The organism is Gilliamella sp. Nev3-1, assembly GCF_001690435.1.
Taxonomy (GTDB): Bacteria; Pseudomonadota; Gammaproteobacteria; order Enterobacterales; family Orbaceae; genus Gilliamella; species Gilliamella apicola_C.
The window spans coordinates 1-50,340 of the sequence record NZ_LZHN01000071.1; the positions used below are offsets into that span (position 1 = coordinate 1).

Genomic DNA, 50,340 nt, shown 5'->3' on the forward strand with positions numbered 1-50,340 from the left:
AGCAATTTTAAAACTAAAATTTATGATAGAAACTAATTTATTAATAATATATAAAAAAAATTAACTAGTTAGAAAATTTATAATGAAAACTACAGTAGTTAAATTTGCCACGACATTTAAATTAAAAGGAAAATGGAGTAAGGAAGCAAAAAAGAATAATGTAACATTGACTAAATGGATAATTAATAAATTAAATTCAGATTTTGAATTTGATTGTAATCAACATGTAGATTTACATAACGATATTTCACCTTCACAGCGATATTTTATATTACTTACTGTTCCTATAGAATACAAAGGATACTGGGTTTTAGAGTCTAGGTTATTGGAGAAAAAACTAAGAGTTTGGATCGTTAATAAATTAAATCACGGTCTTGATTAAAGTTTACTATTAGCTTTTTTCTTTTTGCCTTTAAGGTGTAGCCATTCCAAAGTGTGCCAAGCTTAATACATGATATCAGGGACAAAGGCCATGATATAGCAGAAAGAATGACAAATCATCACGATAAAAACCATTCAGAAAAACCATTGATTTTATTTAAGTTTTTTAAAGCAATAGGAATCAATAACATTAATCTTTTTGCAATAGGCTTTAAATAATAAATCGTTATTAAACATAAAAAAATAAAACTAGAATAATTTAAATTTAACTTTTTTATTGTAAATTGCTACACCAACAATAATTGGTGATGTAGCACTAATAATTATTTAACAGCTAGTCAGCTTCGGGAGCAATTTCCGGTTCTGATTTTGTCGGAGTTTTTTTGGTAAAATGTAAGATCCCAGCAATAATCAATGCCCCGATAAACATATCAATTACATACCAAATCGCTCCTTTGGTTACTCCACCTAATGCCACTAAACCACCAAACGCGACTAATGAATCAATACCATTAATCATACCTAGCATACCAGCAGTTGCAGTACCAATAACAATGGCAACAATGACATGTTTTGGATCTTTAGCCGCAAAAGGGATGGCTCCTTCCGTAATACCAGCTAACGATAAAAAGAAAGCGGTAATACCAAACTCTTTTTCTTCTTTGCTGTATTTTGAGCGTGAAATAATTAATGATGATACCGCCAATCCCAATGGAGGAATAGCACAGCACATACGAAATACCCCATTTGGACCATAAACTCCCTCAGCCATAGCTGCTAAAGTAAACGCGGTTGCCGCTTTGCTACAAGGACCGCCCATATCCAATGCAGCTAATATGCCTATACCAATACCTAAAAATGCCGCGTTAACCTCTGACATACCTTTTAAGGCGGCTACCATTGCTTTAACAAACCACTCAAGAGGATAAGATAAAACATAAATATAAATGGGTGCCATAACCAATAAAGTTACTGTAGGTATTATCATCACGGGCATCACTGACGCAATTACTGGATGCACTTTAACTGTTTTAAACCATTTAACAAAATAACCAGTTAAAATACCAAAAATCATGGCGCCAATAAAACCTGTACTGACTTGATTTACACCAATTGGATTATTAACTACATATCCCATAATAAATGCCGGCGCTAAAGCGGCATTACCACCTATAGAATAAGCCATATAAGCTGCCAGCACAGGGACCATCATGGCAAAGCCATATAATGCAACTTGTTTTAAATCCGCAAAAAATTGATTACTTGGCAAAATAGTGTCATTAGCCACATCACCAGTCATTAATACAATAGAGAAAAGGATTCCTGATGCGATAATTACAGGTAAAAATTTGCTAATACCAGTATTTAATGCTCTAAATATTTCAGTTCCAATGCTATCTTTAACAACTTTTGTCGATATTATTTCGGCATTATCAAAAATATGGACAGTATTTTTAACCGCTTCACCCGTACTAACTTTAATAATGTTTTTATACGGTTCAAGCCTATCGGCATTTTCAATTGAAATATCAGAGGCTAATATAATGACATCAGCCCGTTTAAGATCTTGTTCTGTTAATGAATTTTCAATACCTGCCGCACCTTGAGTTTCAACTTTATAATCCCAGCCACGCTTCTTCGCTTCATTTTCAATTTTTTGTTTAGCAATATAAGTATGTGCCATGCCTGCTGTACAAGCACAAATTGCAACAATCTTCTTTTTATTCATATAGACCTCGAATCTTATTTGCTACAGATTGAATATCAATTTTAAGTAAATCTTGAATAAAATCATCATCAGCTAGATTGGATGCTAATTTAGCAATAATGGCTAAGTGTTCTTTATTAGCATTTTCTGGTGCACCAATCAAAATGACTAATTTTACTTTGTTGCCATTATTCCAAATAATGCCATCAATATATTTTCCAACAACTATAAAGGGCATTTTAACCACAATGCTTTTAGCGTGAGGTAAAGCGACATCTGGCAACACACCCGTTTCCATTTCTTGTTCATGAATCATTACATCTTCAAAAAAGGTTTTGACATCAGTTAAATATGCTTGGCTAGTTTCAGCCATTAAATTAATCACTGCTGATTTTTGATTGACAATATCACGGGTTAAATCAACCGATAAAACAGGAATAGATAACATAGATAGATCCTCTTTTTGATAATAGGTTTCCGCAATGGCTTAATTTTCACTCTATACTGTAAATTTAATATACAATAATTTATATACACTCACATGGATTTTGCCTAGCAAATATTAGATATCGATCACAAATATGAAAATTGAAACTTAAGCTTTAACCAAGCAATTTGAATTTAATTAACCTAAAATAACTAGTGACATGGTTTAAAGCTTATAATCTACACGCTTTAATAATTTTTACTAAAAATTAGCTTGCATAATTATTATAATGTGGCAGAATTCCTTGCCGCTTTCAGCGGGTAAAAAGGCAAAACTATACTTAGTAGTTTTTTATTGTTTTTTGGGACAGAGGAGTAAAGTTAATCATGTCCGCAATAAAAATGAAACGAGTTTTAACCACACCTGCATTAATTGCATTTGGTTTAGCTTATATGGTTCCTTTGGGGATCTTTACCACTTATGGGGAAGTCACTGTTGCCAGCAATGGACACTTACCTATAGCCTATATTATCACCCTTGCTATGATCTTTTTTACAGCATTGAGCTATTGCCGAATGGCAAATAAATTGCCCATTGCTGGTTCTGCTTACACCTATGTACAACGTACTTTTGGTGGAAAAGTTGGATTTTTGGTGGGTTGGGCACAAATTCTTGATTATTTGTTTTTACCAATATTAAATTATTTGGTACTTGGTATTTATCTTAACGAAGCGTTTCCAAGCATTCCCGCCCATGTATTTGTGCTGGCATCATTGCTTAGTGTTAGTTTTTTAAATTACCTAGGGATTAAATTAATTAATTCAGTAAATTTCACCTTAATTATCGTACAAATGATATTTATTGGGTTATTTATCTTTTTAACATTGACTAATATTAATTTAACGCCAGAAGCAATGATAAAACCTTTACAAGTCAATGCTGGTGATTTTAGCGGCTTGATGTCAGGAGCAGCAATATTATGCCTTGCTTTCTTAGGCTTTGACGCCATTGCCACTTTAGCTGAAGAGTCTAATGATGCACAAAAATCGCTACCAAGAGCCATTATATGGACAGTTCTTATTGCTGGTTGCATATTCTTAATTGTCTCATATTGTGCTCATTTAGCTTATCCTGAATGGACTGATTTTATAGATAATAAAGATACTGCAAGTTTAGATGTCGTTCGCCGTGTTGGTGATATGAGCCAACTAGGTGGAAACTTTATGTATAACTTCTTTCAAGCGGCCTATTTAACTGGTGTTTTCGCCTCAGCAATGACAGCACAAACCAGTGTCTCTAGAATTTTTTATGCAATGGGGCGTGAGGGTGTGTTACCAAAACAGATCTTCTATAGAATTCATCCACGTTTTAGAACGCCTTATTTATCAATTATCTTTGTTGCTTGTTTTTCATTACTATCATTAGTATTAGAGCTTAGTTTAGTTGTTTCTATGATTAGTTTTGGCGCATTAGTTGCATTTACTTTTGTTAATTTATGCGTAATTAAAAGCTACCTAGGCGGAAACGCAAAGAAAACAGTACCAATGCTTTTAAAATATGGTTTAATGCCTACTATTGGTGTTTTACTTTCATTATGGTTATGGACAAGCCTTGAAACGACAGCAATGACCGTCGGTTTAATTTGGTTGGCGTTTGGATTCTGTTATTTACTTTATCTAACTAAATGTTTTACTAAATTATTACCATCAATTGATCCTAATGAATTGAATTCAATCATTAAAGATTAATTTAATCTTTTTAAATAGGTCTACTTAAAAGTTTAGTTACGTCTTTTTTAAAAATGATTCCGTCGACTAAAGTCGACGGAATAATGAAGTATTTGGTATTAGCCTGATTAACTCAGTTAATTACTCACCAAAACCAGTAGCAAATAATTCACGAATTTCATCCATTGCTGCTTGTTCATCTTCACCATCACAGATGATTTCAACGGTTGAACCGCCTTTAACACCAGCTCCAAGTAAACCCATCATGCTTTTTAGCTTAATTGCTTTGTCATTATAAACAAGCTCAATTGATGATTTATAGCGACCGGCTAATTTAACGAGTGCTGTAACTGGGCGAGCATGTAAGCCTGTTGAGTTTTTAACTACCATTTGTTCTTTTAGCATAATAAAGTCCTTATTTCTATCTTAATGTTAATACAATACTTGTATTTATATCATAAATTAAACTGTTTTGCTCTTTTTTTACGTGTATATTTTTTAATTTATCTAAACTGCTTGGTTATCTACAGTTAACATAAGGTTATACCCAAAAATAGCGCATAACATGAAAAAAGATAGGTGCAGTAAAACAGACAGAATCAAGACGATCAAGCACACCACCATGACCACCAATTAGCTTTCCCCAATCTTTTACACCTCTATCACGTTTAATGGCAGACATAACCAATCCCCCCAGAAAACCTAGTAACGTAAGCATAAGTGAAATTAAACCAGCTTGTATAAAGCTAAAAGGGGTTATCCAAAATAAGCAAGCACCTAGTAAACTTGCTGATAATATTCCACCAATAAATCCTTCAATGGTTTTAGATGGTGATAAATTCGGGCTAATTTTGCGTTTGCCAAACAACTTACCAAATACGTATTGCAATACATCAGAAAGTTCAACAACTAACACTAAATAAGCAATTAATAAAAGGTTACGATCTTGATAATTATCAATAGGTAATGTTAATAGTGCTGGTACACAAGAAATACTATAAACCGTAATCATTACCCCCCATTGCACTTCAGCGATTCGTGCTAAAAAATTATCTGTTGAGCCGGTTATTGTTGCCAATATCGCTAATAATAAAAAACCATAAACAAGAATAAAAATACTAAACAATCCATACCATGATATAGCCACTAAAATATATTGCACGGGTAAAGCAATACAATAAGCAAATATCAAGACATAAAAATCATAACGATTAACAGGAGTTAAACTGAGAAATTCGCGTAATGCAATGCCTGATGCGACAAAGAATAAAAAAATAACAGCTAATTTTCCTATTAAAAAAGCAATACCAATAATTGCCACCATCACCCACCATGCATTGATGCGAGTATTCAGGTTATCAATGACTTTATTAGGGCTATTAAGTCGTTTTTTTAACAACCAACCAATAATAGAAGCCATCACAAGTAAAATACCGATACCAACAAACAATAATAAAGTATCTTTTTGATAATTAGACATTGTTGTTTTCCTTTATTACTTGTTTAATATGACGGTACATTTTAACTAAACGCTTATTAACATAATTGGATAATGCCACTGATCCATGCGCCTATTAACAACATGATTTGTATTACTAACACAATAATTTGTTGTTTAAATAGCTTTAAGGTTCCTTGTTGACGCTCGGTAATAGTTCGTGTTGCTAATTGCTTAGATTTAATTAAATGAAAGTCCATTAATGCATTATCTAAATCAATAAGTGTATTGATTAAGCATTCATTGCTGGTAGCTAAATAATCAAATAACTTTTTGTCAAATTTGATCCGTAATGCATAATAAACACCCACTATTCCCATAATAAAGGCCAGAAAATAAAAAACAGTTGATAATAAACTGCTATTAATCATTCCACTTGTTATCAACGCAAAAAATAAGGCGATAATGGTTAATAGTAACGAAAATATACCGATAGGCAAGCTGATAGAGAGTATACTACAAAATGTCACCAACGATGTTTGACTAACTGTTGCTGTTTTTGTTGCTATTCCTGCATCATCGTGATTTAACATATTTATTCTCTTCATGTTATTTTTGCATACCAATTCGACAAAATTAATTGTTGTTTAGCCGTAATAACCACGTTATGACGATATAATTTTACCTTAGCTATAGCCTCATTTAAGCTAGTTACTCTTTGGGTCATTAATAACCAAGCAATAATTGCCGTAGCACTGCGTGAATACCCCAACGCACAACAGACTAATAATTTGCCTTGCTTATGATATTGTTCAATAATTTCGGCTGCTTGTTGACACTCATCCATGGTAAGTGGTGTCATATCCAATACTGGAATCAATTTATAATGACCATTAAATTGAGTTATTGGTAATTCAGCACAAAGATCTACAATCGACGTAAACTGGTTGGCTTGTAATGTCTTATTAGACGGTATACGACCTAAATAAACATTATCAATAATCAAATCCGTTGGATTATTTTTAAATGTCCATAATCGTGAATTAACCCACATAATAATAAAATAAGGCAAGTATAAAATAGTAACAGCTAAATTAAAGTGGCCATTAGTCTGTTTTTGAAACCCTGCTGCGCCAAATAATAAATAATTGAGGGAAACCAACAAAAATGCACCTGAAACCCATAATAACCATAATGCCCAAGAAGAAAAGTAGATAGCAGAACAAAACGACAATAAAAACAGTAAAAAATAGGCGCTACCCCACACATATTGTTTAGGTAATTGATCGTTTGTTATTGGCGATAAATGATTGTCTGGCCATAACCAAACACAAAAGCACCCTACCCAAAGCCCAGTTGGGATGTCAAAGAAATGATGTTGCCAAGTGGTTAATACTGATAAACCGATCAATAAACACCAAATATGCAAAATATAGCGCCATATTCCTCGAAAATAACGGGCGTAAAATTGCCATAAAATAATCAATAAGGGAATATGAAGCGATGGTGCTTGATTAAAAGGTTTATCAAATCCCATTAAAATATCAAATAATAGCCCCGATAATCCATCTAATACAGGGCGCTCAAAAGAATACTTTAGCGGAAAGATCAAAAAGCAAGCTATGCAAATAATCTGAGCAGATAAAAGACGAAAACAGAGAATTTTTAGTGTTCGATAAGAACTAGCCAGCAAAATTGCAAGCCCATACATACAGTCTATCGACCAATAAGGTATGATAGACCAAGGCCATAAAGGAATTGATCTTTCCCATTCAAAAACGATACTTCCGACATCGTTACGTGTAGAAGTAAACCAGTTTGCAAAATTATAGCTAGTAAAAAAGAACACGGTCAAACTTATTAACCATATTAATTTATAAGTAATCAGCTTATTAAACCGCCATGTTACGCTAGTCATGACTAATTATTTCATTCGTTGTGCAAGTGATACAGTAAAAATGCCCCATTGATCAATACGCATGGTTATTTTTCTAAAACCAGCCGATGCAACCAATTGATCCATTTCCAGTTGCGTACGCCTGCGCATAATCCATGGCTTTCCATCTCGATGAGATGTTAAAGCTCTTGCAATAAACTCTAGCTGTGGATGCCATGGCTGATTGGTATAAATTAAATATCCTCCTTCAGGAATAGACTCAGCGAGCCCTGCTAAAGAATCACGTAACATCTGATTATCACTAAACAGTTCATATAATCCCGAAACCACAGCTAATGTGGGATTAGGTGACAATTGGGCTAATTGCTGTCGATTAAAGGCGTCTCCTTTTTCAAAACGCGCTATAGCCGTTAAGCCTTTTTCTTCTATTAATGCTCTGCCTTTTTGTACATTAATATCGCTGTAATCTCGTAATAATACAGAATTAGGTTTGTTAGCAATTTGATTAACCGTTTCTAAAATATAACGCCCGTGCCCTGCAGCTATATCAACAATATTCACATAATGGTTCTGTTCGTGTAATTTATTGATCGCTAATTTTAATAGTTCTTCAAGATGTTCTTTACGTTGCCGAATGCCTCGCCAACCAATCGATTGAAGATAGATATAATCAAAAAAACGTCCTAGTTTTGATGTTCCTGATGGTTCATTACGATAAACATAATCAAGTGTGCTGCCCGAATCAAATCCAGTATCAAACCCTAGTTTGATCCCATCTGAGAGTTTACTTGTATATTTTAAATTAGCTTTAATAAATCGCCAATATAAAGGCTTAATCCAACCTGATGGCGGCAATGTTAAATTATCAGCCTCTTGCCTTGTGTATCCCATTAAATCAGCATTGGTTAATAATGGCACGCATGGTTGATTAGCAAAACAACCAATAATAAATCGTCTTGCATAATCAATTGCTAATTTACGATCTTTTTCACCAAAAGTATCATGATAAAACCCAGGTAATATATGAAATTCTTTTTGTTCTGTACCTAAATTATTGTAAAACAGTTTTTGTTGTTTACGCTTAACGACATAATCTGAACCAGAAACTAATAACTGTGTTGGTACCGTTATCGCATTTGCATCTTTAACAATGCGATCGGACACTGCATATAAATCCAAAAGTAAGCGTACTGATATTGGTCGTGTTATTAATGGATCTTCTGTGAAAGATTGTGCTCGCTCAGCATCATGTGTCAGCAATTTAGGTTTTACATAACTATTAACAAAAAAGTTACCTTTCAAGTTATACAGTAATTTTAAACCAGGCACAGCTAATGGTACATATAATTTTATGTCAAAAGCTGGCGAACCAAGTACTAAAGCACGAATATTTGGCACATAATCATGTACCCATGCTGAAGCGATAACCGCCCCCACACTTTGGGCTATAATAGCAATATCTTCTTGGCATATATCATACTCATGCATAATATGCTCAATAAAACAGTTTGCATCTTTAATTAAAGTCGCAAAATTAGGAGCATCACCACGTTCACCCTCGGATTGCCCATTACCTCTCGCATCCCAAGCAAAAATCTGATAATCGGATAGATTTAACTCATCAGCTAGATGAGCAACTCGCCCAGAGTGTTCATGACCACGATGAAAAAGAACAATTGCTCTCGAAAGTTTAGCATTGCTGTCACTATCAACTGCTGGCCAATAACGGTAAAATGATTGACAGCCATCATGGCTAATAAATGTTTTTTCCTGCTGTTCACGCATAACTTATACCTTGTTATTTTTTGATTCTTGTAATCCCTTTCTGACTCTATTAATCACAGTAATTAATAGCAAAAAGGTAATAAGCAACAATAGTATATTGAGCCAATCAAGTGGCAATAAATAGGTAGCAATCCCCAAACTAATTAGACTAAACGCAAAAGCACGATCACTTTTACCCATTGGTCCATCATAACGTCGTGAACAACCAACCATCAGACCTAACACGCCAACATACTCCGTTAAAAATGATAACAAAACAATGGCTATCACCAAACTGGTTTCGACTTGATTTATTTGTGTAAAGATTAATAGCAACGCACAATCCGAAACCACATCACACATCTCATTCAAATAAGCCCCTAAATTTGATTTTTGGTTATATTCTCTTGCTAACATACCGTCAATAGCATTAAGCGCCATACGGATAAACATCCATATTGGAATAAGACCAAAAATCCATTGATAAGCGGCAAATCGACCAACAATAAAAGCGATTAAAATTGATCCAAAACCCGCTATTAGTGTTACCTGGTTAGCGGTTACATTGGCATTATAAAGATAATCGGCATAAGGTCGAAGAAATGCTTGGAATTTAGGTTTTAATTGATAAATCGACAACACGATTAATCCTTATTATAAATGCATAACTACGATTAATTTTTATAAACTATACCATAATATTGTGACTATATAATGATTAATTCAATTTAGCCATGTGGGCTTTAATGAACTAATCATACTTTCAGTTTATTTTTAATAATCTAATCAAATAGCTAAATCCCCTTTTCTAATCCTTGCTTAGCGATAGCTATCACATTCTTTAAATCAACACCTTGCGCTTTGGCAGCAAAAATGCAACCACAATAACATTGCCGATATACATCATACTCTTTGCAAAGTTCAACCGAACGCTTATAACCATTATTCTTTTTAAAATCAGAAGGAAGATAATTTACTGAAAAAAGCTCTTGAATTTCAAATCCAAGATCATTAATTTTTTGACTATTTTTTTTAGGGCTAAGCGTTAATGCACTAGCAAAATAATCGAATCCCAATTCTTGGGCTTTAATCGCTGCTAAGTCTAAACGCATTTTGTAACAAATATGACAACGCTCGCCACCTTCTGGAGCATCACGTAAATGGCTAACTTTCTTAATAAATTCCGCTGGCTGGTAAGGTGCTTCTAAAAATTGCACATTATTACCTGTTTTTTGATTAAAATCAGCAATAAATTTTTGTTGAACCATACTACGATGCTCATATTCAACTCGAGGATGAATATTTGAATTTGCAAAATAAATGGTAATATCCGCATACTGGGCTAAATACTCTAAAACATAGGTACTACAAGGTGCACAGCAACTATGAATCAATAATTTAGGCCGCACCGATTTAGATTGCCAATGAGCTATCACCTCTTTTAATACAGAATCGTAATTTACTTTATTATGTGGATTTAATTTTTCTAGAATATTTTTAGCATTGATTAACATGAGGACTCTTTTATTTATTATTTTGATGAATAAAGTCTTTATGGCGCGCTATGATATAGATATATATACTGCGACACAAGATCAATACTTAAATCTTCATATTGAAATGTATAATTTACTTAAAAGATTTTGCTAAAAAACAAATTAATTGATATGACCACAAATAATTTAATTTAAAAAAATTGCAATAATAGATCATTTGTAAATAACCAAATGGTATAGAAAACTGAATATTTTTTACAAAATATAATAAAAATAAAAAATAGTTAAATCAATTTTGTTAATACATTGAATAAATATTATAAAACGGATATATAACAGTATTTAGCTTTCTTTACTAGCATTTGCTATCATTGCCTTTTGCACGTACCGCTTTTCTAAAATAAAAGCGATACCAAAATAGACAATAGTTAATATCCACAAATGCCAATATTGCTGGCTAAATTCAGAAAAGCTTGCGCCCATTTGGTTAATTTTTACCGAACCGACTATAGCGGGTACTGCAGGAAATATATCACCAATCAAATGAAATAAAGGGGGCATTAATTCTTTAGGCCAAGAAATCCCCGTAGTAAAAAATACAATCATACTTGATGGTAAAATTAAGCAAAATACATCGCTCACCGTATGGATAAAATGTGATAAAACTTTACCTAATGATGCGGTAGCCAAAATAAAGGGGATAATAAACGATAAAGAAACAAAAAGATGACTTAGGCGAGGTAAGTCATACCAATAGTTTGCAACTACGGTATAAATAATAAAATAAATCAAATAAAGTATTAAGTAAGTGAATAGTTTACCTAAAAGTAGTAATAGTGCAGAAGATGCTGCATCCTTCTGCTTGTGAATGAAAGCCATTTCAAAATGAGAATTTTTACTAAATAGCCGACATAATGTACTACCAATAAGTAATGTTTGATTTAAAATCAAAATAAAAGCTGCTGGAATGATATAGGTTGCATAGCCTGATTGAGGATTAAATAGGCTAATTAACTGAGTATTGAAAGGTGAAACATTATTAGTTGCTACTGCTGGATCGACGCCTTGTGCTATTTTACGTAAAATTGAAATCTTAGCACCAAAATTACTGGAAACAGTGTTAATTGCAGTTGCGACATTACTATAAATTAAAATATAGCTTGCATCACCATAATAGGAAATAGGACTAGCTTTTCCCTCTAAGATATGTTGCTCAAAACGATAAGGTATCAGTAATACCCCATAGATTTTACGTTCTTCTATAAGCTTTTTAGCAGTCTCTAAATCCTCAATATGCAAGTCTATTTTAATCGATTTATTGGCATCGATTTGCCTTACTAACTCTCGACTATAGTTAGTATTATCTTGGTCGATAACTGCAATAGGTACGTCACGTATAGCTTCATTCAAATAAGGTTGTGGATAAAAGAAGAAATAGATAAATATCCCAACAAACATGACGCTAAGTATTGCCTTGGTTTGGAAAATACGTTTTAATTCATCGTAGGAAATTAATAATAAAGATTTAATCATATTAACCGCCTACGTATCTTTCGTAGCACAAGAGTAATAAGAATTGACATCACGCTAAATTGGACAAATAAATAAACAAATGGTTCTAATGAAGTAATAAAATTTGGTTTTCTTAATGTTTGATCAAGCCGAATTTGTATATACCATGTTACAGGTAATAAAGCCCCCCAAATATAAGCAAAAGCATTCATTGAAATACGGGGGAATATAAGCCCTGTAAACCCAAAACAAGGAGATGCAAGTAAACTTGCACCGCCATAAGCTTGTGCTAATGTTGAACCAACTAGACCAAAAAAAATCCCATACAGGCATGCCGTTAAAATAAACCCCATACTACCAAGCTGAAGTAATACAAAATGCCCATTTAGTGGTAAATTAAAGTAATTAATTAACACCGTGTCAAATAGAATAAGACAAAATAAAAAATAGATAAAATAGGGAAAGATACGCCCCAATAAAAAGATAAAAATATTATGATTAGCTAATTTTAACGTTTGCTGATAGCTTGTTACAGAAAAACGATCGCGAGTGATACTTGTGACCATTACCATCATCATAATAATCTGAAGTATAGTAGGAATCAACCCACTAATTAATGTGTATAAATAATTTAATGTTGGATTATATAAAGGATGTAAACTAACTGGCACTGATTGCATTTGGCCTTGCGCAACTGATGAAGCAACCCCTTTTTCTAATAACTCTTGCAATACTATTTGACTATTAGCTGCTTTCAATGCAGAGCTCATCGACCGAAAAATAATAGTACCAGCAGACATATACTGATTATTATAAAAAGCCACTACTTCTGGCTGATGACCTGCTATAAGATCTTTTTCAAACTTTGGCTGAATAAAAAGCACAGCATAAACATCACCTTTGATCAAAGCATGTTTGGCTGAAAAAAGATCTTGATAACGTTTAGTCACCTGTAACTGTGGCGAAGCAGCAACTTGTTGAATTAATAAGCGTGATGATTTAGTTGTATCTTGATCAACAACAGCGATAGGTACCTGAGTAATAACACCTGCATTATACATGTAAAGAAATAAAAAAATAAGTAATAAAGGATAGATCAAAATCAATAAAAATAAAAAACGTTGTTTAATTAATTTGTTGATTTCCCATCTCATCACTTGTAATAATGAGTTAGACATTAATGTCGTTTCCTTTGTGTAAAATCTCCATATAAATTATGTCAGTGAGATTGCCACTTTGTTGTGACACTCATTCCTGGGCGCAGACCTAGTACCTTATTTATTGGTTTTGCACGCATTTCAAAAGTTTTTAGGTCAAAGTCACCCGTCGCTTTAGTCGCTTGCCAATTGGCATATTGTCCTAAAGCATTTAAGACAGTTACTTTAACATCAATGACTTGATTATTTAATGCTGGTACCTTTACCTTGAACGTATCACCGACTTTAAGATCACCTAATAAATCTTCACGAATATTAAAGGTAAACCAAATATCATTCAAATCAATGATAGAATAAAGTGGCGTTCCAGGGCTATATAATTGCCCTACTTCAGCAACACGGGTTGTAATTTGACCATTAATTGGCGAAACTAAAGTTAATTCATTTACATCAGCGTTGACTTGCTCAAGTGCTGCCTTTGATTGTTCAACCTGTACATCGGCTAATTTTTTCTGTTCTACACTGCTACCATTTTCGGCTAATGCTAGGTTAGCTTTAGCTGCCTCATGGGCTTTAATAGCCGCTTGATATTGGTTAAACGATTCATCGTAATTTTGCTTGGAAACTGTTCCATTTTTAACTAAGCGATTAATTCGTTCATAACTGGTTTGCGCTAATAATAAATCAGATTTCGCTTTATCTAACTGTGCCTTTTGCACATCAATTGTTTCTGGTCTAGTACTATAAGTATTATCTCGGCTTGCCATTGCCACTTTTAATTGGGCTTCAGATGTCGCTAACTGCGCTAATAATGCTGGATTTGAAAGATTAAGAAGAACATCGCCCTGTTTAACATTATCCCCAACATCATAATTAAATTGAATAACTCGACCTTGTACTCTAGCCGCCACATCAACACGGCTAGATTCAACCTCACCTTGTAATATAATGGTATTAGGTTGATTTACAAAATATATAATTATAACCATGGCAATAACAGCCATGATTGCTACAATCAAAGAAAGGCGTTTTTTATGCATAAAATTGTGCTTATAAATGATTAGGAAAAACTAAAATAATGTTACTAGGAATATAATATAAAGCCAAATATTAAAATACGCAATAAAATGTGACTTTATATGAAGCACGGTGTTTTTCATATTTGGAATGATTTTTGAAAATATTTGTTCTTAGTGAAAGTTGAATCATTAACTTTAAAATTTATTTATTGAAAAAACATTGAATCATAACACACTAAAAAACTCGCCATCTAAATATAGATACAACGCTAAGCTTTCGGACAATAATTTGCGATATCTAAAATTTTATTTTAGCTATTTCAACAGTAAAGGGGTAGAACTACATGGTAATAACAACACTACTCTATTTACTATTTTTGATTAAAAAGGCAAATTTCCTTTTATCGACGAAAATTGCTCAATATTAACACCAAGGGATTTAAAATAATTAACAGCATCAATAATATCAGAGAATTTTTTAATTTGCTCAATGCCATAATCCTCTATAACGTCCATCTTACTTTCAATGATATAAAAAAGGTAAGTGCTATAAAATCCGCTTTTCTTTTTCAATGCATATTGAAAAAAATAGCGCTCTCCATTCATTTCCTTTATTTCATCACATCCCCTGACTTTACCTTTTTCAATAGCGGAAAGTAAATTTTTGATTAAAAGATTATCCATCTAAAAGTACCCAACAGTTTACTACCCAAAGGTTAGTATTTTGTTATGTTAAGATAAAAGTTTGCTCTACTACATTTTTCAATCTTTAGATTATTGCGAATTCCAGCAAAATTAGTCATCAACTACATATAATCAACCCAATAATGGATCCAAGTAAGGTTAGCACAACAATCATTTTCCTTTCAAAATGGCTGTGAGTCAGTTTGAAACGAAAAGCCTGCATTATAACTAGTATTAGCCCCAAGATTGCCATTACTAGACCTATATTACCAGAGCTATCTTTTGGCAATTTAGTCATGGTATTATCCATTTCTTGCATCCAATCGTATTTGCTAGAACCCATAACTAATAAGATAAAAATGCCGGCTAAGTAAATCACATAGTGTATAATAGCAATAATTTTTCTCATATAAATAAGCTTGTAAAGTTGGTTAGAATTAAGTAGAAAGTGACCATAGCTTATTGATTACTTTATTTGGATAATGGGATAGATCTTTTTCTCAATTACAAAAACGTTTACTATTTTTAATTCTCTACAACTATTATTTATTGTAGCGCCGAAAAACAAAGTTGAGTAAAAAATCGTAATTAAATCTAAAAATACTAGCGTTATCAAATAAATAGCAGATAAGTAAAGCTGAACGATTTAAACGCCATCCTAAACGTTCATAACTACTTATAACATACTTCACATTGACCAATTACATCAAACACATGATCATAAGTACTTAAGATATAATGTTCATCAGATTCGGTATCAAATACTTTATCAAAACAAGATTTTTTTACCCATTGATATTTTGATTCATCAATCATCGTAATAGTTAAACTTTTTATATCTTTGAACTTAAAATAAACTAAAACTTCACCACTTAGCCCATTATTTAATTGACAAAAAGATAAATCAAGAGAAGTTACTATCTCTAGTTCCAGAGGATATATATCTAATATGACATTTTTTAGAATAAAGGCATCTCTTCCATATACTTCACCATATAGAGTCTTAATAGCCTGATTATTTATTGTTAGCACCTTACTTTTATCCTTGCTTATCCATTTTTGTTAAAATTATTAGATATCATACAATTTTTTTAAGGATAAGGATAAGGTAAAATCAAAAATGGTTAAACTTTATCTGCAAAAAAAATCACACAGTAATTTAGCCGAAGAATATGATCTGGCATCCCTGCACTTTAGACCACTAAATAAATCAAGCAAAGTGGCTCATTCAAACCTACAGATCATCACAACCAGAAGAAAATAATCTGTTTGCATTACACAAAAAGCTTAAACAGTTGCAAATGGGAAATGGCATCCTAAATGCAAACCAATATCGTTATTCTGGTTACCTGATATAACTACTTAGAGGGCATTAAGAAATTAGGCTCATATTGTCAGGTTATTTTCCTCCTGTAGAATTTAACAAATCGCTTCCCCCTTAATTTTTTTTGCAAATGAGTTGCCATTCCAAAATATTGTAAATTTTAGCTTACTTATTCCTGTGCTTCTGCCCATAACAATTACCATACATAATTATAGAGATGAATTCTATATGCTTGACAACACTTATAATCTTTGCATAATTGCAGTCTAACATAAAATTAAATGATGATTTATGCCAATATTTTAATAAGGATTTATCAATGAAAAAAATACTAAAGATAGGTGTTGCCTCTTTGGTTTTAATTGGCACTTTGCACACTGCTAATGCCTATGAAATTACTTGCCCAATAGCGGTGAAAGTTAAATCTGCTCAATTTGATATTGATAGTGGTCCTGACGGTTGGGAAGTTTCAGAAAAAAGAAATGAGCGTAAAGTACTTAATGCCGCAGGTATTTATTCCGATAAACCTGTTAAATTAATTCAATTAAAACCTGAAGTAGGTATTATTGATGGCAAAAAATATGAGTCGACTTGGAACGTTAATACCATTTATGATAAAGAGGGTAACTGGATTAGCTGTGGCTATAATAGCGACGAAGTGCAATTAATAAAGAAAATCGATCCATCAATGAAAAGCTGCTGGATGACTAGTTCAAAAGATCAATTCGATAACCCACAAATTGTATTTAAGTGTAGCACGAGTGAATTACAAGAAATTCATTAAACATATAACTAATTTTCACTCGTAGTAAAAGATTAGTAGAGTGACAAGCTATAAACTATTTCCCGAAAAATGCAAAATCAAATTTGAATACAGAAAAAATATCAGCTCATTAAACAAAATTAATATAGCAAGCGGTGAAAAACGATGTTTTATCTGTATTAAAGCGCTTTATTGAGCGCCATTTTTTTGTTAATGGCAAGCGCAACATAATGAGACAGAAAGCTAAATATGAGTTTCTAAAAGGCTAAAAGTTAGAAATAATTAAACTAAATAGATAATCGTAAGAAGAAAAGTATAACAACTCAATAGCGCTAAAACCATTATTTCTTCAACGGACATAAATGCTTATCAAAAAAGCTTAAAATAAGTATAAAATGAATAAAGATAGTAAAGAGAAATATAACTGCACAATAGTGCTATTGCTAATATTGCACAAATAAACTTTAACAATTTATTTTCACATGCAAAAACTATAATTATACTCAATACAAAAACAGCCAAATACACCCACCAAAAAACAATCAGTGATGATAAAAATACATCGAGAATATTGAATGGTATAGTCATAAACGAACTTATTTGTTAAATATAAATAATCATTTATATGGTGGCCCCTACTGGACTTGAACCAGTGACCAATCGATTATGAGTCAAATCAACCAACTAATCGATTTTAATGTTTAATTAATTTCTACGTATTAATAAATCTCATAATGGAGGGATAGATATTGTTGACAAATAATAAATAAATTAAAAATTTTGTCAACATTAATAATCATCCATTATTGTATAATTACTGTATGTATTACTACTAGTATTCTATATCAATTACATTGAATACTAGTAGTAAACCATTATTGAATAATTTTCATAATCAATAAACAATTATTTATATAATTAACCATTATTTTAATTGATTAAAATGCTCATCTAAACAAGATCTTAATTGATTATGATCTGTTACTATATATTCTAATGTTGTTGACAACGATGAATGCCCGAGTAACTCCTTTACTAATGTTACATTTCGATCTGGTTGTTTCATCAGATTTGTTGCTAATGTATGCCTGAACCTATGTGGGCTAATTTTAACATTGCAAACTTTTGATAATCGCTGAAAAAATGCATCTATTCGATCAAAATTCATTTCTTTGTAAAAATCACATTTATCATTTTTAAAATGATAAATATTAAATAGTTGCATGTTCGGTTTTTTATTTAATATTTTTAATTGTTTCTTTAATTCAACAATATCGTGAAAAACATCGTCAATTAGTGGAATTTCTCGTTCGTTATGAGTTTTCGATCCCTCTTCTCTTAAAAAAAGTTTTTTATCTTTATCATTAATATCACAAATACGAATATGCAACAATTGATTACGTCGAATACCTGTATATTGCAAAATTTTAATCAGTGTTATCCAGAATTGGGCGGGATAACAAAAATCTCTTGGTGATTCTTTTAGCTGTTTTTCTTTAAGAAAACTTAAACAAATATCAATATCTGCTTGTGATATAGTCTTTTTGGCTTTCTTCCCTGGTTTTATTAACATCTTATCAAATGGATTTTTTTTTGAATAACTAAGCCATGTTCTATACCAAACCCCATCAGTGCTTTAAAATGACGACAATAACTATTCCACGTTACATTTTTACATTGTCTGACTTCCAAAATATGGCCTCTAAAGTTTGATACTGTTTTATGATTAATTGAGTTAATATCTGTAAAATCTCTATTAAAAAATCGAGTAAATGCTTCAATATACCTTTGATAATTATAGATAGTTTGTTTACGCAATTGTTTAAATTCTAGATACACTATGAGCAATTCCTGCCAAGACATTTTTTCTTTTTTTGTTTCCATAAATACTCCTGATTTTCATTTTCTCACTAATTGTTTTTATAAATGTTAACATCATGAATTAATGTTAGATGTGGATTATCAGGGAAATTATTCTCAATAGCAAATAACGGCTTGTTATCAATTAAGTAACCTTTGATAAAAGTATGGCTTTTTCTTTTCCCAGAAATTAGGCACTTCCAGATATTAAATCCTTCATCACTAAATTTTATATGAATTTTCAACTCTTGGAATTCACGTTGATATTGTTTCCAATTACTATCATCATCATTACCATGCATATATAAACTGTATTTCCTAAAAATTTTGGGAGTTATCATGAATATTTTGCCGTCAACAGTATGAATACATGCGTTCTGATTATTAACTGGTAGTTTTTTATCAATAATTTGACTCCTAACCCATTTAAAAAATGGGTGATTATAGATATCATCATTATCTAATGTGTTAAAACTACACTCATTTGAAATAGAAATATTATTATTTTTTGAATCATTCCCTTTTATCTGACGGTCCTCTTTGGAATTGTCGCAATCATCATGATTATCAGCCATATCCACATTGGAAAATAAACTAAATATTGTATCTTGCATTATAGAGGCTTTGTCATCTACAGACTCAGATACAATGTTTAATTTTGGCTTTTCATCAGCTTCGGCAGGAATTGCAGGAATCATAAGATCATTTTTTTCAACAGCTTCAGCTTCTGTCAGTGGAGTGATTGAACCTTTAAATGGTTCTGGAGCATTAGTAATATTATGAAAAGCCACATTAGCAGGTATACGGATAAGTGTTAATTTTTCAGCAATCCAACCACTCTCCTCAGATTCAATTTTACACGGCCAAATAGTTTTATCTTCATTTGCTATTGCTATCCCGTGCTCTTTTAGTATATTAAATATTTTTGCATTATCAGTCGGTATATCAGTTATACCATTTTGCAACAAATTAGCTTTCATTTTATCGGTGAATGACTTACTGATAACCCAAACATCTTTCCCATCAAACCAGCCATCGCAAGCTTTTGGACCATTCAAAATTAATTCCGATTCAATTAAATACCTTATCGAAACTATCATTTTACTCATTAATGATACTGGTTTGCTCAGTATTTTTGTTGGATCTCCACCTAGGTTATTCGATACAGAAAACATATCTGCTTTTTGTATAATTTCAGATAATACGCCAGCTTTTTCAGTGCGACCAGAACATAAACTTAAAAACGATTTAAATAATTCTGGGAATTGAGATAACCAAGTGATACTCTCATCTGGTAAAATTCGTTTAATCATCAATGCAGCAGCACTCGGATGAAGAGAATAATCCCTATCTTTTTTATAATTAAACCGATACGGTAAATCTAAATTGCTTTTCCACGGATACCAGATGTTACCGTCATTCATTTCGACATGCACATCTACAACAACTTTTCCTATGTCATGTAACAATGCACCGTATACAACTGCGGCACTCCAAGCCTGAGCTTGTCTTGGTATATCTTCTGCATTAGCTCCGAGTAAATAGGATTGCCTCAACTTCAATGCATAATTTGCCACCTCAAGTCCGTGATCAATCATACCTCCAATATATGAATGATGATGAGCTTCTGACGCTGGCAATAATTGCACTATTTCAACATAATTATTGATAACATCCATGTATAGTTTATTAAACCGTTGTTGATCAATTGATACTCGTTGCCAAATTAGTGAGATCAGCTTTTTTCGAGAAGGTGTATCAAGCAATTCTGTTGCCGATTTTGGAATATACCAGTCTTCCAATGATGATGAATTCTCATTATTGATACTCTCATGTTTATTTTTAACAATTAACTTTTTTATGAAATGAAACATAATCACTACAATTTTTAAATACCTGTATATTTATCAATATAAACTTGGTGAACCATATTTAATATAGAAAAATAAATATTCATCAAAATATTTTATTGCGGATTTTTACTTAATTAGTATAATTAGTTTGTTTCTTCTACTTTTTTAGTAGCAAACAACGAGAAGATGATCGTTAATTCTCAGACGTAGCCAGTAAAATGGGACGTTCCTTTTTTAAGGTGATCACGCACTAACAACCAACAAACTCACTGTTTTTTCAGGTTGGTGACATCTATTTTGATGTTGAGTTATTTTAGACTATCACATTCACATATTGAGGTATACTCAATGTCTTATGCAATTACTTTTGACTTCGATACAAGCAGGTTAGAGCACTATTATCCTGGTGCATATACTAATGCTTATAAAGAAGTTAGAGATGAGTTAAAAAAGCTTGGTTTTGAATGGAAGCAAGGATCTGTGTATTTTGGTAATAGTAGTATTAATGCAGTAACTTGTGTTTTAGCCGTTCAACAATTGGGACAAACGTTTAGTTGGTTTACACCTTCATTGAAGGATATTCGAATGCTAAGAATTGAGGAATACAATGACTTACTTCCAGCATTGGTGCAACAACGAGAACTAACTCATGCCTCATTAGAAAAAAATGAGATCCAAAATAAAACAAGAAAATTATTTTAAATAAGTAATTAATTGTTTTTATCACTCACCCATAGGGGAATATTTTCTCCTGTGGAAAGTATTCTCCTTTTTATTCAACTTTTAATTAGGAGGATATCCATGTTAACTAACGAATACATACTTCTTTCAACAGAATATTTTATGGCTTTAATTAATTACGAAGCAACTATTCCTGAAGATGTATCATTAAGTTCAATCATTCAAGAATACTTACATAAGTCTTAATACTGGCTATGTTCTAATTAATGTCGCCAAGAGGAGATATTCACTTCTCTTGCGTGAGTGATATCTCCTAATTTGTTGTTGAGGAGGTTTATTATTATGAGATGGTATTCAGAGCGTAATATTCATACTAAATCTGAGTTAATTAATTTATTAATTGCTCCTGTTTATAGTGAACATTATGAAGAAAAAACATTACAATTTCATGTTTGTAATGACTATATTCATGGAGTAACCATATTATGGTCATTAATTGAATTTAATGTCATAAACGATTATCGAAACATTTTACTGGCAGGTAAATACCGTTATATAAAATGTAATTTGATTAAAAAAATTGACGAGGATTGGAGCTATTCATGTTATTGTGAATTATCTTTTCCTCCTTATTATTCATGTCCACTTAATTACCTTGAATTAGCTAATTTAGAAGTAAATCAAGAATGGCGAACTCAAGTTAGAAATTATCATCAACTACAAAAATAGTTTTCCTATTTCTATTTTCTATTTAAACCAACTTACTTTATTACGCATAAAGTGGTTGGTTTACTTTTACTTTTTATACTGGAGCATTAATATGATTTCAATACCTGGTGAATTAGTCATTACGACCAGAACGGGGAGATATGGCAATTTTAATGTCGCAAAGCTTTTTACGTCTATTGGTGAATTTTCTTTAAAAGATAATAAATTATTGGATCAGTATGAAGCTGGAAAATATGAAGGGTCGTTTGTTATTAAACAAATCAAATCTTCTTCATATAGTTATGGCAATCGTGTTGTTATTGAATGTTGTGCGTATATTGAAGATATGGATCTAGTTAATTCATCTAAATTAGATGAAGCAGATTCAGAAAAAATACATGTATCAGAAGACCCTATTTGTCAGACTGAGTCATCTGAAGTTCAGAAAGTTAATACTGAACATCAACATGAAGAAACTATGGCTACCTCAGGTTCAGGTGATGCAGAACTGTTTGGTATTTTATGGCCGATAGGTGATCAAGTTAAACTAGATTCAACGGAGGATCGCTTAAAAATACGTTCCCAGAAAAAACGTTTAATCGAACTTGGTTACCATTTTGACTATAAAAGCCAATGTTGGAATAAATTGCCAGAACAATTTTAACTTAACTTATCTATCTCTGGGGAGAAACAGGTCTTCCTAGAGATCGTTTCTCCTTATATTGATTTAAGGAGAAACTTTAATGAGTAACATTCTTACATTACAAGATATTCCTGATTTGAAATGTGATTGTTGTATTGCGAATAATGACTCCGAACTGATTTTTTTATCTGTATGGGGGAAAGATACCGCAATGCAGGAACTCTTTGCAAAACTGACGATTGGCGAAACAACTAAACATGGTTTAACGGATATTAAGTTAAATCATCATCGGGTGTTTTTAGCCGAAGGAAAGCATTATGCAAAGCGCACATTGAAAGTAACTAAAACGTTATTTGGTTCGTTGATTCATGCTTTTATTTTTGATAAACGCATTATTGAGCCAAACCGTGATTTCCGTGATTTAAATTCAATGATCTCTATTTATAAGGTAGAAGATGTTTCCACTAGACATAATCGTTACTTTGATGCAATTAAAACACTTTCATCTGTACCCATTTTAGAACATTGGGCTGACGAAATTGTATCGATTGCTAAACAACAAGGAATGATTAAAGAACATAAAGCAATTGTTGGTGATATTGATGCAACAACAATCATAGTAAACGACACAATATTAACTCAAATCATGAGCCAAAAAATTCGTGATGGTATTTTAACTTTATCATAATCATAGGGAGTATTTATGGTTGCACTTATATCGCCGAGAGTGGCGCATAATTTTGCTAAAAATGGCTATTATCCAACGGATGATGCTACAACAAATGCAATTATTAGCCATTTTGTAAGAACTGATAATACTGCTATTCGAGTTTTAGATCCTTGTGTTGGTGAAGCTCGAGCAGCAAGTAATATTGCGTATTCACTTAGTCATAAAGCAAAACTATATGGTATTGAATACAATCGACATCGAGCAGAACTAGCTCAAAAATATTGTGATGTTTTGTTAAGAAGTGACTTATTTGATACCGTTATTTCACCTAATTCCTTTGGTTTATTATTCTTAAATCCACCATATGGAGATTTAACTAGTGAACATAATGGAGCAATTACAAATTATCAGAAAGACTACAAACGACTAGAGAAAATATTCTATCGTTTTACGATCCCGTCGCTTCAGTATAACGGTATTTTAGTATTAATAATTCCGTTTACTCAGCTTGATGAGATGCTTTCAAATTGGATTGCAAGTCAGTTCACTGATATTTCAATATTTACAGCTTGTGATAAACAATTCAAGCAGATTGTTATTTTAGGAAGAAAGGTTCGACAAAATGATATAGCACTTCAGGAAAAAAATGATATGAAGGCAAAATTTGAAGCTATTTTTGAAGGAAAAATTGTTCCTGATGAGATAGCTGTTACAAATAAGCCGATGTATCAAATTCCTGAGCCAGAAAGTGAAGTTAAATCTTTCTATAAACTATCATTTACTGATGAAGAGTTAGGTCAGGAAGTTCAAAAGATAGGTGGACTATGGAATGACTTTAATCTTTTTTTCAAAAAATGTTGTGAACGCAAACGCAAACCGTTGTGTAAAATGTCGGATTGGCATTTATCGTTAGCACTAGCTGCTGGTGAAATCAATGGTATTGTAAAATCCAATACAGGTAAAACTTATATCATTAAAGGTGATACTTACAAATCAAAGTCAAAAAGTGTTGAAAATACTTTGGATGATGAGGGCTTTATTGTTGAATCAAAAACAATTTTGACCGATAAATTTGTTCCTTCAATTAAGGCATGGGATTTCACTCCAAATTCAGAAACATTTGGTTCGTTATTTCTAATTTCGAACCGAGATAATGAACCTGATGAATTGTGTGAAGATGATGGATGTCTTGAAAACAATCAATACAATTTGGTTATCACTGGAGAGATTTATTTTACACAAGGAGTTAAGTCCTTAACAGATAGTGATTTTAATATGGCACTTGCTGTTTCAAAAGCGCTCAGTCGTTATGAAAAAGGTGATTGGGGTAATGATATGGATGATAGTGACAAAAAATTAAATGATCGAGTTTTAAGGCAAGGACAAAAAAATGATCGCTTATTTGCAAGTTATAAGCTTTCTGATGATAAAAAACTATGGATTATTACAGAGTGGTATGATTATAAGCAAGCTTTTATGACTACACTAATGCTGCCGAATGAGTATTAATTCTGTATTAATTAAAATATTAACCCATAAGGGATACAATCCCTTGTGGAGCTTGTATCCCTTTTTATCTAAGGATTAAAAATGGAACAAGTAACATTAAATACACAAATTGATTTAAATAGTTTTATTAATGAATTTAAAGATTCATTGTTGGATAGTTTGAATGCTTCTAACCCTCCCGTTTACCTTCAGGATGATATGTCATTTGAACGACAATCAATTATGGAACAGTTAAAACGTAAACCATTTAGTGAACAAGCTAATGTTGTACAGGCTGTTACAAAATTGTTATTAGATCAGAATGAACCAGCAGCGATTATCAATGCTGAAATGGGAACAGGAAAGACAATGATGGCAATTGCTGTGGCAGCAGTACTTCATTATGAAGCCCAGTATCGACGTAATCTTATAATTTCGCCACCTCATCTTGTATATAAATGGCGACGTGAAATTTTAGAAACGATACCAGGTGCAAGAGTATGGGTTTTAAATGGCTCAGATACGCTTGTAAAACTATTAAAATTGAGGCAAGAGCTTAAGTTAGGTATTACATCTAATGTGCCTGAATTTTACGTTTTAGGACGTGTTCGAATGCGGATGGGATACCACTGGAAACATGCATTAAAATCAAAACCTATTTACCAAAAACAAAATATTCATGGTGAGCATGGAGAAGTTAAAACAAAATACATAAAAAGAGACTGTGCCGCTTGTCCTGACTGTTATAATTTTTGTCGTGATGATGAGGGCGAGTTAATACTTTTTAGCGATTTTGTTTTGAAAGAACATCGAGCAACTTGTGTAAATTGTGGCAGTGCTTTATGGACTTTGATTAGACCATCAAGTAATAACTCAAATTCTAGCTTTAGAGACAGAGTTAAAAAATCAATGTGTCAAATTCCGACAATTGGGCCAGTGAAAGCTGAATCTCTAATTAGTAAATTTGGTGACGATTTTCTATCTGATCTGCTTGCAGATAATGCATCAGATTTTGTTAATCTTATGAATGAAGATGGTGAGTTTATTTTCACTGACAGACAAGCCATAAGAATAGAAAAAGCTTTAGCTAAACTTGAATTTGGTTTTGGCGAAGGTGCTTATCAAGCTACTGAATTTATCAAAAGATATTTACCACAAGGATTTTTTGATCTATTGATTGTTGATGAAGGTCATGAGTATAAAAATCAAGGCTCTGCACAAGGCCAGGCTATGGGTGTGCTTGCCAGCCAAGTTAAAAAGATTTTACTTTTAACTGGTACTCTTATGGGAGGATATGCAGATGATCTGTTTTTCTTACTATTTCGTGTATTAACGTCTAAGATGATTGAAGACGGTTATAAACCGAATAGCAGAGGTTCTCTAGGTTCCGCTGCGATGGAGTTTATGCGAGATCATGGAATCATTAAAGACCTATATACAGAAAAGCATGGAAATAGCCATAAAACGGCAAAAGGTAATCAGATTTCTCATCGAACACAAAAAGCTCCTGGTTTTGGGCCAAAAGGTATTTTGCGATATGTATTACCGTATACTGTATTTCTAAAGCTTAAAGATATTGGTGATAATATTCTTCCGAATTATACTGAAGAGTATATTGATATTCCAATGTCACATGAGCAACGGAGTCATTACGATAAGCTATCGAATAAACTGAAGAGTGAGTTAAGAAGTGCTTTGGTGAAAAGAGATACAACATTACTTGGTGTGGTTCTCAATACCTTACTTGCATGGCCTGACTGCTGTTTTAGAGCAGAAACAGTCACTCATCCAAGAACACGAGATAAGCTGGCTTTTGTGCCATCTGTATTTAGTGGTGATGAGGGTGATAGTTTTATTGAATGTTCGCCAAAAGAGCAATCTTTAGTTGAACATTGTTTAGCTGAAAAAACAGATGGTCGTAAAGTATTAGTATATGCAACTTATACTGGTACTCGAGATATAACTGGACGGCTTAAGCTTATTTTAGAACAAGCTGGTTTAAAAACAGCTATATTAAAATCAAATGTGTCGCCAGAAAAGAGGGAGGATTGGATCTTAGACAAAGTGGATAAAGATTATGATATTGTCATAACAAATCCAGAACTTGTTAAAACAGGTCTTGATTTACTTGATTTTCCGACCATTATTTTCTTGCAAACAGGATTTAATGTTTACACATTGCAACAAGCGGCTAAACGCTCGTTTAGGATTGGCCAAAAAAATGATGTAAAAGTGATTTATTTAGGCTATGAAAATTCAGCACAAACAAGCTGTTTAAAATTAATGGCAAAAAAAATAGCGGTTTCACAAAGTACTTCAGGGGATATGCCTGAATCGGGATTAGATATACTTAATTCTGATGATGAATCCATTGAAGTGGCTTTAGCAAAACAGCTGATTGCATCATAATAAAACAGTTATTCCATAAAAAAACGCAACATTTGTTGCGTTTTTTTAGCTATTTAAATGAAACTGGACATAAACATACTTGACGTATTACAATGTAATACATATTTTACCAAATACAAGGAAACATAACATGTCTATCGTTAGTATAAGATTGAACGAAACAGAAGAAAGTATATTTTCTGAATACGCAACTTTTCAAGGGAAAAGCTTATCTTCTTTATTTAAAGAAAGCCTTATTGAAAAAATAGAAGATGAATTAGATTTAAAACTTCTCACAGAAGCAATCGAATATAATAAAGAACATCCTGAAACATATACCCATGAAGAAGTTAAACAAAAACTAGGCTTATAATGATGTATCAGGTTATTTATACGGCAAAAGCATTAAAATCACTTTCAAAAATTGATAAATCACAAGCAAAAATAATAATTAACTGGATTGAAAAAAATTTAATCAATTGTGAAAATCCACGCTTTACTGGTAAAGCGATAAAAGGTAATTTAGCAGATTGGAGATACCGTATAGGAAATTATCGAATACTGTGTAATATTTCTGACGAAAAAATACAAATTAAAATAATTAATGTTGGTCATCGAAAAGATATTTACAAATAATACTTAATTATGAGCATTCTCCGTATTTAACAATCCTTTTTATGAATTCACGAGATCCATCGGGCTTAACTCGCCAGATTTCATTTCCGACTTGTTCAACGTAGCTTTGAGTTTTAAATAACTCTTGAATTCTTCGTTTAGTTAATTCGTTAAATGTATCATCATCAAGTAGACCATGATCAGTATTTTCATAGCGTAAATAATCATCTTCAGAAGGGTTCTTAATTGCCCTTGCTTTAATGTCTGGATAAATTATTAAATGCCTCATTTACTTTTTCCTTAGTCGAAAAACGAAGAATTATAACTTATTTCCTAGTATGTATTACATCATAGTTGTAAAAAAAGCAAGTTTCCTTGCTTTCTTATTGTGAATGATTTAACTAGTTAAGAGACAGATATGATCAATAATTTCACCATCAATACTTAATACAGCTTCGGAATACAAATCAAAATAGGCATTATGGCCTAATTCTTTTAAATGCTCCAAAAAGCAAATCAAAAAACATTGTGTATAATCTCCTGATGATAAAATTTCTTTATAAGATGAATTGAAACGGCTAGCAATTTTATGATTGAAATCATTTAAATTATTACATTGCCATTGTTTTATCAACCAATCCTCCATTTCTGATAGATAGAGATTAAATTCAACGCCTTCCCCATCAGAGAATGAATTAATCAAATCATATCGTTTAATATTAGATAATATATCGTCATCAATTTTTATAATATCATCTCGAAGATATAATCTATTAATTTTATGCATAAGTGTTCTCCTATAGTGTAATTGAAGGAGAACCTCCATTAGGAGTATTCTCCTAATGGAAATTTCAAATTGTATATAATCTTTATAAAGCTAATTCATAACGAGTTAGATCAATGAGTTTAGCTATTTCAATATTACGAACAATAGGTAATTTGCGTTTCAGATATTCGAGTAAATTAGTTGTTGGGTTTAACTGCCAATGAACTAATACTACATTTACTAAGCCACTAATTACTATGTTCTGGGTAGAATTGTCTACTATTGATGCACGTTTAACTTTACATGGACGATTATTAATTTCACCATCAATCCAAACATTACCAAGAATGTGAGTAATCTCATTTTCAACCTCAATAATTGAATTAAAACTACGCTCAGAAGTGATAATTTCGACCTGATTATTGTCCGTAAAAGTGATTTCTAGTTTAAATCCATAATTACTTGTAAATAAGTCTTTAATGTAATTAATTGTCATGATAATTCTCCAAAATTAAGTCAATAAAAAGGAGAATTTATGCCCGATAGGGATAAAATTCCCCTATGGGTGAGTAAAAGATAAGTTTATAAGAACTCAACATCAAACAGATGTCACCAACCTGCAAAAAACAGTGAGTTTGTTGGTTGTTAGTGCGTGATCACCTTAAAAAAGGAACGTCCCATTTCTGGCTACGTCTGAGAATTAACGATCATCTTCTCTATGTTTGCCACTAAAAGTAGCGAAAAAAATTAGTATAACGATTTAATTAATGCGCTGCTTTGCATCGTTGTAAACATTTAAAGATTCTCGCTTACCTATCGCTAACACTTTGATAATAATAAGCTCATCAATAACTTTATAGACCATTCTGAATCCAGATGACCTCAATTTTATTTTGAAACACCCAGACAGTGAGCCACTTAACTTAGCTGATTCAATATAGGGGTTAATCTGAAGTTTTTTTAACTTTTTTTTAAATTGAAGCTGTATACTCCGATCTAATTTATTCCATTCTTTAAATGCCTTTTCATCGAACACGACTTTAAAGGTCATCCACATTTACCTCAATAATTTTACCAGGATTTCTGAGTCTATCTTCGGCAATTCTAAGAATATCTTCATCTTCGTCAATACACGGAACTAAACGAATTATTTCTGGTTGGTTTGATTTGTGTTTAATTTGCCATAAATCATACTGGGATTGTAATGATAACCACATTCTTGCAGTGCTAATTCCAGCTAGTTCTAATCGCCAAGCTAGGGTTGGCGAAATAGGGGCTTTACCATGTAACACTCTTGATATTGTTTCACGTGAAAAACCTAGATGTTTAGCAAAATCAGTAATAGTCATATTTAATGTATTAGGTAAAACTTCGTCTAATAAAATTTCACCTGGATGTGAAGGGTTAAACATTTCCATAAATGCTCCAATTATCATATAAGTCTATTCCTGTGAGGAATTACATCACAAATGGAGAGTTGAAGCAACTGATTTAACAATTAAAAAAGCAAGTTTCCTTGCTTTTTTGAGTTGTTAATTGTTATGCAACATTACTGAGTTCTTCTTGAGGTTCACTTTGATTTTCTAAATGTTCGATTTTATCCGAATATTTAAGCTCACCATCAATTTTAATGCTTGAGATTTTTAGTAATCGAGCTTTTAAATTGATTCCAACATCTCCTTTTTTAACCCCAGTGCTGTATGTAAATGTTTCAGCATAGATATCACCAACACAAAAACTGATTAAGATTTTTTTGTTAGCTTTATTTGCTTCAATACATTTTTCAACTAAGTTTTTTGCTTTTTCACCGGTAACGTTACAGTTAATGTAAGTATATTCGGCGCTTTGACAATTTCCTCTTAGTGCTGCGATTGTACATGATAAATAAGGTTTACCATTTTTGACTTTAACTTCACGGATTCGGTTTAAATAGCCAATTCCAGTTGTATGTAAATCAAAAAATTGTTTAGTTACTGTGTTATTAGTTGAGTTAGTCATAATATTCTCCAAAATTAAGTCAATAAAAAAGGAGAATTTAAGCCCAAAGGGATAAAATTCCCCTATGGGTGAGTAAAAGATAGGTTAATAAGAACTCAACATCAAAATAGATGTCACCAACCTGAAAAAACAGTGAGTTTGTTGGTTGTTAGTGCGTGATCACCTTAAAAAAGGAACGTCCCATTTCTGGCTACGTCTGAGAATTAACGATCATCTTCTCGTTGTTTGCTACTAAATAGTAACGAAAACAGGTTTCATTATAATGCAAATTATTCACTAAATTCAATATTAAATTAAAAATCAACAGCTAGTTATGTTATGCCCTTTTTACTTTTAGCCTTTTCAGCCTTTTCAAGGTAGGGCCATTCCCATTATGGCCCATTACCCTTAATACCATTACCCTTTTTACCTTACCCCTTTACCCTTTGCTTTTGCCATTTAAGTATTTAGCATTGACACAAAATAAAAGATGTTTTATATATAAAAGAATAAATTTTAATCAGAGACATGAAAATGGAAAATAAGGATAAGTCAACACAATCTGACACAAACCATAAAATGCTTTTTAATAGTGACGGTTTTGAATTATTTATAAAAATTTTATCTGGCCTAGGTAAATTTGTATGGTTCATATTCAAAGGTATACTATACATATTACCATGCTTTTTGGAAACACCAGCAGAAGAAAAAAGAAGAGAAGAAGAAGAAGAAGAAGAAAGAATAAAAAATGAAATATCGTATTATGATGATGACGGTCATGCTTACACAAGCGATGGCGATAGAATGTGGTGATAAAAGAAAAGGTTATTATAAATAATAAGCTAATTAATCAGAGACATAAAAATGGAAAATAAAGATAAGTCAACACAATCTGACACAAACCATAAAATGCTTTTTAATAGTGACGGTTTTGAATTATTTATAAAAATTTTATCTGGCCTAGGTAAATTTGTATGGTTTATATTCAAAGGTATACTATACATATTACTGTTTTTTTTGGAAACAACACCAGCAGAAGAAGAGGAAGAAAGAAGAAGAAGAAGAAAGAATAAAAAATGAAATATCGTATTATGATGATGACGGTCATGCTTACACAAGCGATGGCGATAGAATGTGGTGATAAAATAAAAGGTTATTATAAATAATAAGCTAATATGCCATTTATATTAGCTTATTATTATTTAACATTTTAACTATTTCTTTCCTTTTGTTGCAACTTTCATTGCATTGTCTTTTCCTTTTTTAGCCTTACTCATTCCATCTTCTCCTGCCTCTTGCATTTTACTTGAACTTTCATTTATAAAACGCTCTACTCCTGAACTAACTTTAAACCCAGCCCACGACAAACCTGCAAGTAAAATCAAAGGGAATCCAATAAATACAAATGACGTAATAATATCAACTAGCGATTTATTAATATTCCATTTATCGGACATAAAATGAATAGCATTATTTTCATACATAATATTAATCAGTCTAGAATCTAGAAAACGTGCCAGTTCCCAGACAAATGTTAAAAATATCAATGAAAACATGACAAATGTTAGCGTGATTATCGTCTTTGGTTCAAATCCTCCAATTAAAATAATGATAGGTAATAAAATAATAATAGACATTATTAATATCGATTGAACCATAGGTGCTGCTTGTCGCAACGCATCAATTTCAATAAAGTTCGACATAGACGAAAAAAATGCTCCTACAGATGCAATTGAACTTCCAACTTGCTCAGATATCGATGGATCCCTATTTTCGTAGTCAACAAACAGATAATCAGAACTCTGTAACATTTTTTTTGGATTTAAAACTGAACGCAAAACAATTTCATCCAGCTCTTCTTTACTGTTTGTCAACCATTCCCAAAACGAAAATTTATTAATGTTCGGATTTAAATTACCTGTTTTTGATTTTTCATTAGACTCGATCTTAATCTGCCGATTAATATCAGCAATCAGTTTCTTTTTTAATCCAACTTTACTGTCACTCCACCATATATTACATGTCGGATATCCCGAATTACCATCACCAGGCGTCAAACCTACATCTCGCTGTTCGTCATATGGCCAATCTTTTTGAGGATTCTGTGCTCTAAAAGTATCATAATATCCTGGTGTATTTAAATAGTATGACGATCCTGGCCATGTCACATCACTAATTAAATCATCAGGTAATTTAGGCAACTCAGTACTTAATTTGTTAAACGATGGATTAAAACAAAATGAATAAAATTCATTGGCTTCTTTTTTCAAAATTGGATCTTTTACTGCTAGCTCTGAAATTGTTGTACGAATCTCTCGTAAATCGGTATTACATGGTAATGTCGTAACTACAGATTGTGTGAAACCAGAAGATAACGAATGAACGAAATGCCACCAAATCGGGACGTAAATTTGTTGCCCACTAAATAAAATACTATTTTTTTTAAATGATGACGATTCTGGAGATATTTCAGCGTATGAACATTCCATTTTCTGTCGAGTAATTTTTCCGTTATCGATAGCTGCTGAAAATCCACTATGCTCATAGTGTAATACACGAACATCAAGAGGAATCGATGGATAACATGCAAAGAAAATGACAACCATGCTAATATAAATGTACGTTTCTAATCTAGTCAGAATAACGTTTGCATGCTTACCTTTTAATTCTCCGTCCTCCATAACATCTATCGTGATGCTAAACATTTTAAATATGAAAGGGACAATAAAAAGACCAGAAGATGATATAATGCTCCATATTCCGTTATTTACCAACCACGCTAGTGACAATGTCACATAGTCAAAAAAACTCATTGCAGACATATATCATTACCCCATTTTAATAAATAGCATCACTTCATTAAAACAAATTAAAGCAACACATAACATGCTAATTCTAAAAACTAATCTGTTGTAATATATCTTTTTTTCAGTTGTTACTACTTTTGTCTTTATCATTTTTTTTAGTTTTAATAAAAGGAAACCAGTAAAACAATAAATACACAAACGCATTACAAGAAAAAAATAGTAATTGCTACTCAAAAATACATTAATAGAAGCAACTTTACGTTCTGTTAATGAAAAAACAGATAATATGTAACAAATTAATCCAAGTAAAAAAATAAGAGAAATTGTAAGTTTAATAATTTTTTTCTTATCCATATTTAACTCGTTATTTATTTGCGTCAAAAGATTCATGATTATCGATATGCAAAATAGCGCCCTGTTGTCTTTGCTGCCTTCGTTCTTGTATGACAGATAAAGTATTGCCAGCAATGGATTTACGCATATCGTACTCTAATTTAATTTGATTCAGTTCCATATCTAGTTCATCTATTTGGTCCAAAATTTTAGACTGGACTGGTTCATTTTTAGCAACATTTGGCTCTTTACGGCCTGCCAACATAATACGCCGTGCCATCATCGCTTCTTCAATAGTTCTAGACAACGCCATTTCACTCGCTAAACGTTTCACTAGTACAACTCGCTCATTATCTTCCCTCAATGTTTCAATGACACTTCGAGTGACACTTACGGAGCTGCCTTCTAGTGCTTCTAATTCCGCTTTACTAATAGGCTTTGTACCATTTACTAAATCAACCAACTTTTTATAATAAAATTCGTAATATTCTTCAGTTTTGGGACTTAAACCCGTCCCTGGCTTACCTGTATCATTACCATTTTGATTTTCACTATCAGTTACCATAGTGCGCTCACCAACCACATCAGTTAACCACACTTGGGCGTCACTAGGTTTATTCCATGTTTTATAAACCCCCCCTTTATTTTGTGCATCACTAACGGGTGTTGTATCCGTAACGTTTCGATTTATTAATGAGTTATAGCCAGCTAAAGCGACATCACTTGTTATTTTAATTGGATCTTGTCCTTTCCCTCCTTTTTTTACTCCTCCAACCCATGAAATGCCATTTTTCCCTGCATCACTATCAATTTGTTTATCAACTCGAATAGCATCAACTTTCTTTCCATTTAACATCTCGGCCATATTCTCAGCTTTAGCTACTTGAACCAAACTGGCAGAATCTGTGTAATCAGCCATTTTTCCAGCAAGTTGCTTGCAGCTTGTCTTAATGTCTGAATAATCTAATTTTGCTTGTAACACACCATTTGTTAACAAATCATAAAGTTGAGGATTAGCTCGTTGTATAACTAATGCGGGTAAACTTGCAACAGCACCTTTAGCATTGTTAACAACTTCGCTCATAATATTGTTAAAACCCTCTGTTACACCATTTAGTTGATTAGAGATTGTTGAGCTAATATCAAAATTACCGCACATCATAGAATTCCATTTGCCCATATTCATAATGGATTTGGGTTTATCAAATGTATATGTAGATCCTTTTACCGATCCACCGCCGATACGATAATAAAGGCTATCAGATATCCCTCCAGTTGAATTAGCATAACTATATGAGCTAATTGTTAATAATAATGCTGTTATAGTCATTGTTGTTTTCTTTGCCATGATCATCATCCCCCAAAATCAATACTGTATAAAAATTTTTGCCCCCGTCTCTTACAACATGCATACGGTCTCCACAAAGCATAAACATAAGCTCCATCAACGCTCGCTGTATCATTAATATTTGGAAAAATACCGCATGACATACTCAATGTTGGTGCTAATTCTTGCCATTTATGATTGTTCGTATTCTCTTTAACAGGAGCTGGTGGCCAAAATCCATCTTTTTTACGCTTAGTGTAATTTTGAACGACATGCAATGAATTACTATTTGTTAATACATCAGCACCTCGTTGAACAACCACCGCTCCTGCCTTGAAGTCGTCATTTTGAGTAACAGCACCAGAACGAGGATAAATGTTTCCCCACATATTAGATGAATTACCAATTTCTCTTTTACCTGGTATTAATGCTTCTGGGTATACAGATTCAACCAGTGCTAATCGCCATGCAATAAAATCCAGTTCACTCACAAAATAAGGATAAAATGGCGTTACCCCATTATTACAATAGTAGCCCATACCCGATAGCATTTGAGAGAAAGCAGCACCGCCTGGGTGGCCAATTGCTTGAACATCTTTAAAACGAATTTTTGTTCGATTATTTGCTTGACGATTATTTGTATCCCCTCCTCCTTGAATATTTGACCCAACTAATGAACTTGCTGATGATGTAATAGCATTAATTTCGGTCCAAGGATTTTCAAACGGGTGTTCATATGCAGACATAACAACATCGGGGATGTAATGCTTTACTTTTACAGATGTACGAATTTTGCAACCGTAAGAACAAAACAGCCAAAAACAGGTTCCAGCAATTTTATATTCAGTACAACTAGTCGAAAGAGCTGACTGAACTATTTGTTGAGTACTAATAGATGTGGCAAAACTCGGCATAGTAATTATGAGTCCAAGTAAGCTACATTTTATTTTTTTTATCATCGTTTATCCTCATTACTCATAAAATCATTTACTGCACGTGCAACATCTGTTATTCCGTAAATCACATTTTTTTCATTAATAACAATCGCAGGGTATTTTTTAATACCGAGATAAAATGCTTTTGTAATTGTTTTTTGGGCTTCAATTATTTGAGCTTCATGCGCTTTCCATGCTGGTAAATTTAATTTTTTTTCAACAACTGAATAAGCGTCATCAATATCACCCGATAACTCACCAAAAAAGGAGTTTAAAAGCAGGTCTGTGCTATCTAGATCATATATTTGACAATTATCATGACAATTTTTAACTCTACTGGATTGCTCATGATTAACAAAAACATCAATACTATGAATATCTGCCCCAATACTTTGAAAACTTACAAATACAATCAGTCCTAATATACGTTTCATGCATCAGCCACCTCTGTTAAAGCCATCAAATTTTTAATCAGTAAAAAGGCATCTATCCAATCAACAACATGAATGCATAGTCGTTTCCCTGTCTCAATATCAGCTAATTGTGGCCAATGAATTTTGTTCAAATTGGGATTGCATGACACCTCGATTAAACATGCTGATTTTTTGCCTTCAAAAGCAATTAAAGCATACTCCTTATACAGTATTCCAAATTCTGTAGGATCATCTGCAGGTATGCGGCATAAACGTAATTTAGTCGAAATTATTGCCCCAATTTTTCCTAATAACTCAAAACAGAATTGTTCGAAATCTTTACGGTGATCAATATTAATATTTGATTTTTTTAATGATGTTGCATTAAATAAAAAATTATTATCATTCATTATGAATCCTCATATTTTCGTGTAATACCTCGAGCTTCATCTAATTTTTCAGCTACTTTAATGGCAGCATCAAGCTCACTAATATTAAACTCATTCATCAGTTTCATTCTCTCCGCTTTTTCATCTTTTTCTGTCATTGCCAACGCCAAAAATAGACTTGGGGGAACAATTCGGAAAAGGCATTCCACATTTTTTGATAACACAACGCCTTCCGTGTACTGACGAGCAGCTTTACAAGCAGAAGTGATCATTGAAATTTGTTCATCTGTTAATGCTTTAAAACGACGTATTTTTTCTGCTTCAGATGATTCTGTTACTAACATTTCCCACCATTCGATCATCGAGAGTAATTTCGATGCCGCATCTGGAAAATCTTCCATATTTTGAGTAGCTAACCACAACCAGACGCCCAATTTTCGCCACATTTTCGACGCTTTTGTTAAGTATGCTGCTGTTAGTGGTTTTACGGTAATAATATGTGACTCATCGGTAATATTAACGATAGCTCTGGCTTGGTGCTGATATTGTTCGCCCATATTGTTGATATGATTAATAAGAGAAATATACGCAATTGATAATTGAGCTTCATAACCCTCCCTTGCAAAAGTTGCCAAATCGACATGAATGACATCAACATCTGGCCAAGGTGTACCTTGTTTATTAAATATTTCACCTTCAAATCCTTGAGTGAACATACTTAATGATTCACCCATTTCATATGCCTTTGCACGCCTAGCTTCAGGTAAATGAGCATCTTTGCTTAAGGTAAATAATGCCTCTTGAACATCACTGGGAACAGCTTGCCGTCTTTCATCATAAGCAACTCGAGCAGCCATAACTATAGCTTGTCTAATCATTGCTCTATCTGAACGACGCAGTAATTCATCTTCCCGTTCTTCTCCTCCTGTGATCATTAAACGTATAGAAATTTCTATTTCACCGAGTACATCTCGTTGTGCATCATCTTCTTCATTTTGTTCCAGTGCTTCATTAACAATGTCATCGCTCAAATTGTTTTCATCAATTTCAAACTGAATATCTTTATTTTGTAAAATTAAATGAGAATCAGCTAAAGGATTAAGCACTACACCGCTTCCAGGCTTTAAACTTACTCGATGAACACTGACCCCAAACCGCTCCATAAAATCAACAAGAAGACCAAAAGAATTACCTGTTTCAACAATAATTGTTCGAGGACGGTACATAGCAACAAGCTGTGCTATTTCGATATTCAGAGTTGCTGATTTACCCGCCCCTGTTGGCCCTAAAATAAGTTTATGACCATTTTGTGCTTTATCGAGCATAGGATCGTAACTCAACGGCTCTCCACCTCGGTTGAAAAATGTCACACCAGAATGACCTGTTCCACTACTTCGACCCAAAACAGGTAATAAATTGGCTAAATGCTTGCACCAATTAAATTTAACATACAGTCGTTTTATGTCATTTTGAGGGTTATAATTCATAGGTAACCATCTTAAAAATGACGATGCGGAAGCAACTTCATTAGCTTCAGCTACAGTAACAAGCCCATTATTATTAAGTACTGAACTCAGCCCCTGTATTTTACGTTTCAATCCACTGATACTTGAATCTTTCACATAAAATGCAATAGAGCTGTAATACATTTTTTCTCGTTGCCTGATATACTCCATTGCTTCGTCACAATCTTCTTTTACAGACAACGATTCAGCATTCTCACCGATGGCTTTACCTCGCACAAAATTGATATGTTCTTCTAACCTGTCCTGTGGATGAGTTACAATTGTTAAACTCATCATTGTTGATTCAGGCAATACATCAAAAAGTGCATTTATTCCGTCCGCTTTACTTGTCTCGCCTGTAATATGACCAATTTTGGGTGGTGTTTTTAATCGATCCACCATAACAACCGCGTGAGGAATATTATCAAAATGCCAGTAACCCTCTTTAATCTCTGGTTCACTGTAGAAAAGGCTTTCGGCAAAATCATTAATGATCGGCAGTTCATCAGCCTGTTTTTGATCATCCATTAATTGCTTAATAAAATCTTTTTTACCTTGTAAAGGGGCGGGATTAAATATTTGAGCTAACCATCGAGAAACCTCATTTTTCCCTAATCTCTTAACAACAATTCCAGCCCCTTTTAATGCAAGTATCAAATTGTTACAAACAATATCTAGCTTTTCTTGTGCATTTAAATCTTCACGTTCTTTGGGTCCGATATACCGATATACAACTAACCTCGTTTTCCGAACCTTTCCTCTCCACGGTGTTTTTGTCACTGTGTTATCAAAAAAAAGACCATCACTTTTAGTGATACTATCTAAATGATATTCCATAATATCTAGCCATTTTTTTGTAAATTCAGTGCCTTGAGCATGCGATCTAGGATATTGTTTTAATAAAGAGATATAATCTTGTAAATTATCTTCATCTTGACAAAAATATTGTATAACCCATGGGTTCATATCTCGTTCATCAAAAGAGTCCTCAATACTGTTTGTTACAATATCACTGATATCACGAAGTTTAGATGTTGGTTTTGCTTCAGTGCCATAGGGTGTAATTTCAAAAACAGCACCGACAGATCGACCATCTTCTAATAAAATTGAATTATGCTCTTCATCAAATTCAATCCAAGGCAAAAAATCAATAATTGATTTTTTTCCATTATTGGCATAAAGACAGTTTTTTTTATGACTATGAGTCAAATTTCCTTTGCGTTTCGGTCTTTTCTCTTGAACTTCTTTTTGTGAAACTTTTTTCTTACCAAATAACTTCATTAGTAATTCTCCACCCTCTCACCTGGCATTGCATATTGCACTTCCGCATAAAATGGAAATACTGTTGAATAACCAGGAACTGGAACTTTTCCGTCAGTCAAATGAGGATAGACATACATGACTAAATCGGGATTTGGTAATCGTTGAAAAAGATTATTAATTTCTTGTTCTGCTGTGCGTGTATGCGTTACCACTTCAACATTTTGCGTTAAATTATCAACGTCTCGTCTAAGTTGAAGTCGATTATCAAATAGTTGAGAAGCACTTCCGCCTGATTTCCTATTGTAAATGTCATTCATTGTTTCACTGTTATGAGGAAACATTTTTTCTTTTGAAGTACTACAACCAGATAATAAAAATAGAGCTGTGCCAAAAGTTAATAAAAATAGTGTTAATTTTTTTTTCTGTTTCATTAATCAAGCCCTCCCATTTTTTTAATATTCATCTCATAATCAACAAATCTGCCATCAAATAAATAATCAATTTGCAGCTCCTTGCTAATGTGAATGGCAATTTCTTTACCAGGAGGGACATAAACAGCATCAAAAGTTTGCCCATAGCGTTTATTTAACCAATCAATTGTTTGATTAATTCCGCCACTCAGTCCTTTTCCTAAAACGTATTGACCATTATTACCTGTAACGGCATTGGTAACATTTGAGCCATCTGTTACAACAGTAGTATTTTGTTGAGCCATTGCATCTGCAGCAGCTGCTGCTGTACCTAGACCTATTACAGTTGATAAATATTGGCTAGCATTAGATTTAATTTCTCCCGAAACACATGGAATACCGTATTCGTCAGATAACCACCCAATACTTTCATCTTTGCTATTTTTTGAGGAATCAGGGATCGTTATAATTCGCCCATCATCAAAAACAAATGTAATTGATTTAACGTTGCCTCTTACACAAGATAAAACGTAATCACCAGAGGCTGTCCCAGAAACAATCGCCCCCTCAATATGTGGTAATTCAATTCCATTTGAGATTAAATTATCTCGACCAATAACAGCTTTAAACGGGTACGGATCAGATACAACACCATCAATGGGAACTCGACCTAGCAATGATGTCATTGAAACAGAGCCTGTTAACGTTGAATTGGCGGGTACTGTATAAAATGGTTGACGATCTTTTTCATTTTTTCGTTCACCAATAGGCTGATTGATACTCTCCTTATGGTCTTTTAGTTTTGAACGAATAGGATCGCTACCAAAGCTAGTCGGGAACTGAAATCCCGTCGTATTTTTACCTTTATTGCTACTAACAATTTGGTCAGCTGGATTAATCCATTGAATTTCATCATCATTAGCCATATCAACTTTACTACTCGTTTGCCCTCTTCCTATTGGGATTGAAACTGGTTTTGATTGTTTTAAATCAGGTGTTTCACTAGAACTAGATATAGGGGAGTTTGATGCTAATTTATTAAGCTTATCTGTTAGAATTGAAACTTTTTTTTCCAGCTCCGTAGGCTCATTAGATTTTGAATCATTTGATGGTGGCTCTATCTTGTACTGTGGTACTCTTGTCTTTTTCAAATTTTCATTTTCGGATTTTAATTTTTTCAGTTCACTTACTATATCCGCTTGATCCTTTTTTAGAGTCTTAACTAGCGTCACTAGCGTCTGAACTGTATCTTTTTCAGTATCGCCTGTAATGCCTAGTACGGATAAATCTTCTTCATTTAAATCAGCTATTTCAACTATTTCATCACTTGATGAAGATTCATTTTTTTTATTTTTATTTGCAATGACTACAATAAAAATTCCAACTAATATTACTCCACCAACGATAAGAGGTAACAGCTTATTTCCTTTAATTGTCGCCATATTATTCCTCTCTTAATTCAGGTAAAAATGCATTGATTACTTTACCTTTAGTAACAATATAAAGCATTGTTGTATCTGTCGGATCACCATTAGGACCTAATGTGTTGTGTTGAAATGTTGCAGAATAAAAGTTGCCTTGTAACAATCTTGCATCTAAATTGACATGATTTTTACTCTGATTAACTAATTTAATTGCGACAACTTCATAATTTTTTAAACGCCACACTGATTTTGGCTCAGCACTGATAGGAAGCTGTGGTACCAGCCTAGTTAATAATGGAGGTAAAGACATAGAAATTTGTTTAATACCAGGTACTTTTTCAATTGCACGCAACGGAGCATAATAGTTTTGTGCAGCATATCGAGTAAGTAAAACAGGAACTGGTAGTAATGTTTGCTCATCATGCTCAGTTACATAATTTTTTTCTGTTTTTTGTAAATTAGCATCGCTATCAGTCGTGATTTTAATTGTTTCTAATTTCGTTTTAGATGGTCCATTTCCCGTCAAATCAATTAAAATAATTTCACCTGTTTCAAGGTCTTTTAACATTAATCGAGTTTCAGTAAATGGCGCATTGCTTTTTAAATATATAACGCCTCCTAGGCTTTGTACTCGAAGCTTATCTTGTAATGAGGCAGGTAATCCGACTGATATATTTCTTTCTAAAATTACCATTCTTTCATCATTTTGATTAATAGTAATTTTAATAGGTGTTCTGTCCCATGTAATTAATTCAACAGCAATAGCATTATTGATTGACGATACAAAAATAAATAATGTTATGATTAGTTGAGAAAGTTTTATAATCATCTTATTATTCATTGTGTTCTCCTGTAGACGAAGTGAGTCTTAACGGTTGACTTGCATAGCAATTAAGCTTTAAACCCCAGGGATTTTCTTCTGGATTTGTATCACTCTTAACAACACTAAGTGGATAACGAACCATTGCTCGTTTAACAGCTTCCCCTTTGTAATATTCATCAATGTATAAATCGAATGTCACAATCCAGGCTTTATCTGATAAAATTTTCACTCGAGGCTCAAGTTGATTTGTTTCGTAATTTTTAATTCCTGAATTAATACCGCGCCCGTCAATTTCAGCAATGTTTCGAGCCCGTTCTCTTAGTTCACCACCCTGCCTTCTTTCCTCATATTCATTCAATAACTGTGATTTACATTGAGGTGTCAAAAACGGAGTAAGCGTATTAATATTACGTTTATAATCAACTTCGCCGTTTGTTGGCCAATTATGTAGTTGCTGAAAAATATAAAACGCAAATCCATAAATGTTACTTGGATCTATATCTGACCAAAGCCTAGTACTACCTGAACGAGTATCGGGAGGAATATGAATAGTCAAATGTTTAGGCGCTGACCGCCAGCCCCAAGTCATAGCTAAAATAATTACAAGCAATACAATAATCACAAATCTCAGTGATTGGATGTGTTTATCTCGCCCTGTAAGTGCGTGTAAATATTTCATTTATTTTTTACCTTATTGTTTTTTCGTCTAACGATAAATTCTTGATCATTAAAAATTAGATTATTTCCATTGAATCCTTTTTTGGCGAAAAACAAATCAATAGACCGTGCAAACCAGGTTTCTGGTTTACCTCGCTTTAATTTAGTAACCTTATTTCCACCAAAAAAAAGGGTTGGCAATGGCATGAAAACGATCGCTGAGGGAATTAACACCCAGCGACCAAATAAGATAAATAAGATAATTCCGAACAAACCACCAATAATTGCACCAACCCCTACCATCAACGATATTTCACGGACTGTCATGCCCTTATAGACTACAGGCATACGGTTGAGGCGGTCAGGAAGCATATCAATGTCATTCTCTTTCATCTTATTTACCTTTCTATTAATCTTGCAGTGTTTCAGCAGCCAATGTTGCAAGCCAAATACAAGCGACAACTAATACAATACCTATAACAACTAAAGTGCCTAGCTTTGCCCAAGACCCTTTCCCTTCACCGATATTGTTATACTCAACGATGATATTTTTTGCTGCGACAATAAAAACACCGCCAACGATAATCAATCCGCCAAAAACGAAACCGTCATATATATATGCTTGCATATTTGCTAAAAATCCGCTTTTTTTCCCTTGTGTGGGATCATCTATCTTCGGCATTTTTGCCAACGCATTTTGTCCCCATAAAGCTAAAGACAGTAATATTAGTTTTATAGACATCTTATTATTTTTTACTTGAAATAATTTTTTTGCTTTTTTGAACATGAATTTTTTTCTCCTTTAAAATTTTACTGAAAATAAATGAAAGACATCAGAATCAAGACTAGAACCACAGCACGAATAATAATTGGCGGAAAATCATCAATTTTGACACTTTCATCGCCTAACCCTTTCAAAAGACATAAAATAATGATCGCAATTAAAAATAGACCTACCGCAAAACATACCGCACCAAAAAAGTTAAATGAGTCATCCATTGTAAATGTTGCAGCATCTTTAAATGCCTTATAGGTTTTTTCTTTGATATCATTCATTTTGATATTCGCCGTCAATCGCTGGAAAGTTCGAACGGGGTTGAGATCTTGTCGGTGATATGTAGCTTTCGATACCGTGCATAACATGATCAATATCATTTTGTATTGCTTTATAATTAAAATGATAACGTTCTGACTGCTCGGTTCCCGATACAATTTCGCTTTTTATTAATGATTTTTTAACCTGCTTCAGTTGTTTCAACACTAATGCAAGTTCTTCTTTTTCATTTGCAACACTCAAATTTGAGCTTAACAATAAAGATAAACCAACTATTGAAAGAATTATGTTAGGATGCTTTCGCATATTTTTTCTCCAGTTTTAAACTGGATTTCTACTATAATGATTAATATGCGAAAAACATCAATTAAATCTTTTTTGATTTTTTAAAAAAAATTGGCTTACAAATATTTCTTAAATGAACCAAATGTAATACTAATACTGAGACCAAATAAAAAGGCCATGGGAATAAAAACGGCATTTGGATGGATTGTGAAAGGAACTGATAAATAGATAAGCCATGATAAAATTAACAAAGGCTTTATCCATGCTTTAGAATGATAATATAGAAAACTTGATTCACGACCTGCCCCGAACCGCCGAATGTCTCGCCGAACCAGACCGTCTACACAACCAACAATAGCAGCAAGAATAAAAATTGGTATTGAAAGAGTCAAAATAACTAAGCGAACCAAAAAAACCAATATAATATTAATAATGGCTTTTACATAAACGCCAACCGAATTAATATATTTATAAACAGTCGAGCTTTCATCGTTCACTGTTCCATTTACTATTTCAATCAATCCTGTTTTAACAGCAATAAATTGATATGTATTGGTAATAATATTTTCAGCAAAAACTACAGGCTCAGACAGAATAAAGCTATTGACAAAGTCTTGTTCAAGATAACTAAACTCAACATTGAGCATTTCTTCGCTATGACTATCACCGAGTTCAGTCCAAAAAAACGTTATACCAATACATTCAATAACAATGCTTATAAGAAGTGAAAAAAAAAGTGTAGAAAGTATAGATGAAATAAATCCTTTTTTTCTGGGTTTAGAACTTGAATCAGATTGTTCAACATTGGCCATTATTCATCTTTCTCCTCTAAAGTATGTAAAAAAGCTTTTTCATTATCATCAATATCCAATTCTAGATGAAGAGGTAATTCATTTTCTTCAGGACAATTAATATCTGAATCATTATCTATTTCAGGCTTTTCCCATACTGAATTTGAATTTACCCACCATTGTTCACCTGTTGAATAACTTTTTGCCATTTCTTTAGAAAGTGTATTGATTGAATCAGGCATCATGATATCTTTCTCTTGGGACGGAAGTGGCATACGAACTTTATATAAAACCCCTCCATTCGTTAATACAAATGCTTGTCCTCTCGGCAACTGTATTAGTTCTGACGGCTCAAGTAATGGCATTGACTCAGTACTAATTCTGTCCTGTGTACTCGATGTAAAATCCGTTTTTGTATCTGGACTCGGCGTATCGCTTGCACCTGATACTACCGTATTTTTGTAGATATCAACTTTAGGAAGTTGTGATGTAATAAGTTCTGCTGTTTTTGTTTCACGAACACGTAACATAATTATATTATTAAAATTCCCCTGTACTTGCCCTGCTTTTGCGGCACTCCCGACTTTGACTTCAATATCTGAAATGGTTTGTGTGTATGCAGTAACATTTATTCCTGCCCCTCGTGCTTTGTTCACAAGTGGAATAAACTCATCTCCCATGATTTCATTTACTTCATCAGTATGCAAACACACATTAATCTTAGATCTATTTTCTCCTGGTAACCCATCATCAACACCATATTTATAAATATACCCAGCTATTGATACCAGATCTGCTAGCATTGAGTTTCCAACTGCTGCACCCACTACAGCATCAGATAAAGCATCAAGTCCAATATAAACTATTCCTTTTTTTCGAATCACTTGTTCCCAGTCAAAAATTGGCCTTTCATCATTGATATCCAAATAATCTGGAGCTAATAATTGTGCTGTTTTTCCTGTTGTCAGTTTTTCTAAAAATGGCATTAATGAGGCAACAATTTTATCAAAATACGTTTTATCGTACTGAATGGCTGAACGTAAACCCTCTAAAACATCATCACGTATTCTTTGAGCAGCAATATAATCATATAGGGCTACGACAAGCTTGTCTCTTCCTCGCATTGCTAATGAAACATTTTTATCGTTAATTTTTGTTGCCATTTCACTAATAGTGATCCAAGCTTTTGGATCATGCTTATCAAAATAGTGCTGAGCATATTCTAAAAATAAGGTATCCATGTTATTTGTATAACGATTGATCTGAATATAATCGGGACGACGACCCAGTTCAATCAACGCTTTGGTAACAATATTAACAAATCGCCACGCAAACTCTTTAAATGCGGCAGAATTTCCTTCTCCTGCTAGCGGAGCTGAAACACGCTGCGCAACTTCAGTAATTCGACTAAAACGACCAATAGCGTTATACCTAGCTGAAATTTCAGGGTAACCCAAATGAAATATGTAAAATTCGTCTTGTCTACCATTACGTTTAGCCTCTGCATACATTCGTTTTAATAAGTCAGCATCTCCTTTAGGATCAATGACAATAACAGGGTCTCCTCTTGCAATATCCTGTGTAACTAGAACTTCTAACAATCTTGTTTTTCCGACACCCGTCGTTCCCAAAACTAACGTATGACCGCCCCGATCGACAAATGGCATCATGATATCGACTTCATTAATTTCGACACCGTGTAAGAATGGGTTTCCACCGACTGGAGGTAATGGCTTCAGTGGATTAAACCAACGATTTGAACTAGTACACTTTGCCATCAGGCTTTTTTCATGTTTTTGTTCCCATTGCCTAGCAGCTCTATATATAGCTGATGGTTGAACAAAACGTTTGTATTCCTCTCGACGGCACAAGATAATTCGTTGTAAATGTTTTTGTTCCCATTTAAACCCTTTCCCTAGAAAAAGAAATTTTTGGCTAACAGGAATTTGTTCACTAGTCAGAGAATAGAATGGTAAACGTTTTATATTCCGTTTATAACGAATAATGGTAATACCTTGCTTAGCCCTATAAATGCCGAACAATAAAAAAGCGCCTGCAACACCAGCATTAACAGAAGTTGATAACGCTACAGCCCAGGGGGCAACAAGACAAATAAATGCACAACTGATTGATGTTACAGCACTATACAGCTCAGAAGCGGGTCTAAATATTGCCTCAATATTGTGCTCATTACTCATGATGTTATTCCCATAATCATTGTTCAATACTTTTCGCAGTAACTAGAGCTGGATATGATGTTATTTGAAACTTCTCTGCGAGTTCATCGCCAGACATTGCGTATATAGGAATATTAGTAAGGGATTTTAATGTTTTAATCTGATTGACATTATCTATGTTTACAGCAACGGCAACAATACCATTTATTGACTCTAAATAATCATTCCTCATCTTTAACCATTCAACTGAGAGATCATCTGCACCAATAATGATAAAAGGTTGCAATGTCGGATAATCAATTGAATATGATTCAAACTGACCAGGAGAAAGTTTTTCACTATGCACTGGTAAATAGGTTCCCTCATCAATTTTCATGTTTTCAGGAGCTAAAAATTGCTGTTGTTGCTCACTATATTCATCTTGAGGATCTAACATTTCATAATACACACCCATCGAATTACCGCCATAATCACTGATTACATTCAAATCAGCTATTGCAGAATGAGTTGTTATAGAGATAATAAAAATTAATGTTTTTTTGTTTATAATCATTACAAATCACCCAATTCAATTTGTCTCCATTTGCCACCCTGATTTTGTACTAAAATTGGCAAGGTATTTTTTCCGATTTGTTCCCACTGACCACTATTGTGATTTAATGTAATTTCACCACTTTTTACTTTATCAATCGGGAGATGATTTAGACTAGCCCACCTTTGGACAGCTTGATCGTCATGTTTGGTATTCAGCAAATAAACATCCATTTCTTTATGCGTTTTTAATGCCTTACCTAATAATTTTTCACCTCTTACATTATCATTGATATCAATAAATAAAATCATTCTGTCCCCATCGTAATTTAGAGGTGCTACAAAATTAGGATTATCATCCAATTCAATAGGTAACACGTTTGTATAAAGTTTTTTAAACATACGATCATAAACTCGCTGAAATTCGAGTTCTTTAGTTGTTCGTTCAAATTCTTTTTTGGCTAATAATTTTGCGTAATACTCTCGTTCGTCTTGAGTTTCAGATTCAACTCCAAGGGTAGTTAGAGGATCAAGATTAGGAGACCAATAACGCCGCCCTCCTTCATTAATCAGTTTTTCATATTTTTGCCATTCTGTAACGGTCAATCCCCAATAAGATGCTTTCTCTTTAATTCTTTCTTCTTGTGTATTCCGAGATTCTTCATCAGATTTTTCAACCGATTCTGTGGAATCAAGATCCTTTGAAACTAGTTGAGAATTAGCTAATAAATCCCAAGAAACAAAACTTAATAGCAATACAAACAATATTTGTTTTTTTAGTATCATATTTACTCCTTAATCTATTGTCAGGGTATGCGTTTGCTGCTTACTATTTATTAATTTCACAGAGTTTTTATCAATTTTTGCAACTTTCCAAGAATCGAGCAGTTCACCTTCATTTACAAATTTTAACGCTGATAAAGATGTTGCATTTTTAGGTAGAAATACAGCCACTAATTCACCTGCTCTAAATTCAATGCTAGATAATTGATATTTAAAATTTATTGCCGTTGCAGTTTTAGCCTTTATATTACTTCTTGTTGTATTTGTTGACTTGCTATTGTTATTTGATAGCATCACTGTAATTTTTTGTATAATCTGATCTTTAAATTGTTGGAAAGAGGCAACAACGCCATCTAATGATTCTTGTTGCATTTTTTGAACATTCTTAACTGCTTCTAACTCAACTTCAATATTTGCGATAGCTGTTTCAAAATTATCTAATTTACTATCGAGATTTTTATCATTTAGAATTAGTTGCAATGACGTTATATCTTGTTGACTGCGTGCTGAACGTGTATTTAAATTGTCATAATCTACATTGATTTTTTTCTGCTCTAATTGAATTTCATCTAATTTTTTTTCCAATGTGTTAATACTGTTTATACTTATATTATTTGTGTTTATTTTATCTTCCAGTTCTTTATAGTTATTAGATGTTTTATCAATGTTAAGGAGAGATAAATGCAATGCTATCGCTATTAATATAAACAAGATTACAAATACACCACATATTAAAACTACCATTTTTTTAGTTATTGTAATAGGTTGGTTTATATTTAATTTATTTATTAGCGTATCCTTCATTTTTCGCCTCCTTTTGTTTCTATCATTCGAGGAGGTACTTGATAAGTATCAAATTGAGGTTCTTGTTTAACTGAAGAAATAGGTTGTTGTTTTCGAGAATATCCTTTTTTTAGATGAAAACAGATTTCTCGTTCAACGTCATTAACATCTAAATTCCAAGCAGGGCCAGCCATAACATGTAGTGCATCATTTAATAAAATTGGCCCCATTTTATATTGAACTTTAGGTAAAGTGCTTTCATAAAGAACATTGATATCTGAGTTAGTGCAAAGAGAATAACCTGATTGTTTTAAAGCATATTCCATTCCATCTTTAACTGTTAAATTTAAATTTTTAGGTAGTGAAATATTAATAATTTGATCTAAAACATATTTATGAATTGGATCATCTAGTTCAACAATGGTATATCGATCTGTCTGTAAAACTGGTGTAGGTTTAGATTCTATTTTAGACTTAGAACTAATAGTTTTAGAGTTATTTGTACATGCTGTTAATACAAATATTGGAAGCAATGCTAACATAGAGATAGCGATTTTCATTGTATTTACCTTTAGATTAATGTAGAAAGTAGAAAGGTAAAATGCAATGATGACTGAGTAAACAAATAAATCAATTCTGAATATGACAAAAAAACCCATTTATAAAATGGGCTTTTTGTTTTCAAGTATATATATAATTAATAT

Annotated in this window: 58 protein-coding genes and 1 tRNA gene; 14 read left to right on the top strand and 45 right to left on the bottom strand. The window is 32.9% G+C overall.

What is annotated here, in order from left to right; all coding sequences use genetic code 11:
- Positions 1-82: 82 nt before the first annotated feature.
- Positions 83-382, top strand: a complete 300-nt coding sequence (locus A9G40_RS11270) for a hypothetical protein (RefSeq protein ID WP_065583108.1) — start codon at positions 83-85, stop codon at positions 380-382.
- Positions 383-715: 333 nt separating this feature from the next.
- Here A9G40_RS11270 and A9G40_RS11275 read toward each other — a convergent pair whose 3' ends face one another.
- Together A9G40_RS11275 and A9G40_RS11280 are read right to left on the bottom strand one after the other, a co-directional pair.
- Entirely contained in the window at positions 716-2,110 is a 1,395-nt protein-coding gene (locus A9G40_RS11275) for a PTS fructose transporter subunit IIC (RefSeq protein ID WP_065583109.1), read from the bottom strand.
- Positions 2,103-2,537, bottom strand: a complete 435-nt coding sequence (locus A9G40_RS11280) for a PTS sugar transporter subunit IIA (protein ID WP_065583110.1) — start codon at positions 2,535-2,537, stop codon at positions 2,103-2,105. The genes A9G40_RS11275 and A9G40_RS11280 overlap by 8 nt, the downstream gene beginning before the upstream one ends.
- 365 nt (positions 2,538-2,902) lie before the next feature.
- On the opposite strand from A9G40_RS11280, the gene A9G40_RS11285 reads away from it, so the two are divergent.
- Positions 2,903-4,264, top strand: coding sequence for an APC family permease (locus A9G40_RS11285; protein ID WP_065583111.1), 1,362 nt, complete (start codon positions 2,903-2,905; stop codon positions 4,262-4,264).
- A gap of 120 nt (positions 4,265-4,384) precedes the next feature.
- Here A9G40_RS11285 and A9G40_RS11290 read toward each other — a convergent pair whose 3' ends face one another.
- The 13 genes from A9G40_RS11290 to A9G40_RS11350 form a co-directional block, all read right to left on the bottom strand.
- On the bottom strand, positions 4,385-4,648 hold the full coding sequence (locus tag A9G40_RS11290; protein ID WP_065558280.1) for an HPr family phosphocarrier protein: 264 nt from the start codon (positions 4,646-4,648) through the stop codon (positions 4,385-4,387).
- A gap of 136 nt (positions 4,649-4,784) precedes the next feature.
- The gene (locus tag A9G40_RS11295) at positions 4,785-5,723 is read right to left on the bottom strand and encodes a phosphatidate cytidylyltransferase (RefSeq protein WP_065583112.1); all 939 of its coding nucleotides are present in this window, start codon (positions 5,721-5,723) and stop codon (positions 4,785-4,787) included.
- A gap of 56 nt (positions 5,724-5,779) precedes the next feature.
- Complete coding sequence (locus A9G40_RS11300) at positions 5,780-6,274, bottom strand: hypothetical protein (protein ID WP_065583113.1); 495 nt, start codon at positions 6,272-6,274, stop codon at positions 5,780-5,782.
- 11 nt (positions 6,275-6,285) lie between these two features.
- Positions 6,286-7,599: a phosphatase PAP2/dual specificity phosphatase family protein gene (locus A9G40_RS11305; RefSeq protein ID WP_065583114.1), complete on the bottom strand. Its 1,314-nt coding sequence runs from the start codon at positions 7,597-7,599 to the stop codon at positions 6,286-6,288.
- Positions 7,600-7,605: 6 nt separating this feature from the next.
- Positions 7,606-9,363 carry a bifunctional alpha/beta hydrolase/class I SAM-dependent methyltransferase gene (locus A9G40_RS11310; RefSeq protein ID WP_065583115.1) on the bottom strand — a complete coding sequence of 586 codons (1,758 nt, stop codon included), beginning with the start codon at positions 9,361-9,363 and terminating at the stop codon, positions 7,606-7,608.
- A gap of 3 nt (positions 9,364-9,366) precedes the next feature.
- On the bottom strand, positions 9,367-9,984 hold the full coding sequence (locus A9G40_RS11315; protein ID WP_065583116.1) for a CDP-alcohol phosphatidyltransferase family protein: 618 nt from the start codon (positions 9,982-9,984) through the stop codon (positions 9,367-9,369).
- Between the two features lie 152 nt (positions 9,985-10,136).
- Complete coding sequence (locus A9G40_RS11320) at positions 10,137-10,856, bottom strand: epoxyqueuosine reductase QueH (protein WP_065566245.1); 720 nt, start codon at positions 10,854-10,856, stop codon at positions 10,137-10,139.
- A gap of 324 nt (positions 10,857-11,180) precedes the next feature.
- Positions 11,181-12,371, bottom strand: a complete 1,191-nt coding sequence (locus A9G40_RS11325) for an ABC transporter permease (RefSeq protein WP_065583117.1) — start codon at positions 12,369-12,371, stop codon at positions 11,181-11,183.
- On the bottom strand, positions 12,368-13,528 hold the full coding sequence (locus A9G40_RS11330; protein ID WP_065583118.1) for an ABC transporter permease: 1,161 nt from the start codon (positions 13,526-13,528) through the stop codon (positions 12,368-12,370). Before A9G40_RS11330 ends, A9G40_RS11325 begins: the two co-directional genes overlap by 4 nt.
- A 41-nt stretch (positions 13,529-13,569) precedes the next feature.
- On the bottom strand, positions 13,570-14,547 hold the full coding sequence (locus A9G40_RS11335) for an HlyD family secretion protein (RefSeq protein ID WP_065583119.1): 978 nt from the start codon (positions 14,545-14,547) through the stop codon (positions 13,570-13,572).
- A gap of 360 nt (positions 14,548-14,907) precedes the next feature.
- A complete protein-coding gene (locus tag A9G40_RS11340) occupies positions 14,908-15,210 on the bottom strand; it encodes a hypothetical protein (protein WP_065583120.1) in 303 nt (100 codons plus the stop codon).
- Between the two features lie 118 nt (positions 15,211-15,328).
- Positions 15,329-15,619, bottom strand: coding sequence for a hypothetical protein (locus A9G40_RS11345; RefSeq protein WP_065583121.1), 291 nt, complete (start codon positions 15,617-15,619; stop codon positions 15,329-15,331).
- Positions 15,620-15,882: 263 nt separating this feature from the next.
- Positions 15,883-16,242, bottom strand: a complete 360-nt coding sequence (locus tag A9G40_RS11350; protein WP_065583122.1) for a hypothetical protein — start codon at positions 16,240-16,242, stop codon at positions 15,883-15,885.
- 611 nt (positions 16,243-16,853) lie between these two features.
- Here A9G40_RS11350 and A9G40_RS11355 point away from each other — a divergent pair.
- Positions 16,854-17,318: an STY0301 family protein gene (locus A9G40_RS11355; RefSeq protein ID WP_065583123.1), complete on the top strand. Its 465-nt coding sequence runs from the start codon at positions 16,854-16,856 to the stop codon at positions 17,316-17,318.
- A 605-nt stretch (positions 17,319-17,923) separates the two neighbouring features.
- Here A9G40_RS11355 and A9G40_RS15065 read toward each other — a convergent pair.
- The 4 genes from A9G40_RS15065 to mobH all read right to left on the bottom strand — a co-directional run bounded on the left by A9G40_RS15065 (position 17,924) and on the right by mobH (position 21,031).
- A tRNA-OTHER gene (locus tag A9G40_RS15065) sits at positions 17,924-17,985 on the bottom strand.
- A 237-nt stretch (positions 17,986-18,222) separates the two neighbouring features.
- The gene (locus tag A9G40_RS11360) at positions 18,223-18,870 is read right to left on the bottom strand and encodes a site-specific integrase (RefSeq protein ID WP_065583124.1); all 648 of its coding nucleotides are present in this window, start codon (positions 18,868-18,870) and stop codon (positions 18,223-18,225) included.
- Complete coding sequence (locus tag A9G40_RS11365; RefSeq protein WP_065583125.1) at positions 18,864-19,181, bottom strand: phage integrase SAM-like domain-containing protein; 318 nt, start codon at positions 19,179-19,181, stop codon at positions 18,864-18,866. The genes A9G40_RS11360 and A9G40_RS11365 overlap by 7 nt, the downstream gene beginning before the upstream one ends.
- Before the next feature lie 26 nt (positions 19,182-19,207).
- On the bottom strand, positions 19,208-21,031 hold the full coding sequence (gene mobH / locus A9G40_RS11370; protein ID WP_065583126.1) for a MobH family relaxase: 1,824 nt from the start codon (positions 21,029-21,031) through the stop codon (positions 19,208-19,210).
- Positions 21,032-21,358: 327 nt separating this feature from the next.
- On the opposite strand from mobH, the gene A9G40_RS11375 reads away from it, so the two are divergent.
- The 9 genes from A9G40_RS11375 (at position 21,359) to A9G40_RS11410 (ending at position 28,224) form a co-directional block, all read left to right on the top strand.
- Positions 21,359-21,712, top strand: coding sequence for a hypothetical protein (locus A9G40_RS11375; RefSeq protein ID WP_065583127.1), 354 nt, complete (start codon positions 21,359-21,361; stop codon positions 21,710-21,712).
- A gap of 99 nt (positions 21,713-21,811) precedes the next feature.
- Entirely contained in the window at positions 21,812-21,937 is a 126-nt protein-coding gene (locus A9G40_RS15545; protein ID WP_255307313.1) for a hypothetical protein, read from the top strand.
- A gap of 96 nt (positions 21,938-22,033) precedes the next feature.
- Positions 22,034-22,420, top strand: a complete 387-nt coding sequence (locus A9G40_RS11380; RefSeq protein WP_065583128.1) for a hypothetical protein — start codon at positions 22,034-22,036, stop codon at positions 22,418-22,420.
- Positions 22,421-22,511: 91 nt separating this feature from the next.
- Positions 22,512-23,063 carry a DUF3275 family protein gene (locus A9G40_RS11385; protein WP_065583129.1) on the top strand — a complete coding sequence of 184 codons (552 nt, stop codon included), beginning with the start codon at positions 22,512-22,514 and terminating at the stop codon, positions 23,061-23,063.
- Positions 23,064-23,142: 79 nt separating this feature from the next.
- On the top strand, positions 23,143-23,730 hold the full coding sequence (locus tag A9G40_RS11390) for a hypothetical protein (protein ID WP_065583130.1): 588 nt from the start codon (positions 23,143-23,145) through the stop codon (positions 23,728-23,730).
- 15 nt (positions 23,731-23,745) lie between these two features.
- On the top strand, positions 23,746-25,221 hold the full coding sequence (locus A9G40_RS11395; protein ID WP_065583131.1) for a DUF6094 domain-containing protein: 1,476 nt from the start codon (positions 23,746-23,748) through the stop codon (positions 25,219-25,221).
- An 81-nt stretch (positions 25,222-25,302) separates the two neighbouring features.
- The gene (locus A9G40_RS11400; RefSeq protein WP_065583132.1) at positions 25,303-27,609 is read left to right on the top strand and encodes an SNF2-related protein; all 2,307 of its coding nucleotides are present in this window, start codon (positions 25,303-25,305) and stop codon (positions 27,607-27,609) included.
- Between the two features lie 130 nt (positions 27,610-27,739).
- Entirely contained in the window at positions 27,740-27,961 is a 222-nt protein-coding gene (gene relB, locus A9G40_RS11405) for a type II toxin-antitoxin system RelB family antitoxin (RefSeq protein ID WP_065583133.1), read from the top strand.
- A gap of 2 nt (positions 27,962-27,963) precedes the next feature.
- Positions 27,964-28,224, top strand: coding sequence for a type II toxin-antitoxin system RelE family toxin (locus A9G40_RS11410; protein ID WP_176700490.1), 261 nt, complete (start codon positions 27,964-27,966; stop codon positions 28,222-28,224).
- 7 nt (positions 28,225-28,231) lie between these two features.
- Here the strand turns inward: A9G40_RS11410 and A9G40_RS11415 are convergent, their stop codons facing one another.
- From A9G40_RS11415 to A9G40_RS11440, 6 genes are all read right to left on the bottom strand, one after another.
- The gene (locus A9G40_RS11415; RefSeq protein WP_065575866.1) at positions 28,232-28,492 is read right to left on the bottom strand and encodes a hypothetical protein; all 261 of its coding nucleotides are present in this window, start codon (positions 28,490-28,492) and stop codon (positions 28,232-28,234) included.
- Positions 28,493-28,600: 108 nt separating this feature from the next.
- On the bottom strand, positions 28,601-28,990 hold the full coding sequence (locus tag A9G40_RS11420; protein WP_065575867.1) for a hypothetical protein: 390 nt from the start codon (positions 28,988-28,990) through the stop codon (positions 28,601-28,603).
- 82 nt (positions 28,991-29,072) lie between these two features.
- Positions 29,073-29,465 (bottom strand): hypothetical protein, encoded by a 393-nt coding sequence (locus tag A9G40_RS11425; RefSeq protein ID WP_065583135.1) that lies wholly within the window; start codon positions 29,463-29,465, stop codon positions 29,073-29,075.
- A 264-nt stretch (positions 29,466-29,729) separates the two neighbouring features.
- A complete protein-coding gene (locus A9G40_RS11430) occupies positions 29,730-30,020 on the bottom strand; it encodes a type II toxin-antitoxin system RelE family toxin (protein WP_065583136.1) in 291 nt (96 codons plus the stop codon).
- On the bottom strand, positions 30,010-30,387 hold the full coding sequence (locus tag A9G40_RS11435) for a HigA family addiction module antitoxin (protein WP_081302250.1): 378 nt from the start codon (positions 30,385-30,387) through the stop codon (positions 30,010-30,012). Before A9G40_RS11435 ends, A9G40_RS11430 begins: the two co-directional genes overlap by 11 nt.
- 121 nt (positions 30,388-30,508) lie before the next feature.
- Entirely contained in the window at positions 30,509-30,967 is a 459-nt protein-coding gene (locus A9G40_RS11440; RefSeq protein WP_065583138.1) for an STY4534 family ICE replication protein, read from the bottom strand.
- Positions 30,968-31,480: 513 nt separating this feature from the next.
- On the opposite strand from A9G40_RS11440, the gene A9G40_RS11445 reads away from it, so the two are divergent.
- The gene (locus A9G40_RS11445; RefSeq protein WP_141675259.1) at positions 31,481-31,759 is read left to right on the top strand and encodes a hypothetical protein; all 279 of its coding nucleotides are present in this window, start codon (positions 31,481-31,483) and stop codon (positions 31,757-31,759) included.
- 51 nt (positions 31,760-31,810) lie between these two features.
- Positions 31,811-32,026 (top strand): hypothetical protein, encoded by a 216-nt coding sequence (locus tag A9G40_RS11450; RefSeq protein ID WP_065583140.1) that lies wholly within the window; start codon positions 31,811-31,813, stop codon positions 32,024-32,026.
- A gap of 134 nt (positions 32,027-32,160) precedes the next feature.
- On the opposite strand, the gene A9G40_RS11455 is transcribed toward A9G40_RS11450, so the two are convergent.
- The 20 genes from A9G40_RS11455 to pilL2 all read right to left on the bottom strand — a co-directional run bounded on the left by A9G40_RS11455 (position 32,161) and on the right by pilL2 (position 50,196).
- A complete protein-coding gene (locus A9G40_RS11455) occupies positions 32,161-33,768 on the bottom strand; it encodes a conjugal transfer protein TraG N-terminal domain-containing protein (RefSeq protein ID WP_065583141.1) in 1,608 nt (535 codons plus the stop codon).
- Between the two features lie 349 nt (positions 33,769-34,117).
- Positions 34,118-35,434: an integrating conjugative element protein gene (locus A9G40_RS11465; protein WP_176700491.1), complete on the bottom strand. Its 1,317-nt coding sequence runs from the start codon at positions 35,432-35,434 to the stop codon at positions 34,118-34,120.
- A gap of 5 nt (positions 35,435-35,439) precedes the next feature.
- The gene (locus A9G40_RS11470) at positions 35,440-36,372 is read right to left on the bottom strand and encodes a TIGR03756 family integrating conjugative element protein (RefSeq protein ID WP_065583144.1); all 933 of its coding nucleotides are present in this window, start codon (positions 36,370-36,372) and stop codon (positions 35,440-35,442) included.
- Positions 36,369-36,782, bottom strand: a complete 414-nt coding sequence (locus A9G40_RS14425; protein WP_081302245.1) for a TIGR03757 family integrating conjugative element protein — start codon at positions 36,780-36,782, stop codon at positions 36,369-36,371. The genes A9G40_RS11470 and A9G40_RS14425 overlap by 4 nt, the downstream gene beginning before the upstream one ends.
- Positions 36,779-37,171 carry a hypothetical protein gene (locus A9G40_RS11480; protein ID WP_065583145.1) on the bottom strand — a complete coding sequence of 131 codons (393 nt, stop codon included), beginning with the start codon at positions 37,169-37,171 and terminating at the stop codon, positions 36,779-36,781. The genes A9G40_RS14425 and A9G40_RS11480 overlap by 4 nt, the downstream gene beginning before the upstream one ends.
- On the bottom strand, positions 37,171-39,936 hold the full coding sequence (locus tag A9G40_RS11485) for a conjugative transfer ATPase (RefSeq protein ID WP_081302246.1): 2,766 nt from the start codon (positions 39,934-39,936) through the stop codon (positions 37,171-37,173). Before A9G40_RS11485 ends, A9G40_RS11480 begins: the two co-directional genes overlap by 1 nt.
- Entirely contained in the window at positions 39,936-40,349 is a 414-nt protein-coding gene (locus A9G40_RS11490; protein ID WP_065583146.1) for a TIGR03751 family conjugal transfer lipoprotein, read from the bottom strand. Before A9G40_RS11490 ends, A9G40_RS11485 begins: the two co-directional genes overlap by 1 nt.
- A complete protein-coding gene (locus tag A9G40_RS11495; RefSeq protein WP_065583147.1) occupies positions 40,349-41,770 on the bottom strand; it encodes a TIGR03752 family integrating conjugative element protein in 1,422 nt (473 codons plus the stop codon). Before A9G40_RS11495 ends, A9G40_RS11490 begins: the two co-directional genes overlap by 1 nt.
- A 1-nt stretch (position 41,771) precedes the next feature.
- Positions 41,772-42,593 (bottom strand): TIGR03749 family integrating conjugative element protein, encoded by an 822-nt coding sequence (locus tag A9G40_RS11500; protein WP_065583148.1) that lies wholly within the window; start codon positions 42,591-42,593, stop codon positions 41,772-41,774.
- Positions 42,586-43,254: a PFL_4703 family integrating conjugative element protein gene (locus A9G40_RS11505; RefSeq protein WP_065583149.1), complete on the bottom strand. Its 669-nt coding sequence runs from the start codon at positions 43,252-43,254 to the stop codon at positions 42,586-42,588. The genes A9G40_RS11500 and A9G40_RS11505 overlap by 8 nt, the downstream gene beginning before the upstream one ends.
- Positions 43,251-43,625 carry a TIGR03750 family conjugal transfer protein gene (locus A9G40_RS11510; RefSeq protein WP_081302247.1) on the bottom strand — a complete coding sequence of 125 codons (375 nt, stop codon included), beginning with the start codon at positions 43,623-43,625 and terminating at the stop codon, positions 43,251-43,253. Before A9G40_RS11510 ends, A9G40_RS11505 begins: the two co-directional genes overlap by 4 nt.
- Before the next feature lie 16 nt (positions 43,626-43,641).
- Positions 43,642-44,019, bottom strand: coding sequence for a TIGR03745 family integrating conjugative element membrane protein (locus A9G40_RS11515; RefSeq protein ID WP_065583150.1), 378 nt, complete (start codon positions 44,017-44,019; stop codon positions 43,642-43,644).
- A gap of 23 nt (positions 44,020-44,042) precedes the next feature.
- Positions 44,043-44,288, bottom strand: coding sequence for a DUF3262 family protein (locus A9G40_RS11520; RefSeq protein WP_065583151.1), 246 nt, complete (start codon positions 44,286-44,288; stop codon positions 44,043-44,045).
- Complete coding sequence (locus tag A9G40_RS11525; protein ID WP_065583152.1) at positions 44,281-44,592, bottom strand: integrative conjugative element protein, RAQPRD family; 312 nt, start codon at positions 44,590-44,592, stop codon at positions 44,281-44,283. Before A9G40_RS11525 ends, A9G40_RS11520 begins: the two co-directional genes overlap by 8 nt.
- A 95-nt stretch (positions 44,593-44,687) precedes the next feature.
- Positions 44,688-45,383: a TIGR03747 family integrating conjugative element membrane protein gene (locus tag A9G40_RS11530; RefSeq protein WP_065583153.1), complete on the bottom strand. Its 696-nt coding sequence runs from the start codon at positions 45,381-45,383 to the stop codon at positions 44,688-44,690.
- Complete coding sequence (gene traD, locus A9G40_RS11535) at positions 45,383-47,560, bottom strand: type IV conjugative transfer system coupling protein TraD (protein ID WP_065583154.1); 2,178 nt, start codon at positions 47,558-47,560, stop codon at positions 45,383-45,385. Before traD ends, A9G40_RS11530 begins: the two co-directional genes overlap by 1 nt.
- A 16-nt stretch (positions 47,561-47,576) precedes the next feature.
- Positions 47,577-48,092 (bottom strand): PFL_4695 family integrating conjugative element protein, encoded by a 516-nt coding sequence (locus A9G40_RS11540; RefSeq protein WP_065583155.1) that lies wholly within the window; start codon positions 48,090-48,092, stop codon positions 47,577-47,579.
- Complete coding sequence (locus A9G40_RS11545) at positions 48,092-48,856, bottom strand: TIGR03759 family integrating conjugative element protein (protein ID WP_081302248.1); 765 nt, start codon at positions 48,854-48,856, stop codon at positions 48,092-48,094. The genes A9G40_RS11540 and A9G40_RS11545 overlap by 1 nt, the downstream gene beginning before the upstream one ends.
- 9 nt (positions 48,857-48,865) lie before the next feature.
- Complete coding sequence (locus A9G40_RS11550; RefSeq protein WP_065583156.1) at positions 48,866-49,657, bottom strand: hypothetical protein; 792 nt, start codon at positions 49,655-49,657, stop codon at positions 48,866-48,868.
- Positions 49,654-50,196, bottom strand: coding sequence for a PFGI-1 class ICE element type IV pilus protein PilL2 (pilL2, locus tag A9G40_RS11555; RefSeq protein WP_065583157.1), 543 nt, complete (start codon positions 50,194-50,196; stop codon positions 49,654-49,656). The genes A9G40_RS11550 and pilL2 overlap by 4 nt, the downstream gene beginning before the upstream one ends.
- Positions 50,197-50,340 lie beyond the last annotated feature (144 nt).

Excerpts from the sequence above, each read along its gene's own strand:
- A9G40_RS11480 (WP_065583145.1), bottom strand. The coding sequence starts at position 37,171 with ATGAATGATAATAATTTTTTATTTAATGCAACATCATTAAAAAAATCA.
- A9G40_RS11345 (WP_065583121.1), bottom strand. The coding sequence starts at position 15,619 with ATGAGAAAAATTATTGCTATTATACACTATGTGATTTACTTAGCCGGC.
- A9G40_RS11340 (WP_065583120.1), bottom strand. The coding sequence starts at position 15,210 with ATGGATAATCTTTTAATCAAAAATTTACTTTCCGCTATTGAAAAAGGT.
- A9G40_RS11330 (WP_065583118.1), bottom strand. The coding sequence starts at position 13,528 with ATGTCTAACTCATTATTACAAGTGATGAGATGGGAAATCAACAAATTA.
- A9G40_RS11300 (WP_065583113.1), bottom strand. The coding sequence starts at position 6,274 with ATGTTAAATCACGATGATGCAGGAATAGCAACAAAAACAGCAACAGTT.
- A9G40_RS11285 (WP_065583111.1), top strand. The coding sequence starts at position 2,903 with ATGTCCGCAATAAAAATGAAACGAGTTTTAACCACACCTGCATTAATT.
- A9G40_RS11395 (WP_065583131.1), top strand. The coding sequence starts at position 23,746 with ATGGTTGCACTTATATCGCCGAGAGTGGCGCATAATTTTGCTAAAAAT.
- A9G40_RS11430 (WP_065583136.1), bottom strand. The coding sequence starts at position 30,020 with ATGACCTTTAAAGTCGTGTTCGATGAAAAGGCATTTAAAGAATGGAAT.
- A9G40_RS14425 (WP_081302245.1), bottom strand. The coding sequence starts at position 36,782 with ATGAAACGTATATTAGGACTGATTGTATTTGTAAGTTTTCAAAGTATT.
- A9G40_RS11390 (WP_065583130.1), top strand. The coding sequence starts at position 23,143 with ATGAGTAACATTCTTACATTACAAGATATTCCTGATTTGAAATGTGAT.
- A9G40_RS11510 (WP_081302247.1), bottom strand. The coding sequence starts at position 43,625 with ATGAAAGAGAATGACATTGATATGCTTCCTGACCGCCTCAACCGTATG.
- pilL2 (WP_065583157.1), bottom strand. The coding sequence starts at position 50,196 with ATGAAAATCGCTATCTCTATGTTAGCATTGCTTCCAATATTTGTATTA.
- A9G40_RS11435 (WP_081302250.1), bottom strand. The coding sequence starts at position 30,387 with ATGGAAATGTTTAACCCTTCACATCCAGGTGAAATTTTATTAGACGAA.
- A9G40_RS11360 (WP_065583124.1), bottom strand. The coding sequence starts at position 18,870 with ATGTTAATAAAACCAGGGAAGAAAGCCAAAAAGACTATATCACAAGCA.
- A9G40_RS11365 (WP_065583125.1), bottom strand. The coding sequence starts at position 19,181 with ATGGAAACAAAAAAAGAAAAAATGTCTTGGCAGGAATTGCTCATAGTG.
- A9G40_RS11520 (WP_065583151.1), bottom strand. The coding sequence starts at position 44,288 with ATGAATGATATCAAAGAAAAAACCTATAAGGCATTTAAAGATGCTGCA.
- A9G40_RS11305 (WP_065583114.1), bottom strand. The coding sequence starts at position 7,599 with ATGACTAGCGTAACATGGCGGTTTAATAAGCTGATTACTTATAAATTA.
- A9G40_RS11550 (WP_065583156.1), bottom strand. The coding sequence starts at position 49,657 with ATGAAGGATACGCTAATAAATAAATTAAATATAAACCAACCTATTACA.
- A9G40_RS11375 (WP_065583127.1), top strand. The coding sequence starts at position 21,359 with ATGTCTTATGCAATTACTTTTGACTTCGATACAAGCAGGTTAGAGCAC.
- A9G40_RS11280 (WP_065583110.1), bottom strand. The coding sequence starts at position 2,537 with ATGTTATCTATTCCTGTTTTATCGGTTGATTTAACCCGTGATATTGTC.
- A9G40_RS11470 (WP_065583144.1), bottom strand. The coding sequence starts at position 36,372 with ATGATAAAAAAAATAAAATGTAGCTTACTTGGACTCATAATTACTATG.
- relB (WP_065583133.1), top strand. The coding sequence starts at position 27,740 with ATGTCTATCGTTAGTATAAGATTGAACGAAACAGAAGAAAGTATATTT.
- A9G40_RS11380 (WP_065583128.1), top strand. The coding sequence starts at position 22,034 with ATGAGATGGTATTCAGAGCGTAATATTCATACTAAATCTGAGTTAATT.
- A9G40_RS11450 (WP_065583140.1), top strand. The coding sequence starts at position 31,811 with ATGGAAAATAAAGATAAGTCAACACAATCTGACACAAACCATAAAATG.
- A9G40_RS11425 (WP_065583135.1), bottom strand. The coding sequence starts at position 29,465 with ATGACAATTAATTACATTAAAGACTTATTTACAAGTAATTATGGATTT.
- A9G40_RS15545 (WP_255307313.1), top strand. The coding sequence starts at position 21,812 with ATGTTAACTAACGAATACATACTTCTTTCAACAGAATATTTTATGGCT.
- A9G40_RS11295 (WP_065583112.1), bottom strand. The coding sequence starts at position 5,723 with ATGTCTAATTATCAAAAAGATACTTTATTATTGTTTGTTGGTATCGGT.
- A9G40_RS11485 (WP_081302246.1), bottom strand. The coding sequence starts at position 39,936 with ATGAAGTTATTTGGTAAGAAAAAAGTTTCACAAAAAGAAGTTCAAGAG.
- A9G40_RS11310 (WP_065583115.1), bottom strand. The coding sequence starts at position 9,363 with ATGCGTGAACAGCAGGAAAAAACATTTATTAGCCATGATGGCTGTCAA.
- A9G40_RS11525 (WP_065583152.1), bottom strand. The coding sequence starts at position 44,592 with ATGCGAAAGCATCCTAACATAATTCTTTCAATAGTTGGTTTATCTTTA.
- A9G40_RS11320 (WP_065566245.1), bottom strand. The coding sequence starts at position 10,856 with ATGTTAATCAATGCTAAAAATATTCTAGAAAAATTAAATCCACATAAT.
- A9G40_RS11400 (WP_065583132.1), top strand. The coding sequence starts at position 25,303 with ATGGAACAAGTAACATTAAATACACAAATTGATTTAAATAGTTTTATT.
- A9G40_RS11335 (WP_065583119.1), bottom strand. The coding sequence starts at position 14,547 with ATGCATAAAAAACGCCTTTCTTTGATTGTAGCAATCATGGCTGTTATT.
- A9G40_RS11415 (WP_065575866.1), bottom strand. The coding sequence starts at position 28,492 with ATGAGGCATTTAATAATTTATCCAGACATTAAAGCAAGGGCAATTAAG.
- A9G40_RS11495 (WP_065583147.1), bottom strand. The coding sequence starts at position 41,770 with ATGGCGACAATTAAAGGAAATAAGCTGTTACCTCTTATCGTTGGTGGA.
- A9G40_RS11355 (WP_065583123.1), top strand. The coding sequence starts at position 16,854 with ATGAAAAAAATACTAAAGATAGGTGTTGCCTCTTTGGTTTTAATTGGC.
- A9G40_RS11490 (WP_065583146.1), bottom strand. The coding sequence starts at position 40,349 with ATGAAACAGAAAAAAAAATTAACACTATTTTTATTAACTTTTGGCACA.
- A9G40_RS11505 (WP_065583149.1), bottom strand. The coding sequence starts at position 43,254 with ATGAAATATTTACACGCACTTACAGGGCGAGATAAACACATCCAATCA.
- A9G40_RS11530 (WP_065583153.1), bottom strand. The coding sequence starts at position 45,383 with ATGGCCAATGTTGAACAATCTGATTCAAGTTCTAAACCCAGAAAAAAA.
- A9G40_RS11440 (WP_065583138.1), bottom strand. The coding sequence starts at position 30,967 with ATGACTAACTCAACTAATAACACAGTAACTAAACAATTTTTTGATTTA.
- A9G40_RS11290 (WP_065558280.1), bottom strand. The coding sequence starts at position 4,648 with ATGCTAAAAGAACAAATGGTAGTTAAAAACTCAACAGGCTTACATGCT.
- A9G40_RS11445 (WP_141675259.1), top strand. The coding sequence starts at position 31,481 with ATGGAAAATAAGGATAAGTCAACACAATCTGACACAAACCATAAAATG.
- A9G40_RS11410 (WP_176700490.1), top strand. The coding sequence starts at position 27,964 with ATGTATCAGGTTATTTATACGGCAAAAGCATTAAAATCACTTTCAAAA.
- A9G40_RS11515 (WP_065583150.1), bottom strand. The coding sequence starts at position 44,019 with ATGTTCAAAAAAGCAAAAAAATTATTTCAAGTAAAAAATAATAAGATG.
- A9G40_RS11325 (WP_065583117.1), bottom strand. The coding sequence starts at position 12,371 with ATGATTAAATCTTTATTATTAATTTCCTACGATGAATTAAAACGTATT.
- A9G40_RS11270 (WP_065583108.1), top strand. The coding sequence starts at position 83 with ATGAAAACTACAGTAGTTAAATTTGCCACGACATTTAAATTAAAAGGA.
- A9G40_RS11455 (WP_065583141.1), bottom strand. The coding sequence starts at position 33,768 with ATGTCTGCAATGAGTTTTTTTGACTATGTGACATTGTCACTAGCGTGG.
- A9G40_RS11500 (WP_065583148.1), bottom strand. The coding sequence starts at position 42,593 with ATGAATAATAAGATGATTATAAAACTTTCTCAACTAATCATAACATTA.
- A9G40_RS11465 (WP_176700491.1), bottom strand. The coding sequence starts at position 35,434 with ATGGCAAAGAAAACAACAATGACTATAACAGCATTATTATTAACAATT.
- mobH (WP_065583126.1), bottom strand. The coding sequence starts at position 21,031 with ATGTTTCATTTCATAAAAAAGTTAATTGTTAAAAATAAACATGAGAGT.
- A9G40_RS11540 (WP_065583155.1), bottom strand. The coding sequence starts at position 48,092 with ATGATTATAAACAAAAAAACATTAATTTTTATTATCTCTATAACAACT.
- A9G40_RS11275 (WP_065583109.1), bottom strand. The coding sequence starts at position 2,110 with ATGAATAAAAAGAAGATTGTTGCAATTTGTGCTTGTACAGCAGGCATG.
- A9G40_RS11420 (WP_065575867.1), bottom strand. The coding sequence starts at position 28,990 with ATGCATAAAATTAATAGATTATATCTTCGAGATGATATTATAAAAATT.
- A9G40_RS11385 (WP_065583129.1), top strand. The coding sequence starts at position 22,512 with ATGATTTCAATACCTGGTGAATTAGTCATTACGACCAGAACGGGGAGA.
- A9G40_RS11545 (WP_081302248.1), bottom strand. The coding sequence starts at position 48,856 with ATGATACTAAAAAAACAAATATTGTTTGTATTGCTATTAAGTTTTGTT.
- traD (WP_065583154.1), bottom strand. The coding sequence starts at position 47,560 with ATGAGTAATGAGCACAATATTGAGGCAATATTTAGACCCGCTTCTGAG.